Raw genomic sequence first — 57,671 nt, 5'->3', positions numbered from 1 at the left:
AGGTCGGCAGCGCGACGATCCCGGCCTCCCGGCGTCCCTCCTCGGTGAGCGTGCCGGGGTCGATGGCGACCGGGTCGGGGAGGACGCAGCCGGCCCGCAGCCCCGCCTGGCCGGCGGCGAGCAACCCGGCCAGCAGCAGGTACGGGTTGGCCGCGCCGTCGACGCACTTGACCTCGACGTTGGCCGCGGCCTGTCGGTTGCCGCTCGGCCCGGTGACGAAGCGGACGGCGGCCTCCCGGTTCTCCAGACCCCACACGGCGTAGGCGCCGGCCCAGTGCGAGGGCACCAGGCGCAGGTAGGAGGCGACGCTCGGGCAGCCGACGGCGAGCAGCGCGGGCAGGTGGGCGAGCAGTCCGGCGGTGAACCCCTCGCCGTCCTCGGTCAGCCCGAAGGTCCCGGGCCCGCCGTTCATCAGGTTCTCCGTCCCGCGCCACAGCGACAGGTGCACGTGGCCGCCGTTGCCCACCCCGTCGGCGGTGACCTTGGGGGAGAAGGAGGCGCGCAGCCCGTGCGCGATGCTGACCGCCTGGATGGTGGTGCGCACCAGGAGCGAGGTGTCGGCGGCGGCGACCGGGTCCTGCGCGCCCACCGACACCTCCAGTTGGCCGGCGGCGTACTCCGGGTGGAACTGGTCGACCGCGACCCCTTGGGCGTCCAGTGCCTCCAGCAGGTCCCGCGCGTAGTCGGAGACCTCGATGTGCCGGGTCATGCCGTAGGCCGGCCCGGCGAGCGCCGGCCGGAAGGTGCGCGGGTCGGAGCCAGCTGGCCCCGCGCCCTCGCCGAGCGCCCACTCGACCTCGATGGCGGCCCTCACGCTCAGCCCCTCCTCGGCGAGCTCACCGACCAGTCGGCGCAGCAGCGAGCGCGAGCACTGCACGTGCGGTGCGCCGTCCTGCGTGTACCGGTCGACCGGCGCCCACGCCCAGCCGTCCTGAGCGGCCAGCACCCGGAGTCCGGACAGGTCGGGGTGCAGCCGCAGGTCGCCGATCGCACTGCCGGCGTGGGTGCCCGCGACGATGGAGTCGTCGACCAGGAAGCCGTCGAAGACCGGGCTCATGCCCGCGCCCCACTGGGCGGCGCTGGGCAGCCTGGCCAGCGGCACGGACTTCATCCGGGTGATGCCGCTGGTGTCGACCCAGGGCAGGACGACGCCGACCACCCCCGCACTCGCCAGGTCGTCCAGCACCGCCTCGGCCGCGGCCCGTCGCTCGTCCCGCTCGTGCAGTTCCATGTGCCCTCCGGCGTCGGTCGGGTCGCGTTCGGTCCGTGCGGTGTTCAGTCCGTGCTGCGGTCGGGTGGGTCGAAGGAGACGTGCACCGTCTCGAAGCCCTTGGTCCGCTGGGCCTTGGCCATGCCGGTGTAGCTGCGCCGGTCGCCGGGGGTGAGGTCGACGGCGTCGGTGAACGGGGTGAGCAGCGCCCGCGGCCACAGCCGGTTGACCCGCACCGCGTTGATCTCCACGCACAGCACGCCGACCACCGCGGCCAGGTACAGGAACGCCAGCAGGCCGAGCACCAGGGCGAAGACGCCGTTGGTGGCGCTCGCCGTGGTCATGACCCGGCTGACGTAGGTGACGCCGAAGGTCTGCAGCAACTGCCACAGCACCGCGGCGATGAGCGCCCCCGGGAGCACCTGGCGGGTCGTCAGGGGTCGGGCGGTGGCCAGCCGGAAGGCGAAGACGAAGACGGCGGCGTTGATCGCCACCGACCCGATGACGGTGAGGACCCGGGACGCCCCGCCCAGCGAGCCGGCGTGGCCGGCGGTGAAGGTCGCCAACGCCGTCGTCCCGATGACGGCGAGCCCGGCGGTGGCGACCAGCAGCAGGCTGAGGCCGCGGGCCAGGAACGGGTTCGGCCGGCTGTTGCGCGGCACCGCCCAGGCCGTGTTCATCGCGTACTGGATCGCCTGGGCGACGCCGAGGGCCCCGTACAGCGAGCCCAGGATGCCGACGACCACGCCGAGGACGCCACCGCTGAGGCCCCGCGGCTCACCGATCTGCTGGCCGACCACGGGAAGCTGGCTCACCGCCGACTCGAGCAGCCGCTGCTGCAGCTCCGGGTCGTTCACCAGGACGTTGCTCAGGATGGTCGAGAACAGCAGCAGCAGGGGGAACAGCGAGACGAAGGCGTAGTAGGTGATCAGCGCGGCGAGGTAGGGGCCGGAGTCGTCGACGTACTTGTAGACGACGGCGATGGGGAACCCAGCCGCGCGGCGCCGGCGCTGCAGCCGGTCGAGCTTCTCGACAACGGACACCGCGGCAGTGCACCACGGCATCCCGGTTGCGCACCACGCGAAGTCGGCCGTGCCTGCAGCCGGGCCACGAGGTGGCGGCGTGGCTCAGGCAGTCGGCGTGTGCCCGCGCATCGCGAGCCAGGCGGCGGCGAACTCGCGGGCTCGCTGGACCGGGTCTCCCGAGTGGAGCTCCGGGGTCGTCCACTCCCGCGCCGAGCGGGCCAGGGCGCCGTCGTAGCAGAGCAGCAGGGTGGCGGCGGCCTCGTCCGGGTCGGCCAGACCGGCGGCGACGGCGAACTCCCGCAGCCGGTCGGTCAGCAGCCGGGAGTCCGCCTGCAGCCACGCCTGGCCCGGGTGGTCGGCCGGTAGTTCGGTGGCCGCGGCGAGGAAGCCGCACCCGCGCCTGCTGCCCTCGCGTTCGCGGTACCGGGTCACGGCGTCGAAGAGCGACAGCAGCCGGTCGACCGGGTCGGTGCGCTCGGCGAGCACCTCGTCCCAGGTCCGGCGCCACACCTCGTACCGCTGCTCCAGGTAGGCCGCCACCAGCCCGTCCTTCCCGGCGAAGTGCGCGTACATCGTCGCCGGGGCGACCCCTGCGCGGGCGAGCACCGCGTCGACCCCGGTCGCGGCGATGCCGGACTCGTAGAAGAGCTCGCCGGCGGCGGTGAGCAGCCGCTCGCGAGCCGGCTGGGTCGCGGAGCGTGGGGTCATGGGCCTACTGTAACGCTCGTTATGATGAAACGATCGTTACAGTTGCCGTCGGAGTACCGGTCGGCCGCCCTGGTCGTGCCCGGGCTGGCGGTCATCGCCGTCACCTACGGGCTGGCCCGCTACGGCTTCGGCCTCTACCTGCCGCAGTTCCGTGCCGCCTTCGGGTTGTCCCCGGGCACCGCGGGGGCCATCGCGGCGGCCAGCTATCTGGCGTACTGCCTCGCCGCCCACGCCAGCCAGCGACTGGCCGGGCGCGCCCGGGCACGACAGGCACTGTGGCTGGCCGGCGGGACCGCTGCCCTGGGCTCGCTGCTCGTGGCTGCCGCCTGGTCGGTCCCGGCCCTGGCGGTCGGGGCGCTCGTCGCGGGCAGCGGAGCCGGGGCGGCCAGCCCGGCATTGGTGGCGGCCGTGGCCTCGACCCTGCGGCCGGAGGTGCAGCCGCGGGCCCAGGCGCTGGTCAACAGCGGCACGGGAGCCGGCGTCGTCGTCGGCGGGCTGCTCGTGCTCGCCGTGCCGGACGCGTGGCGGGCGGCGTGGGCCGGGTTCGCCCTGGTGGCCGTGCTGGTCACCGCGTGGGCCGACCGGAACAGCCGCTGGCCCCCCGTCCCGGAGGCCCGCCCCGAGGCGCCGCTGCGCGACCTCGTCCGGCCCCTGGTCGCCGCCGGACTGGCGGGGGCGGGCTGCGCCGCCGTGTGGACCTTCGGGCGGGACCTGATGACCGTCGCCGGCGGGCTGTCCGCCGGCACCACCGGGCTGCTCTGGTGCGTGCTCGGCGGTGCCGGCCTGATCGGTGGGCTCAGCGGCGACCTGGTGCTGCGGGTCGGGCTGCGCCGGGCCTGGGCGTGCTCGGCCGGGACCGCGGCGGCCGCCACCCTGGCGCTCGCCGTCCTGCCCGGTTCGCCCGCCGTCGCGGCGCTCGCGCTGGCCGGCTTCGGTGCCGCCTTCGTGGCACTCAGCGGCGTGCTCATCGTCTGGGGTGGCCACCGGCTCCCCGCCGCAGCGCCGCAGGCGGCGGCGGTGTTGTTCATCGGGCTCACCGTGGGCCAGGCGGCCGGTGCCCTGGTGCTCGGCGCGGTCGCGGACGCGACGAGCACCCGGACGGCGTTCGTGGTGGCCGCGGCCCTCGTCCTCGCGGCGGCGCCGGCCGCGGAACCGGCGGTGCTCAGGCCGGCGGCTGGGCCGGGGAGTCGACGCCGGTGAGCTGGGCGGACGCAGCCCACAGCCGGCCGGCCATCACCGGGTCCGAGGCGGCGGGGCTCCGGCCGGCCAGCGTCGGCGCACCGCGCATGGTGGTGCCGTCCGGCCCGGCGAAGCTCCCACCCGGCAGGTCGGCGACGGCGGCGAAGAGGGTGGGCAGCGCGCCCTGCTGGGCGCTGGTGGCCAGCGCGCGGTTGGCCACCGCCATCGCGGCGTCCTTCACCCGGTTCCCCGTGCGGCCCTGCAGGTTGGTGGCCGCCCAGCCAGGGTGTGCCGCGAGGGCGCGCACCGTCGAGCCCGCCGCGGTCAGCCGGCGCTGCAGCTCCAGGGTGAACAGCAGGTTCGCCAGCTTGGACTGCCCGTAGGCGCCGGTGGCCGAGTACGTCCGGCGCTCCCAGTTGAGGTCGTCGAGCACGATCTCCCCGGACCGGTGCAGCATCGAGGAGACCGTGACCACCCGGTCGGTCACGTGCGGCAGCAGCAGGTCGGTCAGCGCGAAGTGGCCGAGGTGGTTGGTCCCGAACTGCAGCTCGAAGCCGTCGGCGGTGCGCCCGGCCGGCACGTGCATGATCCCGGCGTTGTTGACCAGGACGTCGAGGTCGCCGGTCCACCCCGCGGCGAACTCACGCACCGAGGCGAGGTCGGCCAGGTCGAGCCGGCGCACCTCCACCTCACCCGGCAGGTTGGCCGCAGCCTGGGTGCCGCGGGCGGTGTCCCGCACGGCCAGCACGACGCGGGCGCCGGCCACGGCCAGGGCGCGCGCGGTCTCCAGGCCCAGGCCGCTGTTCGCGCCGGTCACCACGACGGTGCGGCCGGACTGCGCGGGGACGTCGGCGGTGCTCCAGGAGGCCATCCACCGACTGTAGGCAGGGCCCCGGCGCCAGGCAGGCGGCGCCGGGCCGGCCCGGCGAGCCAGACTGGCCCGGTGAGCGACCTGGACCCCGACCTGGCCGACCTGCCGCTGGTCGACCACCACTGCCACGGCCTGGTCCGCCGGGACCTGACCCGGGCCGGGTTCGAGTCGATGCTGACCGAGGCGGCCGGGCCCAGCGCGCTCGGTGGCTCGCTCTTCGACTCGCAGGTCGGTCTCGCCGTCCGCCGGTGGTGCCCACCGGTGCTCGACCTGCCCGCGCACGCCCCGGCCGGGCAGTACCTCGACCGCCGGGCCGAGCTCGGCGCCGACGAGGTGAACCGCCGGATGCTCGCAGCGACCGGCACCGGCACCTTCCTGGTGGACACCGGGTACCTGCCCGAGCCGATCACCTCCCCGGCCGAGCTGGCCTCCCTGGCCGGCGGGCGGGCACGGGAGATCGTGCGGCTGGAGGCGCTCGCCGAGGAGGTGCTCGCCGAGGGCGCAGCCGGGGACTTCCCCGAGCGGTTCCGCACCCGGCTGGCCGCCCGCACCGCCGGGGCCGCCGGGGTGAAGTCGATCGCCGCCTACCGGGTCGGGCTGGCCCTGGAGGGCACCCGCCCGGACGACGCCGAGGTGGCGCGGGCCGCCGACCGGCTGCTGGCCGGGGGCGGCCCCATCCGGGTCGCCGACCCGGTGCTGCACCGGTTCCTGGTCTGGTCCGGCATCGAGCTGGGGATGCCGGTGCAGTTCCACGTCGGGTACGGCGACGCCGACGTCGACCTGCACCGCTGCGACCCGCTCCTGCTGACCGACCTGCTGCGGGCCACCGAGCCCGCCGGGGTGCCGGTGATGCTGCTGCACAACTACCCGTTCCACCGGCACGCCGGCTTCCTCGCCCAGGTGTTCGGCCACGTCTTCGTCGACGTCGGCCTGGCCACCCACAACGTCGGGCACCGGTCGGGGGCGGTGCTGCGCGAGCTGCTCGAGCTGGCGCCGTTCGGCAAGGTGCTGTTCTCCTCCGACGCCTTCGGCCTGGCCGAGCTCTACCTGCTGGGCACGCTGCTGTTCCGCCGTGGGCTGGGCCGGTACCTGGCCGAGGGGGTCGCCGAGGACGCCTGGACGACGGCCGACGCCGTCCGGATCGCCGGTCTCATCGGCGCCGGCAACGCCGAGCGCGCCTACCGGCTCGGCTGATCTGCGGCGCCGCGGGGGACGCCCGGGAGGCGAGGGGCGGGTGCGACGCCGTCCGCCCGTCCGGCCGGGGATCGGCCGACCGGCCACCTAGCCTGTCCGGGTGTCGGCCCACTCCCACGTCCACGGACCCGAGGGCGAGGTCCGCCCACCCGACCCGGCCGCGGTCGCACGTCGCCGCACCGCCGTCCGGCTGATGCTGCTCGTGCTGGTGCCGGTGGGCATCGCCACGCTGGTCGGCCTGCTGGTGCTGTGGCCCAGCGGCGAGCAGACCGCGGCGCAGCGGGCGGCGGAGTCGTTCCAACCGCCGGGCACGACCTACCCGGAGGCGACCATCGCCTCGCTGGAGACCTACGAGTGCGCCGCGGCGACCGGCAACGCGCCCGCGCAGGTCTGCGCCCGAGCGGTCCTGGTCGTCGCCGAGGGCGAGAGCTCCGGTGACTACGTGCAGGTCGAGCTGTCGTCGGAGGTGGTGGCCGAGGGCATCGAGGTGGGCGACGAGCTGGTGCTCAACCGCGATCCGGGGATCGACAGCGGGCAGGTCACGTACCAGTTCCAGGACTTCCCGCGCAGCACCCCGATCATCACGCTGGCGCTGGCGTTCACCCTGGTGGTCGGGGCGGTGGCCCGGCTGCGCGGGCTGCTCGCCCTGCTCGGCCTGGTGTTCGCGTTCTTCATCCTGCTGCAGTTCATGCTGCCCGGTCTGCTGGCCGGGTCCTCACCGATCTGGGTCAGCCTGGTCGGCTCCTCGGCGATCATGTACGTCGTCCTGTACCTGGCGCACGGCTTCAACGCCCGGACGACGACGGCGCTGCTGGGCACCCTGTTCGGGCTCGCGCTCAGCGCGGTGCTCGGGACGATCGCCGTCGCCGCCGCGCACCTCACCGGGCTGGCCAACGAGGAGGCCGTGCAGCTGCTCCAGTTCGACCCGACCCTGGACTTCTCCGGCCTCGTACTGGCCGCCCTCGTCGTGGCCGGGCTGGGCATCCTCAACGACGTCACGATCACCCAGGCCTCCGCCGTCTGGCAGCTGCACGAGGTCTCGCCGGAGATGGGCTGGGTGCAGCTCTTCCAGCGCGGCATGGCGATCGGCCGCGACCACATCGCCTCGACGATCTACACGATCGTCTTCGCCTATGCCGGCGCCGCGCTGCCGCTGCTGCTGCTGTTCGACATCTACGAGCGCCCGTTCTGGACGACGCTGACCGGCTCGGTGGTGGGCGAGGAGGTCGTCCGTACGCTCGTCGGCGGGATCGCGCTCGTGCTCGCCGTCCCGGTGACCACGCTGATCGGCGCGCTGGTGGCGGCCGCGGCGACGTCGGCGACCCCCGCGACCGCCGAGCTGCCGGCCGACCGCACCGGAGGAGCTGCCCGATGACCACCGACCTGCTGGCCGCTGCGGCCGTCGCACCCGGGTTCATGCCACCGGACGAGGGCCGGGCGCTCTACGCCGCAGCACGGGCGGTGCAGGTGCCCGGGCCGCTGCTGGAGGTCGGCAGCTGGCTGGGCAAGTCGGCGCTGTACCTGGCCGCCGCCGCCCGGGAGACCGGCCGGCAGGTGGTCACCGTCGACCACCACCGCGGCTCGGAGGAGCACCAGCCCGGCTGGGAGTACCACGACCCGTCGCTGGTCGACCCGCTGGTCGGGCGGATCGACACCCTCCCCGGCTTCCGGCGCACCATCGCCGCCGCCGGCGCGGAGGACGTCGTGGTCGCCGTCGTCGCCCGGTCGGAGGTGCTGGCGCCGCTGTGGTCGACACCGCTGGCGCTGCTGTTCCTGGACGGCAGCCACACCGAGGAGTCCGCGCGCCGTGACCAGGACGCCTGGGTGGCGAAGCTCGCCGTCGGCGGCACGCTGGCGATCCACGACGTCTTCCCGGACCCGGCCGACGGCGGGCAGGCGCCGTTCGGGGTCTACCAGCGGGTGCTGGGGTCGGGGGAGTTCACCGAGTTGCCCGGCACCGGTTCGCTGCGGCTGCTGCGGCGCACGTCGTCCTGACCGGGCCACGTCCTGACGGGGCCGAGGTGCGCGACGATGGCGCCGTGACGGTGACCGACGAGCTGGTCCGCGCCCGGGCCGAGACGCTCGCCCAGATCGACGCGCTGACCCGGGAGTTCGACGAGGTCGTGGCCGCGTCCCGGTCGTCCAACGCCGACGACGAGCACGACCCGGAGGGCGCGACGATCGCCTTCGAGCGCCAGCAGGTCGTGGCGCTGCTGGACCAGGCCCGCCGTCGGCTGGCCGACGTCGACGACGCCCTGGCCCGCGCGGAGACCGGGGACTACGGCCGGTGCGCCGACTGCGGGCAGCCGATCGCCCCGGAGCGGCTGGCTGCCCGCCCCCAGGCCCGCACCTGCATCGCCTGCGCCCGCTGACCCGGGGCCCGGTCAGGGGAGCGCGCCGACCCGCTCCAGCTCGGTGAGCACCTCGGGCAGCTCCGCGAAGGCCTCCTGGACGTCGTCCGGGGTGGCGATCGACCAGGCGTTCGCGCGCAGGTACTCCTGCAGCGCCGCGTCGAACGCCTCGACGCCCAACCGGGTCCGGGCGTCCGCCAGGGTCGTCCCGCCGACGATGTAGACGGTGTCGTAGTAGGCGGAGCTGGGCCGCCGGAACTGCTCCCAGTACTGGATCGGCTCGCCCACGCCGTGCCGGCGGGACCCCGGCAGGTCGGCCATGCTGGCCGAGCCCTCCCCGTGGACGACCATCTGCGCGAAGGTCGCGAACGACTCGTCAAGCCAGGGGTGCACGGCCTGGTTGTTGCCGACCAGGCCGTAGAACCACATGTGCGCGAGTTCGTGGGTCACCAGCGCCCGGCGGAAGTCCGGGTCGACGTCGCCGAACTGGATCGCCCCGGGGAACTCGATGCCGCTGGTCTGGCTGGACAGCACCGAGACCCAGAGGTCGTCGTAGGGGAAGGGGCCGAGCAGCGCGACGAGGGCGCCCATCGACTCCTCGAGCCGGGCCAGCCACTCAGCCGCGGTCGCCTCCTCCACCCCCTCGTCCAGGCCCACGTGCACCCGGACGCCGCCGATCTCCGCCGACTGCACGTCGAGCTCCCCGACGGTCACCGCGACGTCCCGGACGGACGGGGCGGTGAACTCGTGGACCGTGGTGTCGCCCGGTCCGTCGGAGGTGCCGACCGCCTCGCCGATGCCGAGCACCTCGTACCGGGAGTCCGCGACCACCTCCAGCGAGGCCAGCTCGAAGTCCTCGCTCACCGTCATCTCGCCGGCGACGGCGACGGCGGGGCTGCGGTCCCACCCCCGCCCGCGCTCCCAGGCGAGCAACGGGAAGGCGGTGGCGAACCAGGCGACGTCGACGCCGCCGGCGGTGCCCACCCGCTCGTTGACGTCGGGGCCGAGCTCGACCTCGAACTCGAGCTCGACGGTGATCTCCTCGCCGGGCTCCGCGCACTCGGGCAGCGGCACCTCCTGCAGCGTGCCGGCGGGCGCGCTGTCGGGGGCTCCGGCCGGGACGTCGCGCACCTCGGCCGGTTCGCCGTCGACCCGGACCTCGGACACGGTCAGCCCGCTGCCCGCCCGGGCGGTGGCCGGCTTGTTGGGCCAGGAGCGGAAGACCAGCACGCAGGTGTCGAGGTCAGGGGTGAAGACCACCCGTTCCGCACCGGAGACCGTCTCCAGGTCCTCGGCGACGTCGAAGCGCAGGTCGACCACCGGCCGGTCGGCCCGGGGCTCGGGCCAGCCCGCGGCGTCCGGGGTGGACGTGGGCCGGGGCGCGGGGTCGGGGGAGTCGCTCGTGGAACAGCCGGCGAGCAGCACGGCTCCGGTGAGCGCGGCGGCCGCGGCCCGACGACGACCCGCGCGCATCACTGCCCTTCGAGATGGACGACGGGATCCTCCCGCCGCGTCCCATTCTCTCGGTTGTGCAACTCGGGCCAACCCGCGGTCCTCGGCAGTGCCGGGCGGCAGGCGTACCCGACTCCCGAGGTTGCTGTTGCTGCTGTGACGAACGAGTCAACTGTGAACCGAGCGTGACCTTACGGATGCACAAAGTGCGTGTAACGATCAGTTCCGTAATCACCGCACACCGTCCGCACCCCAGGTGACGGACGCTCGAAGGGGTCTCTTCTTGTCCAGACGTCACACCCGGAGTGGCCATGGCCGCCGCTTCCTGTCCGCTCTCACCACCTGCAGCGGCCGGCGTGCGCGGACGGGCATCGCCGCCGCCTTCCTGTGCGTGACCGCCACGTTCGGGGCCACCAGCGTCGCTGACAGCTCGCCCGTCGCGTCGCCGGTGAGCAACGTCCAGCCGCAGGCGGAGACCGAGGTCCAGGTCGAGGCCGCCCGAGCCGAGAAGCCTGCGCGGCACTCCGAGCGGGCACGTCGGGGCACGCAGAAGCCGGCGCCCACGGCGACCGCCCCGGCACCGGCTCCCGCTCCCGCCCCGGCTCCCGCTCCCGCACCGGCACCCGCCCCGGCTCCGGCGCCCGCCCCGGCTCCGGCGCCCGCCCCGGCACCGGCCCCGGCCCCGGCTCCCGCTCCTGCCCCGGTCGCCACCGCCCCGACGAAGTCGGCTCCCACCGGGCCGCTGACCAACCGGACGACGTCCTTCAGCGCCGCGGGGTACACCGCGGACTACCGGGTCTTCGCCGAGGGCATCGACCCCGCGAAGCCGATCGGCCTGCTCGTGTACGCCGACGGCACCGGCGAGTACGGCGTCGAGAACCCGACCCAGTCCTACGCGATCGGCGGGTCGAGCGGGCTCGCCGCCGTGGCCAAGGCGCGCAACATGGTGCTCGTGGCGCCGTTCAGCCCGAACCGTTCCTGCCAGTGCTGGGAGCGGGGGGACGCGGCCGGGTACGCGAAGTACCTGGCGGCGCTGATCGCCGAGACGAAGGCCCAGTACGGCGCCGGTGAGCTGTGGTTCTCCGGCTACTCGTCCGGTGCGCAGGCGGCGACCCGCTTCGTCTTCCCCGCCCACCCGGCGCTGTGGTCCGGCGGCGGCGGGGTCATCGCGATCGGCGGCGGTGGCGCACCGGCCGGTCGGGCCACCATCCCCGCGGACGTGAAGGGGAAGGTCGCGCTGCGCTGGGACACCGGCGCCCTGGACACCGGCGCCGGCGGCGGGTTCAACGCGCTGTCCGGTCCCTACGGTGCGCAGGCCGGGGAGCGGTGGTACGCGGCCCAGGGCCTCGACACCCGACTGGTCGCCCCCGCCGGGGTCGGCCACAGCCGGAACGGCCAGTTCGGCACCATCGTGGCCGGCTTCCTCGACGAGGGCTGAGCGGCGGCTCCGACCACGCCGCACGACACAGGCCACCGCAGGGAGCTCGAGCTCCCCGCGGTGGCCTGTGTGCTGTGCCCGTCGTGCTCAGTGGGCCGGGGCGAGCTGACCCAGCTGCATCACCCGGTCGACGAGGTCCTGGGTGAGGTCGGCCCGGAGGTCCGCTGGCACGGGCAGGCCACAGTCGGTGAACCAGTCCGGCGTCGCCTCCGGGTGCGGCCCCACGACGCCGACCGCACCGGCACCGAAGGGCGCGACCACCGCGGCGGGCAGCCCGTTCTCGTAGGTGGCCAGCACCTCGGCCGGCCCCCGGGCGGGGTCGAGATCGAACCAGGCGCCGTCCTGGAAGAACACCTCGCGGCGGCGGCCGTCCCAGATCACGGTGGCGACCGTGTCGTCGGTGTGCGTCGGCCACGCGCCCGGGGAGGCGATGAACTGGTCGGTGTCCCCGGGCAGGAGCCCGAAACCGGGTGTCTCTCCGGCGAGGTAGCCGCCCAGGCAGAAGCCCAGGTAGCGGCCCCCACCGGCGACGTAGTCACGGACCGCCGGGGCCTGGCGGCGGAGCTTGCGCCAGGCCCTGTCCAGCTCGCCACCGCCGGGCTGGGCGTACAGGACGGCGGAGGCGAGCACCGCCGGCTCCAGCGCGAGGCGCTCCTTGGGCCCGACGTACCGGACGTCGAGGTCCCACCGGCTCCGCGCCAGCGCACCGGCCACCGCCTCCGGGCACCCGGCCGTGGAGGCCGGGCCCCGGTAGACCAGCGCCAGCCGCCGGTCACCGCCCCGCCCGAACACGCCACGCCCGAACACGATCAGCTGCCGGTCGTGGCGGCCGGCGCCCGGTGGGCGCCCGACGACCCGAGCACCTTCCGGCGCACGGCGTCGGTGACCCGCCAGACGAGCTCCTCCAGGGGCCCGCGCAGGTGGCTCCGGTTCCAGACCAGGGCGAAGCCCACCAGGACGGCGACCTGCACGATGAGGTTGAGGACGCCGCGGGGCAGCGGTGCGGCGACCAGCAGCAGGTGGACGCTGTAGAGGGTCAGCGTCATGCTGCCGGCGGCGGCCAGCGGCCGCAGCAGCGGCTGCAGGCCCCGGCCGAGCAGCAGGCACGCGCCCAGCACCGCCAGCGCCACCCCGATGGTGAAGGCCAGGTCGAGCGGGCTGCCGCTGTGCGGTGCCGTGGCCGCCAGCCACCACGGGCTGTTGGTGGGCGTCGCCCCGGACGGCCCCCAGGTCAACGTGTCCTGGTAGAGCTCGAAGTCCATGGTCTGCAGCGCGTCCACGCGCAGCCGGCTGCCCAGGCCGCCGGCGGTCAGCAGCAGCATCGACAGCAGGCTCGAGGCGAGTGCGAGCCCCAGGCCGATGAGGGTGAGCTGGCCGACGACCCGCCGCGAGGCGAGCACCGCCCGACCCACTGCCATGCCGGCCAGCAGGTAGGCGATCCAGACCAGGGCGGGGAACACCCCGGTGAGGGTCAGCCGGGACAGCAGCCCCAGCGGGTCGGTGACCAGGTCGGTCAGCGTCGGGTTGACCTCGGCGACCGGCGTCATCTCACTGCGGAGCCCGTAGCTGACCAGCGGCATGACGAGCGCCGCGATCGCGGCCGCCACCACCAGGCCGCGGGTGGAGAGCCGCAGGAAGGGGATGGCGAGAGCGAAGAGCACGCCGTAGTAGGCGAGGATCACCGCGGCGTCGTCCGTGCCGACGACGTAGCCGAGCGCGAGGCCGATCGCCGCGATGATCACGGCGCGGGTCAGCAGCGACAGTGCGCCGGCCCGCCAGGCCAGGCCACTCGGCGGCCGGTGCCCACCGGTGGAGAAGGCGATGCCGACGCCGGCGAGCAGGGCGAACAACGCCGAGGCCTTGCCGTTGGACAGCAGCCAGGCCCAGGACACGTCCCCGTCGGCGGTGGCCGCGGGGATCAGGTGGACCGACATCATGCCCACCAGGGCGACACCGCGGGCGGCGTCGATCCCGACCAGGCGTGCCTTCGGGCGCCGGGGCGCCGCGGCCGGCGGACCTGCAGGGGTGCCCTCGGCCGGGGTGCCGGCGACGTCACCCGGCTGCGTGGGGGCACAGCTGTGCGGCAGAGCCGCTGCCGTCGCCGTCGGGACCTCCGGCGGCAGCGGAGCCACGATGTTCTGGTGCGCGCTGGTCTGCGACACGGTCACACCTCCCGGCTGTTCGACGCGGTGCTGAGCTGACGGCTCTCCGTTGTCGGGTTGTCGACCGCCGGGCTGTCGAGAGATGGGTCGTCCCGCACCGGCAGCGTGCTGGCCGGGGCGCGGCCGACCTTCTGGGCGGGGATGCCGCTCCACGCGGTGCCGGCGGGCAGCACCTCGCCCTTCATCACCAGGGAGAGGTCGGCGAGCGTGGCGTCCGCCTCGATGATCGAGCCGTAGAGGACCACGGACTTGTCCCCGACGCTGGCCCGGTCCCGGATGACGACGTGGTCCATCTTCATGACCCGGTCCTCGAACAGGTGGGTCTGCAGCGAGGCGTTGGTCCCCACGGAGACGTCGTCGCCCAGGGTCACCAGGTCGAACTCGGTGAGGTAGGTGGTGTCGATCAGCGTCCGCCGGCCGATCTTCGCCCCGTAGAGCCGCAGCAGCGGGCCGAGCAGCGGGGTGCCGGTCAGCCAGGTCAGCAGCGCCGGGACGGCGGCCGCCTCGTAGATGCCGGTGACGAACTCGGTGCGACGCACGAACCCGCTCCACAGGGGACGGACCCGCGGCTTGTACCGGCCGACCATGGCCCACTTGAGCAGGGCCACCGCCACCACGACGGTGAGGCTGGACAGCAGCGCGATCAGCGGTGCCACCACCACGGTGACGAACGCGTTCTGGTTCGCCGCGAGCAGGGAGACCCCGTACAGCGTCGCGAACATCGCCAACGCGAGGATCGAGCTGGGCAGCACGATCCGCAGGAACTCGATGGCGTACCGAGCGCGGACCCGTCGGCGGCTGGGCGTGAAGGTCTCCGCCTCGGTGTACTCCTCGAACATCTCCCGGCGCGGCAGGTTGATCGGTGGGGAACCCAGCCAGGAGCTGTTCGCCTCGACGCCGGTGGTCGGCGGCACGCTGCGCACGCCGATCAGCGAGCCCTCGCCCAGGTGTGAACCGGAGGGGATGAAGGCGGCGTTGCCGACGAAGGCGCGGGCGCCGACCTCGGTGACCTGGAAGGCCACGTGCCCGTTGGCGTAGGTGGCGCTGCCGACGCTGGCCATGTCGGCGACGAAGCTGCCCTCGCCGAGGGTGAGCAGGTCGGGGTCGATGTTGGCGATCGTGGAGACCTCGGCGCCACGGCCGACCTTGGTGCCCATGGCCCGCAGCCAGATGGAGGTGTACAGCGTCGCGTACATGCTGTTGTTGAGCATCAGGCTCATCTCGAGGAGCTTGTCGCCCAGCCACTTCTCCAGCCCGAGCTTGGAGCGCACGTGGTGCACGCCGGGCGGTGTCTCCGTCAGGGCGAGCCGACGGGAGCCCAGGATGAGCGCGCAGGAGGCCGCCACGAAGACCGGCCCCGACAGCGCGGTGGCGAGGATGGCGGCGCCCAGCCCGAAGGTGAGCAGCACCCACCAGACCAGCGCCACCACCGGCAGCAGCACGAGGAAGGGCAGCAGCTCCAGGAGCCCGATGCCGGCGGCGAAGCCGGTCCGCAGCTGACGCGACCAGGTGGTCGGTGCCGCGGTGCAGCCGGTCATCAGCGCGAGCACCGGGTCGGTCGGCTCGGTCGAGGCCTGGGCCGGTGACCCGGCCCAGGTCGCCCCGGCGGGGACGACCTGACCGGCGGGCAGCAGCGACTGCTCGCGCAGCACGCCGCCGTCCTCGACCGCCGAGCCGGCCTCCAGCAGCGACTGCGAGCCGAGGGTCGCCCCGGCACCCACGGAGACGACCCCGAGGGAGAGGACGCCGTCGGCGATGCGGTGGCCGTGCAGCTGGGTGCCGTAGCCGAGGGTCGCCCCGGGGCCCACGTCCAGCATCGCCGGGAGGCTGATCTCCGACGTCCCGATGTGGCAGTCGTCGTCGATCCGTGCTCCGGCCAGGCGCAGGTAGGTGGCCGCCCACGGCGATCCGCTCAGGACCGTGAGGGGGGAGATCACCATCAGCTTCTGGATCGTCCAGACCCGCAGGTGGGTCCAGCTCCACAGCGGGTGGTCACCGGGCTGCAGGCCACGGGAGAGCAGCCGGGAGCCGACGACCGGCAGCACCCAGCGGACGACGAGGAAGAACGCCGGCAGTGCGAGGGCGAGCTGGAGCACGAGGGCGACCGAGGGCTCCCCGTCGTTCACTGCGTAGACCACCGCGGCCGGGAACAGGAAGAGCAGGACGATGCCGTAGAAGGTGGCGAGCTGGGCGCTGCCGAAGGCGGCGACCCGGCGGCGGGAGGACTGCACCGGGCGGCGCAGGTGCGGCTCGGCGACGGCCTCACCGGCCCGGGCGTCCTCCTCCAGGTGCGCGGCGAGCGAACGGACCGTCGGGTGCCGGTAGAGCTCGAGGATGGAGAGACCGGCGCCCAGGTCGCTGGAGCGCATCGTGGAGATGATCCGCGCGGCGAGCAGCGAGTGGCCACCCAGCGCGTCGAAGAAGTTGGCCTCCACCGACACCGATCCGCCGGGCAGACCGAACGCTTCCTCCCAGATGCCGGCCACCCACGCCTCGGTGGGGGAGTCCGGGGGCACGTGCGCACCGGTGTCCCGCATCAGGCGCGGGCCCCGGGGCTCCGGCAGCGCCTTCCGGTCGGCCTTGCCGCTCGGCAGCATCGGGATGGTCGAGACGACGTCGAGGAAGGCCGGGACCATGTAGGGCGGCAGCTGCTCCAGGACCAGGTCGTGCAGCTCGGTGACGAGGCCCTCGGCATCGTCCCCAGGGCGGGGGATCACGTAGGCGGCGAGCTCTCCGCCGGTCTCCGGCGCCTCCAGCAGCGTGACGACCGCGGCGGTGACCCGGTCGTGCTGCAGCAGCATCCCCTCGATCTCCTGGAGGTCGACGCGGTGGCCGCGGACCTTGACCTCGCTGTCTGCGCGGCCGAGGTACTCCAGCTCGCCGTCGGGGAGGAAGCGCCCCAGGTCACCGGTGCGGTAGAGCCGCTCGCCGGGGAAGCCGTGCGGGTCGGGGAGGAAGCGATCGGCGGTCAGGTCGGGGCGGTTGACGTACCCGAGGGCCACCCCGGGGCCGCCGACGCAGATCTCGCCGACCTCGCCGTTGGCCACCGGCCGGCGCTCGTCGTCCAGCAGGGTGACGCGGTAGGTGGGCAGCGGTCGCCCGATCGTCACCGGCTTGCCGGGGTACAGCTCGGCCATCGTGCAGGTGACCGTGGTCTCCGTCGGCCCGTAGGTGTTGAGGATCCGGCGGCCGGGGCCCCACCGGTCGACGAGCTCACGCGGGCAGGCCTCGCCGCCGACGTTCACCGTGCGGATCAGCGGGAGGGTGCGGTCGAGGGTGGCCAGCACGGTGGGGACGCAGTAGATCATCGTGATCTCCTGCTCGGCCAGGAAGTCGGCCAGCCCCGAACCCACCCGGCGCCCGTCGGTGGGCCCGGCGACGAGGGTCGCGCCCACCGCCCAGGTCGGCCAGATCTCCTCGATGGAGAAGTCGAAGGCGATCGTCATGCCCTGGTAGACCCGGTCGCTCGGCTCGACGCCGTACAGGACCGGGACGATGCCGATGAAGTTGCAGATGCTCGACTGGGCGATCTCGACGCCCTTGGGGCGGCCGCTGGAACCCGAGGTGTAGATGATGTAGGCGACCGGGTCGCCGCCGGTCTCGAGGTCGGGGCGCCAGCTCGGGGCGGCCGCGAGATCGCCGCCCAGCTCGTCCAGGAACAACGGCGGGCAGGGCACCCCGCTGCAGGTCGCGGCGAAGGAGGTGGTCGTGACCACCAGGCCGAGGTCGGAGTCCTCGGCGATGAACTGCACCCGGTCCGCCGGCGCCGCCGGGTCGATCGGCACGAAGGTCGCCTCGGTCTTGGTCACCGCGAGCAGGGCGACGTAGGTGTTGACCGAGCGGTCCAGCAGGATGCCGACCCGGACGCCGGACCGCACGCCGAGGCCGAGCAGGTGGTTCGCCAGCCGGTTGGCCCGCTGGTCCAGGTCGGCGTAGCTCAGTCGCTCGCCGTCGCACTCCAGCGCCGTCGCCGAGGGGCGCTCGTCGCAGGTCCGCTCGAAGTACTGGGACAGCCGGGTCGTGTCCTGCTGCGGTCGGGGCGGAGCCCCCGCGACGTTGCCGGCGAAGGAGAAGCGTCGGGTCGAGGAGTCGGCTGCCGGTTCTCTGGGGGTGGTGAAGCCTGGGATGAAGTCCCGGCTGTCGCTCTCCGTCGCCATCGACTCGCTCTCAAAGTTGACAATCAAGAATTTCGTCCGACGCTAGGGAGAAGCACAGGCTCCCGCCACTCATTCCGGGTGAACTCACATTTGTTTCTGCGGTCCTGACTCGCTGTGTTCGACCAATTCCTGAGCGTTCAACTTCCTCAAACACGAATGTGAAGATCAATTCTTTGCGCAATTGAACGTGTTCGTACAGTCACAGCACACGCCGCGGCGCCGACGTGCCGGCCGGGAAGGGGACTGGTGTTCGCTCTCATGCGCCGGGCACCTGCTCGGCGACCCCTGGTCGTGGTGGCCACCCCCGCCGAGGTCCTCGCGAACGCCGATGTCGGCCTGCTCGGCGCCGCCGAACGGCAGCGCAGCGCGTCCCTGCACGACCCGGCGGATCGGGCCGCCTACGTCGCCGCACACCTGCTGGTCCGCCGGTGCGCCGCTGCGCTCAGCGGACGGCCGGTGGCCGACCTGGCCGTGCACCAGTGGTGTGCCGACTGTGGGACGGCGGGGCACGGGCGCCCCTCGATCGCGGGGTCCCCGGACGTCCACATCAGCTGGGGGCACAGCCGTGGTGCCGTGGTGGCGGCTGCGTCATGGCACCCGGTCGGGGTGGACGTCGAGACGTTCCCGCCGGACGGGTCCGTGGTCGGGCGGTTCCCCGGGCTCGCCCCGGCCGAGCAGTGGCAGCTGCGCTCGGTGCCGGACCCCTCCCTGCTCGCCCTCCGCCACTGGGTCCGCAAGGAGTGCCTGGTGAAGGCCGGGGTGGCGCCGCTGGACCAGGTGGACCGGATCGACCTGTCGCGGGTGGTCGAGCGCCACCACCGGGCCGGACGCTCGGTGAGCCGGTACCGCGGCCTGCGCCTGGTCGACTGGCGCGACCCGACGCGACGGGCGCTGGTGGCCGTCGCGGGGGCGGGCGTCCCCGCGGTCCGTTCGTCCACCGAGCTGGCCACGGCGCACCGGAAAGGCCAGTGCGGGGTTGAGTGAGCACGGGCACATTCCCGGAACATCTCGCTCACTGGTCGTCACTGATCAATGACGCAATTGCGCGGGCGCCCCGCGTGTTCGCGAATTGGACGACCATTCGCTGCAGCGCGGTCCGCATTCGATCAAGCTCGCCGACAGGGGAATGGCCTCGTCGGCGGACGTCCCCGAGCCGCGGAGGTCGTCGGCCCCGCAGGTGTCCGTCCCATCGATCCAGAGGGAGTGTGTGTGCGCACGCGCATCGCGTTGTTGGTCGTCCTGATCACCGGGTCGTTGCCCGCAGGGATCGCGATGGCCGAGCAGCCGATGGCGGTCGATGCACCGATCACGGACGAGGCCGGCGTCCTCGGCGCGGACGCCCGAGCGGCCGAGCGCGCCGTGGCCGAGCTCCGCCGGGAGGCCGGCATCGCCCTGTCCGCCGTCTTCGTGCCCTCCTTCGACGGCGCGACCGACGACGCCGACTGGGCCGAGCTGACCGCGATGCGGTCCGAGCTCGGCGCCGAGGAGGTGCTGCTGGCCGTCGCGACGGACGAGGCCGCGTACGAGTGGTGGATCGGGGACGAGTCGACGCTGCAGCCGGACGCCGTCGAGACCCTGGTCGACGAGGACGTCGAGCCCGCCGTCGTGGAGGGGGACTGGTCCGGCGCGGTGGTGGCGCTGGCCGACGGGCTGCAGTCCACCGACGTCGTCGACCCGGCCATGCCGTCGTGGTCGGGGGCGAGGACGGCGGTGGTCGTGGTCGTCCTGACCGGCGTGCTGACCGCGCTCTACCTCGTCTCCCGTCGCGGCTCCCCGGCCGTCCGGGAGTCCGACGCCACGCCCGCCCAGCCGAGCTGACCGGCTGGGTCGTCCCTCAGCTCACGTAGCGGCGGGCGCTGGAACTGCGCTGGGCGTGTTCCAGGGCAGCGAACCGGGCCTCCGCGTGCGGGGGCAGCACCCGGCGTTCACGCAGCACCCAGGGCAGGCCGCGGGCCGCGGCGAGCAGCCCCCGGGCGGTGACCCGGTCGCGGGGGACGGTGCGCAGCAGGTGCACGGTGCGTCGCAGCGCGGGCCGGAACGGGCGGCGCAGCCACGTGGTCCACAGCGTGTTGCGGATGCCGTCCTGCCTCCGCTTGTGCGGGTCGCGGGCGGTGCTGGCCTGGTGGTGGATCGCGATCGTGGACAGGTAGCAGAGCTCCCAGCCGGCCGCCGCCAGGTCCCCGGCCATCAGCTCCTCCTCGCCGCCCAGCCACAGGCGCTCGGAGAAGCCGCCGACCTCGGTGAACGCATCCCGGCGCAGCACGCTGGCACCGGCCAGGAAGCTGCCCAGCGCCGGTCCGGGCAGCCAGTCGGCGCCGACCACGGGGGAGTCGCGCAGCTCGGCGACGATCGGGTCCTCGACACCGCCGGGCTCGACCACGATCCGGGCGGTGACCACGGCCAGCCGCGGATGGGCGTCCAGCGCGTCGGCCGCGGTGCGGAGCGAGCCCGGGTCCCACCAGGTGTCGTCGTCGCAGAAGGCGACGTACGGGGTGTCCAGCCGGGCCACACCCAGGTTGCGGCCGACCGCGCCCAGGTTCTCCGGGCTGGCGATCAGCTCGACCCACGCGTGTTGGGTGCGCACCGCGTCGGCGGTGCCGTCGCTCGAGCCGTTGTCCACGACGACCACGTGCGGCTGCTCGGGCAGGTCGCGCAGCCGGGACAGCGCCAGCAACAGCTCGTCCCGGCGGTCGTGGGTGATGACGACGACGGCGACGCGGGGGTCCCGGCCGCTGTCCGAGGCCGCCGGTCCGGTCGGCTCGCTCGTCATGACGCCAGCTCCCGGACGCCGGCCATCACGTGCTGGGGGAGCACCCGCCGGTTGCGCAGGGCGGCCGGGACCCGGGGCACCGCCCCGGCGAGTCCCCGCCAGCCGGGACGGCCGGCGCGCGCGGACCGGACCAGCTGGCCGGCGACGTCGCGCAGCGGGTAGCGCATGAGCGCGGTGAGCACGCGGCTGCGCCAGATGCCCGCCTGCCGGGTGGTGCTGGGCTCCCGGTGGGTGGAGGGGTGGTGGTGCACGGTGACCTCGTCGACGTAGGCCAGGCCCCAGCCGGCGGCTGCGAGGTCCAGCGCCAGCCGCTCCTCCTCGCCGGGGAAGCGGACGACCCGGTCGAAGCCGCCGACCGCGGTGAACGCCTCGGTCCGCACCAGCGCGGCGCAGGCGACGAAGCCGAGCAGCGACGGGCCGGGCAGGTCGGGCTCGCTGGCCAGCGGACTGTCGGCCATCTCGGTGCAGACCGGGTCGAGCTCCTCGGCGGGGCCCACCAGGATCCGGGCGGCCAGCAACCCCAGCCGCGGGTGCGCGCGCATGATCTCCACCCCCCGCGCCAGGTCGCCGGGCGCCCACCAGGAGTCGTCGTCGGTGAAGGCGACGAAGGGCGTACCGGCGCGGGCGACGCCGAGGGTGCGGGCGACGGCGCCGGTGTTGCGGTCCAGCGGGACGACGGTGACCTCCGGGTGCGCGGCCCGCACCGCGGCGACCGTGTCGTCGGTGGAGGCGTTGTCGACCAGCACCACCGGGGCCTCGTGTCGGGGCAGGCTGGCCAGGAGGTCGTCGCGGCGGTTGCGGCTGGCCACCACGCAGGTCACCGCCGAGGTCCTGGGCTCTGTGCGCACCGGGTGATCGTGCCCGATGGGTCCGAGCGTCAACCCAGGACCTCCGTCACCGCAGGACCTCCGTCACCGCGGCGCGGTCCAGTTCCAGTGCAGCCGGGTCGGCGAAGAGTGCGGCGGCCGGGCCGGTGCCGGCGATGGCGTCGGCGGCCAGCACCACGGCGGCCGCCGTCCAGGTGGTGCGCTCGACCGGCCAGCGGGCGTCGTCGGCGTAGACCAGGCCGGTCCAGTACGAGCCGTCCTCGGCCCGCAGGTGCTGCATGGCGGCCAGCTGCTCCGTCGCGTCCGCCGGCCGGCCGGCGGCGGCGAGTGCCAGTGCCAGCTCGCAGGTCTCCGCGCCGGTCACCCACGGCCGGTCGGCGACGCACCGCACGCCGAGCCCGGGGACGACGAAGGTGTCCCAGCCGGCGGACAGCCGCGCCTCGGCCGCCGGGCCGGTGAGCGCACCGGCCAGCACCGGGTAGTACCAGTCCATCGAGTACCGCGACCGGTCGGCGAACGCAGCGGGCTGGTGCCGCAGTGCCCGGCCGAGGTCCTCGGCGGCCAGCTCCCAGTCCGGCCGGGCCGCACCGACCAGGTCGGCCAGCGCGATCCCGGCGCGCAGCGCCTGGAACAGGCTCGCGTTCCCGGTGAGCAGGGCGGTGTCGTCCGGCGTCCCGTCCGGGCGCAGCGCCCAGCTGATCGCCCCGGTGGCCAGCTGCATCGTCGCCACCAGGTCCAGTGCCCGGCGCACCGTGGGCCACAACCGGTCGACCACCCCGGCGTCACCGGTGCACAGCCAGGAGTGCCACACCCCGACAGCGAGGTAGCCCGCGTGGTTGCTCTCCACCGCCGGGGCGACGACGGCGCCGTCCCGGTACTCGGCCGCCCAGGAGCCGTCGGCGCGCTGTCGCCCGGCCAGCCAGTCGTAGGCGGCGCGAGCCCGCTCGTGCTCCCCGCCGACATCGAGCGCCATCGCCGCCTCGACGGAGTCCCAGGCGTCCAGCTGCCCACCGCGGAACCACGGCAGGGCGCCGTCGGCGGACTGCTCGGCGGCGATCGCCGCCACGGTCCGGCGCACCTGGTCGGCGGTGAGCACGCCGGGGACCTCGGGCAGCGCCGGCGTGCAGTCAGGCACTCGCGAGTGCCCCGTGCGCGGCAGCGGCCTCACCAGCGGCGGTCGGCGGCTTGTCGGCGTAGAGGACGAGGCTCTTGCCGAGAAGCGGGTCCAGCAGCCGTTCGGCGGTTCGGGTCAGCCAGGGACGGCGCACCAGGTCCCAGACCAGCAGCCGGTGGTAGCCGCGGACGAGCGCGGTGTCCCGGTCGACCCCGACCGCGCACTTGAGCCACCAGTACGGGGCGTGCAGGGCGTGGGCGTGGTGGGCGTCGGTCGGCCGCAGCCCGGCCCCGGCGAGCCGCTCCCACAGCTGGTCGCCCCGGTAGATGCGGATGTGCCCGCCCTCGTTGGCGTGGTAGCCGTCCGACAGCGCCCAGCAGATCCGCTCGGGGCCGTACCGGGGCACGCTCACCGCGACCCGGCCACCGGGCTTGAGCACCCGGGCGATCTCGGCCAGGGCCGTGCGGTCGTCGACGATGTGCTCGAGCACCTCGGAGGCGATCACCCGGTCGACGCTGGCATCGGGGACCGGCAGGCAGCGGAGGTCGCCGCGGGCCACTCCCGCGGACGCACCTGCCGGGGCCTCGCCGGCGGCGGTGATCGCTCCCAGCCACTGGGCGGTGGTGGCCACCTCCTGCTGCCCCCAGTCGACCGCGAGGACGCTCGCCCCGCGCCGGTAGGCCTCGAAGGCGTGCCGGCCCTCGCCGCACCCCAGGTCCAGCACCCGCATGCCCGGCCGGACGTCGAGCAGGTCGTAGTCGACGGTCAGCACGTCCGGCTTCCTCCGGTGGTCGAGGTCGCCCGGCGGTCGAGCACCTCGCCGTACCACTCGGCCGTGCGCTCGGCGGTACGCCGCCAGGTGTAGGAGCTCAGCACCCGGGCCCGCCCCGCGCGGCCCAGCTGGTCACGCAGCGACGGGTGGTCCAGGACCAGCCGCAACGCCTCGGCCAGCCGGCCGACGTCACCCGCCGGCACCTGCACCCCGGCGTGCGACCCGACGACCTCCGGCAGGGCACCTGCGTCGGTCGTCACCAGCGGCGTCCCGCAGGCCATCGCCTCGACCGCCGGGAGCGAGAAGCCCTCGTACAGCGACGGGATGGCCACCACGGTGGCGGTCTGCAACAGCCGTACCAGCTCCTCGGTCGGGATGGACCCGGTGAAGTGGACCGCATCGGTCAGGCACAAGCGGTCCAGCGCGGCGGCCGCGGGCCCACCGGGCCGGGCCGTGCCGACCACGGTGAGCCGCACGTCCTGCTCGGTGCGCAGCTTGGCGAGTGCCTCCAGCAGGTGGACCAGGCCCTTGAGCGGGACGTCGGCGCTGGTCGTCACCACGATCCGGGCGGCCTCCCGGACGGCGGGCTCGGCCGGGGGCCGGAACACGTCCGGGTCGATGCCCACCGGGATGACCTCGACGTCGGCGGCCGGGACGCCCATGTGCCGGGTGATGTCCCGGCGGGAGCTCTCCGAGACGGTGGTGAGGCCGTCGAGCCGTTGGGCCACCCGGCCCTGCATGGTGGTGAAGCCGTACCAGCGGTGCAGCGTCAGCCGCCGGCGCAGGCCGGGCGCCGCGGCGAGCTCGAGGTCGCGGTCGATGGCGACCGGGTGGTGCACCGTGGCGACGGTGGGCAGCCCTCGACGGCGCAGCTGCAGCAACCCGTAGCCCAGCGACTGGTTGTCGTGCACCAGGTCGAAGTCCGCGGTGCGGCGGCCCAGCAGGCGGGCGGCACGCAGGCTGAAGGTCAGCGGCTCGGGGAAGCCGGCCGTGCACATGGCCAGCCACTCGGCCACGTCGATCGCGCTGGTGAACTCGCTGGGCCGAGGGGTCCGGAACGGGTCCGGCTCGCGGTAGAGGTCCAGGCTGGGAACCCGGGTGAGCGGCACGCCGTCGGCCAGCTCCGGATAGGGCTGGCCGCTGAGCACCTCGACCCGGTGCCCGAGCTCGCCCAGCTCCCGCGACAGCGCCCGGACGTACACGCCCTGCCCGCCGCTGTGCGGCTTGCTGCGGTAGGACAGCAGTGCGACCCGCAACGACCGTCCCATGACCGGACTGTAACGAGGGCGCTCCGGTTGGCCCGTGCCCGGACCGGCCTGGCAGGGTGCGCTCATGCTGCGCCACGTCGTGCTGTTCACCTGGACCGAGGACACCTCCCCGCAGACGCGGGAGGCCACGGTCGCCGCGCTCGGCCGGTTGCCCGAGGAGGTCGGTGGGATGACCGCCTTCGCGGTCGGTCCCGACGCCGGGCTCGTGGACGGGAACGCGCACACCGCACTGGTGGCCGACTTCCCCGACGTCGAGGCGTTCCGCGCCTACGCCGCCGACCCCCGGCACCTGGCGGTGATCGCCGAGCACGTGAAGCCGCACCTGGCGAGCCGGTCGGCGGTCCAGTACGAGGTCTGAGGCCGGCAGCCCGGCCGCTGGGATGAGGTGCACGCCGGGAGGGTGCGCCGGGCGGTGGCCGTCCTGCCGGCCGCCGTCCACAGCCGGCGCCGCCGTCCACAACCTCGCTCCGGCCGGCCCGGATCGGCACCGGGCGCACCAGGGTCGGGCTCATGGCCGAACCGCAGGAGCCCCTGACCATCCGTCTCTCCGACCCCGGGGAGGTGGTCGCGGCGCTGCCGCACCTGCTCGGCTTCCGGCCGCGCGAGTCGCTGGTGCTGATGAGCCTGCGCGGGTCGCCGGGCCAGCGGGTGGGGCTCACCGCCCGGGTCGACCTGCCGCCGCCCGAGCACCGCAGCCAGGTCGTCTCCGGCCTGGTGCGCTCGCTGCTCACCGACGGGCCGACGGCGGCGCTGCTGGTGGTCGTCTCCGAGGCCACCGACGAGCCGGCGACCCCGGATGGCTGGCCTGACGTCCTCCAGCCGCCCCCGGCCGAGGACCTCGCGCACCGGGACCTCGTCCACGAGGTCGTGCTGGCGCTGGACGCCGTGGACGTCCCGCTCCGTCAGGCTCTGCTGGTCCGGCGGGAGCGCTGGTGGTCCTACGACTGCCCGGCGGCGTGCTGCGCACCGGAGGCAGGCACCCCGCTGCCCACCGGCACCAGCGAACTCGCCGTGGCCAGCGTGGTCGACGGGCAGGTGGTGGAGGAGGAACGGGCAGCGCTGGTCCGGCGGATCGCACCGGTCGGCTTCCTGGCGGCGCAGGCGATGTCCCGGGCCTGTGACGAGGTGGGCGACGCGCTGGCGCGGCGGACGACCGAGCTGGGCTGGGACGTCCTCGTGGAGGAGGGCTGGGCGGCCGTGCTGGCGGCGGTCGAGGCAGCCGGCCCCGGCGAGCACGGAGGTGCCGGCGCGCGGCTGTCGGACCACGAGGTGGCCCGGCTGGCCTGGGGTCTGCGCGACCACGACCTGCGGGACCGGGCCCTCACCCTCGCGCTGGGGGAGTCCGCGGCGGCCGCCGAGGCGCTGTGGACCGAGCTGACCCGTCGGTCGCCGGCGCCGCTGGACGCGGCGCCGGCGACCCTGTTGGCGGTCAGTGCATGGGTGCGCGGCGGCGGGGCGCTGGCCAACGTCGCGCTGGAGCGAGCGCTGCGGAGCGAACCCAGCTACACCTTCGCCGGGTTGCTGCGTTCGGCGCTGGACGCCTGTCTCGCCCCGGCCGAGATGCGCCGGCTCATCCGGCAGGCCAGCGCGCCGCTCGACACCCGGTGGTGAGCGGCGCGCTGGCCCCAGAGGCGCTGCCCTCAGATCAGCTCCGGACGCCGCCACTCCTCGCCCAGCACGTGCTCGGCGAGGAAGGCGAGCACGGTCTCGTACCAGACCGCCGCGTTCCCCGGCGTGAGCACCCAGTGGTTCTCGTCCGGGAAGTACAGGAACTTCGACGGCACCCCGCGCTTCTGCAGGTCGTACCAGAGCCGCAGGCCCTCGCCGATCGGCACGCGGTAGTCCTTGTCACCGTGGATCACCAGCATCGGCGTCCGGATCGCGTCGGCGTAGCGGTGCGGGGAGTTCTGCTCGTACCGCTTCGGCTCGGTCAGCGGGTCGCCGAACTCCTTCTCCCAGTAGTACGCAGCGTCGGTCGCCCCGACGAACCCGTCCAGGTGCCACAGGCTGGCGTGGGTGACGATCGCCCGGAAGCGGTCGGTCTGGGTGGCGATCCAGTTGGCCATGTAGCCGCCGAACGAGCCGCCCATCGCGGCAGTCCGGGTCTGGTCGATCTCCGGGAGCGCCTCCGCGGCGTCCACCGCCGCCATCAGGTCGGTGTACGGCGCGTCGCCCCACTCACCCCAGCCGCGCCGGACGAAGTCCTGACCGAACCCCTGCGACAGCGCCGGGTTGGGCAGCAGCACGGCGTACCCGCGGGCGGCGAGCACCCACGGCGTCCAGCGCCAGGACCAGGAGTTCCAGCTCATCAGCGGGCCGCCGTGCACCCACAGCGCCAGCGGCGCCGGCGCCGTCGCGTCGGCGCCCTCGGGGAGCACCAGCCACGACTGGACCCGGGTGCCGTCGGCCGCGGTGGCGTCCAGTTCGCGCAGCGTCCCGGGGAAGCTGCTGATCGTGCCCGGGTTCGGCAGCGCGGCCGGGTCCTGCCCCGGGGCGTGCGGGTCCAGCCGTACCGGCACCGGCGGGGTGTCGTAGCCGGAGCGCAGGGCGTAGAGCGCGCTGCCGTCCCGGGCGACCTGCAGGTCGCTGTAGGCGCCCTGGTCGGTCAGCCGCACCGGGGCCGTGTCCTCCAGCGCGTTGCCGTCGGCCGCCACCCGGAAGACGGCGTGCCGGCCGTCGTCGTCGGCCAGGAAGTACACGGCCGTGCCGTCGGCGGAGAACTGCGGCGCGCTGGGCCAGCGGTCGAACCCGGGGGTCAGCTCCCGGGTCTCGGCGCTGGCGACGTCGACCAGCAGCAGCGTGTGGTCCGGCGGCTCGGCGTAGGTGGAGGCGGACTCCCGGTCGCACACCACCCGCCGGGAGTCGGGGGAGAAGCGGGCGGCGGAGATGTCGGCCTGCGGGTCGTCGACGAGGACCCGGGTCTCCCCGGTCGCCACCTCGATGAGCACCAGCCGGGACCGTCGTCCGGCCGGGCCGTCGGGCAGCTCCTCGCTGCGCGCCACCCACCGGCCGTCGGGGGAGACGGCCAGGTCGGTGCCCGAGCCCAGCGGCGGGCCCGCCTCGGGGGTCAGGTCACGCCACTGCGGCGCGGCCGTCGGCGTGCCCGGGACGGTCTCACCCGGCAGCTGGCCGATCCAGTACACGTGCGGCACCGCAGGGCCCAGGTCGTGGTCCCAGTAACGCACCGGGTAGCTCTCGTGCAGCAGTGCGCTGACGCCGGCGTCCTGGCGCCGGGTGCGGAGCTCCTCGTCGGCCTCGGCGTCCGGGGCACCGGGCATGGTGCTGGCGACGACGACCACGTCGCCGGTGTCGGCGGCGACCGCGACGCCGGCCACGCCGGCGCTCCGCTGCAGCACCAGCCGGGCCTCACCGCCGTCGGCCGGCAGCGCCCACAGGGCGGGCTTCGGGTCGCCGCCGTCCTTGGCCGCGGTGGGATCGGGCCGGGTCGAGGTGAACAGCAGGTCGCCGGCGGGGGTGAACACCGGCGCGGACTCACCGCTCGCCCCGCGGGTCAGCCGCCGGGCGTCCCGCTGCCCGGTCGGGTCGACCTCCCAGAGCGCGGACTGCCACTTCTTGCCCTCGGCGTCCAGCGTGGCCACCGACGTGACCAGCCGGCTGCCGTCGGGGGAGAGGGCCAGGCCGCCGAGCCGGGGGAGGGCGACGAAGTCCGCGAGCCGGTGGAACGGACTGGGCGGGGTGTCGTCGCTCTGCTCGAGGGGAGCTGCGGTGTCGCTCACCGTGGCCTTCTCTCTGCGCGTCCGGACAGGTCGCACCGGAGCCTAGTGAGAAGGGCGCGAGGTCGTGAGGCCGGCGAACGACCTCGCTCCGGTCAGCCGACCCCGGCGGTCGCCTCGGCCGCCTCGACCGGGGACAGCTCCTCGTCGACCGCGCTCACGAAGACGTGCTGGGCGACCCCGGGCTGCAGGGCGACGCCGTCGACCAGCACCGCACCGTCGGTCAGCGTGGCGGTGACCGTCGACCCCGGCCGCACGCCCTGGTCGGCCAGCGAGCGCAGCAGCGGGGCGTCCTCCTGCAGCTGCTCGCTGATCCGCCGGACGACGACCTGCCGGCCCTCGGGGGTCGCCGTCGCCGACAGCAGGGTCAGCGCGTCGAGCACCGCCGAGGTGTCGCCGCCCAGGGCGTCCAGGCCGGGGATCGGGTTGCCGAACGGCGAGACCGTCGGGTTGCCGAGCAGGCTGAGCAGCTTGCGCTCCACCGCCTCGCTCATCACGTGCTCCCAGCGGCAGGCCTCTTCGTGCACGTCGGCGTAGTCGAGCCCGATGACGTCGACCAACAGGCACTCGGCCAGCCGGTGCTTGCGCATCACGGCAGTGGCGAGCTCCCGGCCCTCGTCGGAGAGCTGGAGGTGCCGGTCGCCCTGGACCGAGAGCAGGCCGTCCCGCTCCATCCGGGCCACCGTCTGGCTCACGGTCGGGCCGCTCTGGTGCAGGCGCTCGGCGATCCGGGCCCGCAGCGGGACGATCCCCTCTTCCTCGAGCTCGAAGATGGTCCGGAGGTACATCTCCGTGGTGTCGATGAGGTCGTTCACGTCCACACTCCTCCGTCAGGTTCACCCCGATCCTACGAGGGTCGGGCCGCTGGACGGGCGGATCTCCTGCGTTCGGGTCCGGCGGGCGCGCTGCCCGGGTCGCAGCGGTAGCGTCGGGCCGGTGATGGAGCTCGCCCGCTCGACGAGGAGCACCGCAGCGCAGCGCCCCGGCCGGCCCCGGCGGGGGGAGCGCCCGTGAGCGACGCCGTGACCGTGATCTGGGACGACGCCCTGCTCGGCTACACCATGGGCGGTGACCACCCCATGCACCCGGTGCGGTTGGACCTGACCATGCGGCTGGCCGACTCCCTGGGCGTCCTGGGCTCCTCCCGGATCGAGGTCGTCAAGCCCGAGCCGGCGGGCCCGGAGCTGCTCACGCTCGTCCACGACCCGGCCTACCTGGAGGCCGTCCGCCGCGCCCCGGACGACCCGTACGGCGCCGGCCACGGCCTGGGCACCCCGGACAACCCGGTGTTCCCGGGCATGTACGAGGCGGCGGCCCTGATCACCGGCGGCAGCGTGCTCGCCGCCGAGCTGGTCTCCAGCGGCCGGGCCCAGCACGCGGTCAACATCGCCGGGGGGCTCCACCACGCCATGCGCGACCAGGCCTCGGGCTTCTGCGTCTTCAACGACGCCGCGGTGGCCATCGCCTGGCTGCTGGGTCAGGGCTGGGAGCGGATCGCCTACGTCGACCTCGACGTGCACCACGGCGACGGCGTCCAGGCCGCGTTCTACGACGACCCCCGGGTGCTCACCGTCAGCATCCACCAGACCCCGCTCACCATCTTCCCCGGCACCGGCTTCCCCGAGGAGACCGGAGGCCCCGGGAAGGCGCTGGGCAGCGCGGTCAACCTGGCGCTGCCCAACGGCACCGACGACTCCGGCTGGCTGCGGGCGTTCACCGCCGTGGTGCCCAGCGTGGTGCGCGCGTTCGACCCGCAGATCCTCATCACCCAGTGCGGCTGCGACGCCCACCACGAGGACCCGCTGGCCGACCTCGGGCTGACCGTCGACGGGCAGCGGGCCTCCTACCGCGCCGTGCACGACCTGGCGCACGAGGTGTGCGACGGCCGGTGGATCGCCCTGGGTGGCGGTGGCTACGGCCTGGTCCGCTGTGTGCCGCGGGCCTGGACCCACCTCCTCGCCGAGGCCGGCGGTGACCGGTTGGCGCCGGACACCGTGATCCCGCAGAGCTGGCAGGACGACGTCCGGCGCCGGGGCCTGCGCACGCCGCCGCCGGGCTCGATGACCGAGGGCGGCTACGTCGGCTTCCACCGCTGGGACCCGTTCACCGAGAACCGGGTCGACCGCGCCGTCCTGCGCACCCGCACCGCCTCCTTCCCCTACTTCGGACTCGACCCGGACGACCCCCGTGATTGACGAAGGACCCCTCGGCCCCTCAGCAGGCTCGCCGCGGGACCCTGCTGAGGGGCCGAGGGGGTGACCGTGAGCGAGGAGACGTCTGTGAACCGCACTGCGCCCCCGCACTGGGAGGCCGACGTGGTCGCCGCCGACGGCGGCACCGTGCACCTGCGCCCGATCACACCCGAGGACGCCGACAGGATCGTCGGGCTGATGGACCGCAGCTCCGACCAGACCCGCTACTACCGGTTCTTCGGACCGATGCGGCGGCTGTCGGACAAGGACCTGCACCGCTTCACCCACGTCGACCACGACGCCCGGGTGGCCTTCGTGGTGCTGCTGGGCGACCGGCTGGTCGGCGTCGGCCGGTACGACCGCTACCCGGGCACCGACGACGCCGAGGTCGCCTTCCTGATCGAGGACGCCCACCAGCGGCGGGGGCTCGGGTCGGTGCTGCTGGAACACCTGGCGGCGGCCGCCCGGGAGCGGGGGATCAAGCGGTTCGTCGCGGAGGTGCTCAGCCAGAACAGCCAGATGGTGCGGGTCTTCCTCGACGCCGGGTACTCGGCCAAGCGGTCCTACGAGGACGGCGTCGTGCACCTGACCTTCCCGATCGCCCCCACCGAGCAGTCCCTCGCGGTGGCGCACGAGCGCGAGCAGCGCAGCGAGTCCCGCTCCATCGGCCGGCTGCTCAACCCGGGCTCGGTGGCCGTCGTCGGCGCCAGCAACGACCCGGCCAAGGTCGGCCACGCGGTGCTGCACAACCTGCTCGAGTACGGGTTCGACGGGCCGATCTACCCGGTGAACCCGGCGGTGCGGCACGTCCGCGGGGTGCCGGCGCACGCCTCCATCGAGGCCATCCCCGACGACGTCGACCTGGCGGTCCTGGCCGTGCCGGCCGACGAGGTGGCCGCGGTGGTCGAGGCCTGCCGGCGCAAGAACGTGCACGGACTGGTGGTCATCTCCGGTGGCTTCGGGGAGACCGGGCTCGAGGGGCGGGCCGCCGAGCGCGCCCTGGTCGCCTCGGCGCGCGCGTCCGGGATGCGGGTGGTCGGCCCCAACTGCCTGGGGATCGTGAACACCGACCCGGACGTGCGGCTCAACGCCAGCCTGGCCCCCGACGTCCCCGGCCGCGGGAGGGTGGGCTTCTTCGCCCAGTCCGGTGCGCTGGGCGTCGCGCTGCTGGAGCGCGCCCGGGCCCGGGGGATCGGGCTGTCCAGCTTCGTCTCCGCGGGCAACCGGGCCGACGTCAGCGGCAACGACATGCTCCAGTACTGGGCGAGCGACCCCGGCACCGAGGTCGTGCTGCTGCACCTGGAGAGCTTCGGCAACCCGCGCAAGTTCGCCCGGCTCGCGCGCGGGGTCGGCCGCACGAAGCCGGTGGTGGCGGTCAAGAGCGGCCGGCACGTGGGCATGACCGCCGGGCTGGCCGGTACCAGCGTCGCCGTCCCCGAGCAGTCGGTGGCCGCGCTGTTCGCCTCCGCCGGCGTCATCCGGGTCGAGACGCTCGCCCAGCTCTTCGACGTCGGCACGCTGCTGGCCCACCAGCCGCTGCCGGCCGGCGACCGGGTCGCCATCGTCGGCAACTCCACCGCCATGGGGGTGCTCGTCGCCGACGCCGTCCTGGAGCAGGGGCTGGAGCTGGCCCACGAGCGGCCCGTCGACATCGGCACCCAGGCCGCGCCGGAGGACTTCCGGGCCGCGCTGCAGGCCGCGCTGGACGACGAGGGCGTCGACTCGGTGGTCGCGGTCTTCCTGCCGCCGCTGCTGCAGGGCGAGCAGCCCTTCGGCCGGGTCCTCCGCGAGGTCTCCCGCACGGCGGAGAAGCCGCTGGTGGCCAACTTCCTGTCCACCGAGGGGATCCCCGCCGAGCTGGTCGTCCGGGACGAGCACGGCATGCCGGGCCGTGGCTCGGTGCCGTCGTTCTCCACCCCCGAGCGTGCGGTCATGGCGCTGGCGAAGATCAGCGAGTACGCCCGCTGGCGCCGGCGGCCCCTCGGCGTCGTCCCCGAGCTCGGCGGCATCGACGAGGCGGCCGCCCGGGAGGTGGTCGAGTCCGCGCTCGGCGCGGCACCGGAGGGTCGTGCCCTCTCCGACGAGGAGACGATGGCACTGCTGGGCGCCTACGGGGTGCCGATGCTGGGCACGCGCCGGGTCGAGGACGTCGAGGCGGCCGTCGCCGCCGCCGAGGAGATCGGCTACCCGGTGGTGCTGAAGTCGACGGCGCCGTGGCTGCGGGACCGCCGCGACCTCGGCGGCATGCGGTTCGACCTGGCCGACGCCGAGGACGTGCGCAGCGCGTTCGCCGCCATCCCGGCCGGTGACCCGGTCATCGTCCAGGAGCAGTCGGCTCCGGGGGTGGCCACCGTGGTCGACATCGTCGACGATCCGTCCTTCGGTGCGCTGGTGAGCTTCGGGGTGGGCGGGGTCGCCACCGACCTGCTCGGCGACCGGGCCTACCGCACCCTGCCGCTGACCGACCTGGACGCCGCCGAGCTGGTCCGCGAGCCGCGGGCCTGGCCGCTGCTGAACGGCTACCGAGGGAGCACGCCGGTCGACACCGCTGCGCTGGAGGACCTGCTGCTGCGGGTCGCCCGGGTCGGCGACGACCTGCCCGAGGTGCTGTCACTGACTCTGGAGCCGGTGATCGTCGGCCCCGCGGATGCCTGGCACGGTGGCCGGTCCCTGGTGGTCGCCGGTGCGACCGTCCGGATCGGCCAGCCGACGGCACGGGTGGACGCCGGCCCCCGCCGCATGTTCCGCCCCGGCGTGTGAGCACGAGAGCCCGCCGCCCCGAGGGGGTGGCGGGCTCTCAGCTGTTCGGTCGGGACGTCAGCCCAGGTAGTCCCGGAGGGCGTCGGCGCGCTGCGGAGCCCGCAGCTTGGTCATCGTCTCGCGCTCGATCTGGCGCACCCGCTCGCGGGAGAGCCCGAAGCGCTTGCCGATCTGCTCGAGCGTCCGCGGCTGCTCGCCGTCCAGGCCGAACCGCATGACGACGACGTCCCGCTCGCGGTCCTCGAGGGTCTTCAGGACGTTGCGCACGTCGCCCTTCATCATCTGGAAGGCGACGGCGTCCTCGGCGACCGCGGCGTCGGCGTCCTCGATGAAGTCACCGAGCCGGGACTCCTCGTCGGCACCGACGGTCTGGTCGAGCGAGACCAGGTCGCGGGAGTACTCCAGCAGCTCGGTGATCCGCTCGGGCGTCAGGTCGAGCTCGAGACCCAGCTCCTCGGCGGTGGGCTCGCGCTCCAGCTCCTGGTGGATCCGGCGGCGGGTGCGCACCACCTTGTTGACCTGCTCGGCCAGGTGGACGGGCAGCCGGATCGTCCGGCCGGAGTCGGCCATGGCGCGGGTGATGGCCTGACGGATCCACCACGTCGCGTAGGTCGAGAACTTGAAGCCCTTGGTGTAGTCGAACTTCTCGACGGCCCGGATCAGCCCGACGTTGCCCTCCTGGATCAGGTCCAGGAACGTCATGCCGTGGCCGGTGTAGCGCTTGGCCACCGAGACGACCAGGCGCAGGTTGGCCTCCAGCAGGTGGGCCTTGGCCGCCTTGCCGTCAGCGGCCAGCAGCTTGTAGTCCCGCTTGACGGCGGGGGTCAGCTGCCGCTCGCCCAGCAGGCGGTCGGCGTAGAGCCCGGCCTCGATCCGCTTGGCCAGCTCGACCTCCTGCTCGGCGGTCAGCAGCGCGGTCTTGCCGATGGTGTTGAGGTAGACGCGCACCAGGTCCGTCGACACCAGGCCACTGGTGTCCGGGGCACGGCGCGGGGAGCGCACCTCGAGGGTGTCGGTGGGGGAGGACTGCAGCACGGTCACGATGAGTCTTCGTCCTTGCTTCGGGGTCCGGATGCGCCGCGTCGTCGATGTGCGGTGCACCCCGGTGGAGGTCAGAGCGTCGGCCCGGCGTCACCGGGTGGCTCTCCAGCCGTTCTGTCCGTGTGGTACATCGTGTGCAACGGACCCGGGTGGGTCGGTGTTCCGAAGCGGCTAAACTCACAGGGAACGTCCAGGTGTGGCGCTCCGCGGGCGAGTGACGAGCACGCGGGGGGACGACGGATGGTTACCCGGCGACGCCGGGGCTAGACCTCCAACTGCAAGGTCATCGGGCCCTCGTTCACCGAGGCGACCGCCATCCGCGCCCCGAACCGCCCGGTGGCGACCTGGGTGCCGCGCCGGCGGAGGTCGGCCACCACCTCCTCGACCAGTGGCTCGGCGAGCTCGCCCGGGGCGGCGTCCGCCCAGGACGGCCGGCGGCCCTTGCGGGTGTCGGCGTAGAGGGTGAACTGGCTGACCACGAGCACCGGCAGCCCGAGGTCGCCCACCGAGCGGGCACCGTCGTCGGTGGGGAACACCCGGAGCTCGTGCAGCTTCCGGGCCATGGCGCGTGCCCGGTCGGCGTCGTCGTCCCGGCCCACCCCCACCAGGGCCAGCAGGCCGGGGCCGATGCTGCCGACCACCTCGTCGGCCACCGTCACCGATGCCTGGCTGACCCGGGTCACCACCGCACGCACGGCATGATCCTCGACCGACGGTCCTCGCCGGTCGCGGCCAGGGTGCGCCGGCCGGACAGCGCGGGTGCTCCACACTGCTCTCGGCGCGGGACGTCGCGTCGTGCGCCGTCCGGCCGCACCAGTCACCATGACCACCCAGACGGCACGCGCGTGCCGACCGATCGGAAGGACCTCCCGTGGCGGGTGGACTCGTAGCTCTCCTCGACGACGTGGCCGTGCTGGCGCGTGCCGCCGCGGCCTCGATCGACGACATCGGGGCGGCGGCCGGGCGGGCGAGCATGAAGGCCGCCGGCGTCGTCGTCGACGACACCGCGGTGACGCCGCAGTACGTGCACGGGCTGAACGCCGAGCGCGAACTGCCGATCATCCGGAAGATCGCCCTCGGGTCGCTGCGCAACAAGCTGCTGATCATCCTGCCGGCGGTGCTGTTGCTCAGCGAGTTCCTGCCCTTCCTCCTCACCCCGATCCTCATGATCGGCGGCGCCTATCTCTGCTACGAGGGGGCGGAGAAGATCTGGCACCGGCTGCGGCCGCACGAGGAGAGCCACGCCACGGTGGAGGACGCGCTGCCGGACGAGAAGACCATCGTGTCCGGGGCGGTGCGCACCGACTTCATCCTGTCGGCCGAGATCATGGTCATCTCGCTGAACGAGGTGGTCGACCAGGGCTTCTGGTCCCGCGCGGTCATCCTCGCCGTCGTCGCCCTGGGGATCACCGTGCTGGTGTACGGCGTCGTCGGCCTGATCGTGAAGATGGACGACGTCGGCCTGCACCTCTCCCAGCGCCCCAGCAAGGGCGTCGCCCGGTTCGGGCGCGGGCTGGTCAAGGGGATGCCGAAGCTGCTCAGCGCGCTCACCGTGGTCGGGACCGCCGCGATGCTGTGGGTGGGTGGCCACATCCTGCTGATCGGCACCGACGAGCTGGGCCTGACGTTCCTCTACGACGTCGTGCACCACCTGGAGGAGGCCGCCGCGGAGGCGACCGGAGCCCTCGGTTCCGTCGTGGGCTGGCTGGTCAACACCCTCGGCAGCGCCATCCTCGGGCTCGCCGTCGGTGCCCTGGTCGTGCTGGTCATGACCCTTACGCTGCACCGGCGCAGGGCGGAGTCCGCGAGCGGGAGCGGGGCGCACTAGCTCAACTAGCCGCGCAGGCGCAGGCTCTGCGCCCGACGTCGTCCTCCACCTCTGCCCAGCGGCGGTCCGGGTGGCACCGGGTCCTGACGCGCAGGTCTCCCGCTGTCAGTCGGACGGCATCCGGAGGACCGCCTGCAGCGGCGGACTCGGGAGCCGGCGCTGAGCGAGGTCGGTCAGCAACCGCGGCCCGTCCTCGAACGGGACGACGTCGGTGACCAGGTGGGTGCGGATCTCCTCCCCGCGGTGCCGGAGCAGGTCGAGGGTGACTGCGGCGAGCGCTTCCCGCGGCCAGGCAGCGGCCATGCCGCGCGGCACGCGGCCGATCTGCGCACAGTTGATGCTGAGCCCGTTGTGGTGGAACTCCTCGCCGAGCCGCATCCGCTCCGCTCCGCCCTGGTAGAAGCCGAGGTCCACCACGATGCCCTGCGGCCGCAACGACTTGAGCCCGGCGGCCAGCGCCTCGTCGTGCCCCCGGCACTGCAGCACCACATCGGCACCGGCATCCCCGTGGGCATGCCGCCACCGCTGCTTGACCGACAGCCAGGCGGCCTCCGCAGTGGCCAGGGTCGGGAGACCGAGCGCCTCGGCGACGGCCCGGCGCTGCGGGGACGGGTCGAGGACGAGCACCTGCGCCGCGCCGTGCTGCACGCTCAGCATCGCCGACAACAGCCCGATGACGCCGGCGCCGGTCACCAGCACGAACCGGTCCCGCACGCCGTCGGCCACCCCGGCTGCCGGCCCGGCCAGCGCCGCCGCGGCGTGCAGCAGGCCGTTGACGCAGATGGGCCCCATCTGGGCCAGGTAGACACCCAGCAGCGGGTCGAGGTCGTCGGGCACCGGGATCACCGGCATGGTGGCCGGGTCCGCGCACCGGCCGGTGCGGTGTCCGTAGGCCATGGCCACCAGAGCGCCCTCGGCCAGCCCGTCGGCACGGCTCTCGGTGACCCGACCGACCTCCATGTAGCCGAGCGCCCGGATCGGGTAGCCGGCCGTCGCGCCGGTGACGCCGAACGCCCGCAGGTCGGGGTCCCACCCCAACTGGTGCTGCGGATCGGTGCCGCGCACCAGCGCCACCTCGGTGCCTGCGCTCACCCCGGACCACTCGGTGCGGACCCAGGCCTGCCCTGGGCCGGGCTCCGGCTCCACGTCCTCGAGGACCGCCGGCCGTCCCGGTGCGATGACCCCGATGGACCGGATCGGTCGCCCGGTCACCGCCCCTCCGGGTCCGGCAGCCCGACCGGTCGCCCGTCCCGGGCCGAGCGGTCTGCGGCGCAGGCCAGGGCGTGCGTGCGCAGTGCCTCGTGGTAGGGCACGCGGACCTGCGCTGCCCGGCCGAGCAGGACGTCGAGGAACTCCCGGTCCTCGGTGCGGATCGGGTCCTGGTCCGACCGGAGCACCTCCTCCCCGTGTGCGGTCACCACCCGCAGCTCGTGATCGGTCAGTCCTCGTTCGCTGAGCTCCACGACCAGGCCCTCGGCCACCACGTGCAGGGCGACACGGTGCCGCCAGCCGAGCACCCGCGCCGAGGAGATGCTGCCCACCGCACCGGAGACGAACCGGAGGAGGGCGCTGGCCGCGGCCGGGACGTCACCCCGCCCGTCAGAGGCGGCCCGCTCGGCCGCTGCGACGCTCGCCACCTCACCGGCGAGGGTGCGGGCCAGGTCGAAGACGTGCGTGGTCTGCTCGATCACCTGGCTGCCCGAGTACGCGCGCTGCGGCCACCACGGGACTGCTGGCGTCTTGTCCAGCCAGTAGCCGGTCACCAGCTGCGCCGGTGTCCGCGCCAGCAGCTCCGCCGCCCGGTGGACCACCTCCAGATGGCGCCAGTGGTAGCCCACGGCCGTGGTCAGGCCGCTGGCGGAGACCTGGTCGGCCAGCTCCTGGGCGGCCGGCAGGTCCAGCCCGAGTGGCTTCTCCACGAAGAAGGGGACTCCGTGTGCGATGGCTGCGGTCTCGAGCGCGCCGTGGGCGAACGGGGGTACGCAGAGCCAGACGGCATCCAGGTCCTCGGAGTCCAGCAGTGTCAGCCCGTCGCCGTAGGCCCGTCCGCCGGACCGGTCGGCCGCCTGCTGGGCCCGCTCCAGCACGGTGTCGGCCACCGCCACGACCTCCACGTCGTCGAAGCCGGCCAGGGCCCGCAGGTGCTGCCCGGCGATGAAGCCGGTACCGACGCAGCCGACGCGCAACCGGGTCATGCCACGATCCCCGCTCGGGTCGGGGCCGCGAGGAGCCGGCCGGCCGGGCTGACGCGGGGCGACTCGGTGACCACCCGGACCTCCTGTCGCCGCGGGCTGCTGCCCTCGCCCCATGAAGCCCGATGAGCGTCATTCGGGCAACCGGGGGTGGCGGTCAGGCCGACACGGCCTCGGCGCTTGCGCACCCGCGGTCCGGTCCCGGCCGAGCCGTCCGGGTCCTCAGTCCGGGCGGGGGGACTCGTCGACCAGCGACGCGAGCGTGGCCCGCGCACCCCGTTCGCGCAGGGACGTCAGAGCTCTCCGGTAGGGCACCACGAACCGTTCCTGGTCCACGAGGTCACCGAAGACGCTGCGATCGGCGATGAAGGCGAGTGGGTCCTCGTCCAGCCGGCCCGCGTTGGCCCGGATGCGGTCGGCCTGCCGGTCGACGAGGGGGAGGGGGTGCCCGCAGTCGTCGAGCCCCTGGGCGTACCGGGCCCAGCTGGCGACGACGGCGGCGCCGCGGTGCACCTCGCCGCCGGCGGCGAGGCGGGCGCGGACCACCGGGAGCACGTACTTGGGGATCAGCGCGGAGCTCTGGGCGCACAGTCGAGACACCGGGTCAGCCACCGCCGCGCTGGCCAGCCGCTGGAGGACCGTCCGCTTGTAGTCCCCGAGGTCCACTCCCGGGACGGCCGGGAGCATCGGGGAGACCTCGTGGTCCAGGTAGTCACGGAGGAACCCGGACCACGGTGGGTCCCGGCCGGCGTCGTGCACGAACCGGTGGCCGGCGAGCGAGGCGAAGTAGGCGAGCGCCTGGTGGCTGCCGTTGAGCAGGTGCAGCTTCATCGTCTCGTAGGGGGCGACGTCCTCGACCAGCTGCACACCGGCTGCCTCCCAGGGCGGGCGACCGGCGGGGAAACGGTCCTCCACGACCCACTGGGCGTACGGCTCGCACACGACCGGCCACGCGTCGGCGATGCCGAACTGGTCCTGGAGCGTCGCGACGTCGTCGGGCGTGGTCCGCGGGGTGATGCGGTCGACCATGCTGTTGGGGAAGGACACCTCGCGCGCGACCCACCCACCGAGGTCCGGGTCGCGCAGGGTGGCGAAGGCGGTGAACGCCTGCCGGGCGACGTCGCCGTTGCCGTGCAGGTTGTCGCAGGAGAGCACGGTGAACGGCGGCACCCCGCGCGCCCGGCGGCGCGCCAGCGCCTCGGTGACGAGTCCGAAGGTGCTGCGGAGCACGGCGTGGGGCCGCAGGTCGGCCCTGACGTCCGGGGCCGCCTCGTCGAAGAGACCGGTCGCCGGGTCGGTGTTGTAGCCGCGCTCGGTGATCGTCAAGGAGACGATGTGGACGTCGGGGTGCGCCATCTTCTCGACCACGGCCTCCGGGTGGTCGGGAGCCAGCAGGAACTCGACGAGAGATCCGATGACGCGCGGCTCCAGGGAGCCGTCGGGGTGCTTGACCACGAGGGTGTACAGCCCGTCCTGCGCGGCGAGCACCTCCTGCATCCGCCGGTCGGCCGGGAGGACACCGACCCCGCAGACACCCCACTCGGGACCCAGGCCGGCGTTCATGAGCCGGTCGGCGTACATCGCCTGGTGCGCCCGGTGGAAGCCGCCCACGCCGATGTGCACCATGCCGGTGCGGACCCGGCGACGGTCGTAGGCGGGGGTCGCGACCGCTCCCGCCAGCGTGCCGAGGGTGCTGGTGTTCAGCGGGCTGGCCGGGAGGGCGGCGGGTGGATCGGGGCGGTGCGACACCGCCCTACCCTAACGTTAGATTAGGGTCGCTGTCATGCCGGGAGACCGGAGCTGCTCGTCGGCAGCCCGGAGCGGCTCGCCGGCGGAGGAGCCGCTAGGCGGCGGTGCCCCGTGCCGCTCTGTCGGCCGGGAGGAAGACCTGCGCCGGGTCCCGCTCGACCACCTCGCCCAGCGCCTCGTCGACCCGCGTCATGATCTCGGCGTCCAGCCGCACGCCGGCGGCCTTGACGTTGGCGTGCACCTGCTCCGGCCGGCTGGCGCCGATGATGGCGGCGGCGACGTTGGGGTTCTGCAACACCCAGGCCAGTGCCAGCTGGGCCATGGTGAGGCCGACGTCGTCGGCGATCGGGCGGAGCTGTTGGACCCGGCTGAGCACGGCATGGGCCATGAAGCCTTCCACCTGGAAGCCGACCGCGGAGTGGCTCGCCCGGCTGCCGGCCGGTGGCTGCTCCCCGGGGCGGTACTTCCCGGTGAGCACCCCCTGGGCCAAGGGGGACCAGACGATCTGGGAGACCCCCTCCTGTTCGCAGGTGGGCACGACGGCGGCCTCGATGACCCGCCACAGCATCGAGTACTGCGGTTGGTTGCTGATCAGCTGCACCCCGAGGTCGCGGGCCAGGGCCGCGCCGGCCGCGATCTGCTCGGCGTTCCACTCCGAGACCCCGAGGTAGAGCACCTTGCCGGCCCGGACCAGGTCGGCGAAGGCGGTCATCGTCTCCTCGAGCGGGACCGTGGAGTCGTAGCGGTGCGCCTGGTAGAGGTCGATGTGGTCGGTCTGCAGCCGGCGCAGCGACGCGTGGCAGCTCTCGGTGACGTGCTTGCGGGAGAGGCCGCGGTCGTTGGCGCCGGGACCGGTGGGCCAGTACACCTTCGTCGCGATCTCCAGGCCCTCGCGACGCTGGCCGGCCAGGGCGCGGCCGAGCACGGACTCGGCCTTGGTGCCGGCGTAGACGTCGGCCGTGTCGAACGTCGTGATCCCGACGTCGAGGGCGGCCTGCACGCACGCCAGTGCGGAGTCCTCCTCCACCTGGCTGCCGTGCGTCAGCCAGTTGCCGAACGCGATCTGCGAGACGTTCAGGCCCGACCGGCCCAGGCGACGGAACTCCACGGCTGCTGACCGTAGTGCCCAGGCGGCGGGGGCGCGGCCTGGGCGGCAGCACCCCGGTCCCGTCGCCGGGGTGGCTGCCCGGCGCCGAGGCATTGCGCCATCCGCCTCGCCCTGCCACCGTGCGGCGAGGCGGGGGCGGAGGAGAGGTGGCCCATGGTCAACGCAGCCGACATCGCCACGGGCGGAGCCGATCGTCCTGCAGCGGGCCTGGTGGCCCGCCGGCGCGAGAGCACCGTGGCGCGTCGTCGCCGGCTCTCCATCTGCCTCTACAGCCCGTCGGCCGATCCCTCGGGCATGGGCGCACACATGGTGGACCTGGCCGCCGAACTCCGGTCCCGTGCCGACGTCTCCGTGCTCTGCTGGGGAACGCCGGCCGGACGACGGGTGCTCGACCGCGCGGCCGCCCTCGGGGTCGGCACCTGCGCTCTCCCGCGTCCGCGGGACCCGGCGTTCGCCCAGGCGATCGTCGAGTTCCTCTCCGCCCACCCGGCGGACGTGTTCCACGTCCACGTCGGCAGCGGCCGGGAGGACTTCGACGGCGCGCGGGCGGCCCGGCGAGCGGGCGTGCCGGCGGTCCTGCAGACGCAGCACCAGCCGTGGCTGCTGAGCCGGCGCAAGAGGGCCTCGTTCTTCCGTGCCATCGCACCGGTGGACCGGCTCATCGCCGTGTCCGAGGGGGTGCGCCTCACCCACGAGCGCATCGGCGTACCCGCTGAGCGCCTGGTGACTGTGCCGAACGGCATCGTCCCCCGAGGTCCTGGCCCGGGCCGGCAGGCCGCGCGAGCCGCCCTGGGTCTGGACCCCGATGCGCTCGTGGTGATGAACGTCGGTCGGTTGTTGGCGCAGAAGGGCCAGCGGTACCTGGTGGCGGCCCTGCCGGCGCTCGCCGCCCGGTTCCCACGACTCGAGGTGGTGATCGTCGGCGACGGCCACCTGTCGGGCGACCTGGCCCGCCAGGCGGCCGAGCTCGGCGTGGCCGGGTCCCTGCACCTGCTCGGACACCGGAGCGACGCCCGGATGCTCCTGGATGCCGCGGACGTGTTCGCCCTGCCGTCCCGGCAGGAGGGGCTGCCCCTCGCGGCGCTGGAGGCGATGGACGCCGGGCTGCCGGTGGTCGCGACCGACGTCATCGGGACGGCGGAGGTCGTCGCGCACGGGGTGACGGGGACGCTCGTGCCCCCGCAGGACCCGCCCGCCCTCGCCCGCGCGCTGGGCGACCTGCTCGCCGACCCCGAGCTGCGGCGCCGATACGCCCGGGCCGGGCGACGCAGGTACGTCGAGCAGTTCACGGCGCGACGGATGGCAGAGGAGACGCTCGGGGTCTACGAGCAGGTCCTGGCGTGGGCCGGCGCCGGAGGGGCGAGCGTCAGGACCGAGCGCCGATCTGACCGTGACCGGTGGCCGTCAACTGCTCGCGCAACGCGGTGACCCGTGCGGTGGCGGCCGCGCGGGACCCTCCGGCACGGTCGCCTCCCGATCGAGGTGACGGTCGCCCGGCTCGGCTGCCCCGGTGCGGGAGACTGCCGGGGTGACCCCGCAGTACGTGCACGGGCTGAACGCCGAGCGCGAACTGCCGATCATCCGGAAGATCGCCCTCGGGTCGCTGCGCAACAAGCTGCTGATCATCCTGCCGGCGGTGCTGTTGCTCAGCGAGTTCCTGCCCTTCCTCCTCACCCCGATCCTCATGATCGGCGGCGCCTATCTCTGCTACGAGGGGGCGGAGAAGATCTGGCACCGGCTGCGGCCGCACGAGGAGAGCCACGCCACGATGGAGGACGCGCTGCCGGACGAGAAGGCCATCGTGTCCGGGGTCGGTGCCCTGGTCGTGGTGGTCATGACCCTCACGCTGCACCGGCGCAAGGGCGGCGTCCGCGAGCGGGAGCGGGGCGCACCAGCCGCGCAGGCGCGGCTGTCTGAGTGCGGAGTGGGCGCCACCTGATGTCGAGTGCTGCCCAGCTGACCGGGAGCGGCGTACCGCTGGCGGCCCTGGTGGCCGCCGGTGCGCTCGTGGTCGTGCAGCTGCTGGTCCCGCGGATCCGCCGGCGCGTGTCGCCCTGGTCGGCCAGGTTCCAGTCGTTCGCCGGCGGACTGGCGATCGCCTACGTCTTCGTGCGCCTGCTCCCCGACCTGGCGCAGCCCGTGACCGCGGCTCCGACCGGTCCGGGGCAGGGGCTGCTCGGCCTGCTGGCCGAACGTCCGTTCCTCGTCGCGCTGGCCGGCCTGCTGCTGTACTACGCGGTGCTCGACTGGGCCCAGGACGCCGACCGCCGGGAGCAGCGGCAGGAGGGCGGCACGTCGACCCCGTGGCCGTTCTGGGCCAGCGGCGCCCTGTACCTGGTCTTCAACCTCTTCGTCGGGTACCTGCTGGTGCACCAGGTCCGCCCCGGTCCGACCGAGCTGGTCCTCTACACGGTCGCGTTGTCCGCCCGGTACCTCGTCGGCGAGATCGCGCTGCGCGACCAGGACCCGCGCGCCTACGACCGGCTGGGGCGGTGGGTCCTGGCCGCGGCGGTCCTCGTCGGTTGGGGGATCGGGGCCGCGGTGGACCTCGGCGACGCAGCCGTGCGGGTCCTCTCCGCGCTGCTGGCCGGCTCGATCGTCCTCACCAGCCTCAAGCAGCAGCTGCCCGGGTCCGGACGGGCACACGTCCCGCTGCTCGGGGGCGCCTGCCTGGCCTTCACCGCGCTGCTGCTGGCCCTCTAGCCCGTCCTCGGCTCAGGCCGGCGGGCAGTCGCGCAGCGCGGAGCCGTCGACGTCGGGGACGGGCCGGGGCTGCGCCTCCGCCAGCGTCTCGGCCTCGCCGTTCTCCTCGATGTCCTCCCACCCCGCGGAGGCCCGGACGCGCGGGCGCCCCGGCCCGCACGAGGCGGGCCGGGGCGTCCGGGTGGGGATGGCTACCGCAGGTCGTAGCGGTCCAGCTCCATGACCTTCACCCAGGCGGTGGCGAAGTCCTCGGCGAACTTCTCCTGCATGTCGTCGCCCGAGTAGACCTCGACGATGCCGCGCAGGATGGAGTTGGAGTTGAGCACCAGGTCCGCAGCGGTCGCCGTGCGGACGACGTTCCCGTCGGCGTCCAGGCCCTCGTAGACGTCCTCGTCCTGCACCGAGGTGCGCCACTGGACGCCCAGGTCCAGCAGGTTGCGGAAGAAGTCCTGCGACAGGACGCCCGGCCGGTCGGTGAACACGCCGTGCTGTACACCGCCGGTGTTGGCCCCGAGCACCCGCAGTCCACCCAGGAGCACCACCATCTCCCGCGCGGTCAGCTCCAGCATGTAGGCGCGGTCGATCAGCAGCGTCTCCGGCTCGAGCTTGCTGCCCGGCTGGAGGTGGTTGCGGAAGCCGTCGGCCCGCGGCTCCAGCCAGCGGAAGTTCTCGACGTCGGTCTGCTCCTGGTTGGCGTCGGTGCGGCCGGGGGAGAACGGCACGGTGAGCTGCACGCCGGCGTCGGCCGCGGCCTTCTCCACCGCCGCGGTGCCACCGAGCACGATCAGGTCGGCCAGCGACACCCGCTTGCCGGTCTGGGACTCGAAGTCACTCTTCACCCGCTCCAGCACCGGCAGCACGTCGGCGACGCCCTGGTTGGCCGCCCAGTTGATCTGCGGCTCCAGGCGGAGCCGCGCCCCGTTGGCCCCACCGCGCTTGTCGGTGCCGCGGTAGGACGCCGCTGCCGACCAGGAGGTGTGCACCAGCTGGGACACGGTCAGACCCGAGTCGAGCAGCCGGGCCTTGAGGTCGGCGATCTCCGCCTCGCCCACGAGCTCGTGGTCGACGGCCGGGACCGGGTCCTGCCAGATGAGCTCCTCGGCCGGGACGTCCGGGCCGATGTAGCGGCTCTTCGGGCCCATGTCGCGGTGCAGCAGCTTGAACCACGCCCGGGCGTACTGGTCGGCGAAGTACTCCGGGTCGTTGTAGAACCGCTCGGAGATCTCCCGGAAACCCGGGTCGGCCATCAGGGCGAGGTCGGTGGTCGCCATCATCGGGGCGTTCTTCTTGCCCTCGATGTGCGCGTCCGGGACGAGCTCCTGTGCCTCGGGGTTCTTCGGCTTCCACTGCTTGGCGCCGGCCGGGCTCTCGGTGAGCTCCCAGTCGTAGCTGAACAGCATCTCGAAGTAGGTGTTGTCCCACTGGGTCGGCGTCGGGGTCCAGGCGCCCTCGAGGCCGCTGGTGATGGTGTCGGCGCCCTTGCCGGTGCCGTACTGGCTGACCCAGCCGATGCCGTTGCCGTGCACCGGGCAGCCCTCGGGCTCGGGGCCCACCAGCTCGGGGTTGCCCGCGCCGTGCGTCTTGCCGAAGGTGTGGCCGCCGGCGATCAGCGCGACGGTCTCCTCGTCGTTCATGCCCATCCGGCTGAAGGTGACGCGGATGTCGTGGGCGGACGCCAGCGGGTCCGGCTTGCCCTGCGGACCCTCCGGGTTGACGTAGATCAGTCCCATGGTGACGGCGGCGAGGTGGCCGTCGTCCAGGTCCAGCGGGGCGTCGTCGGCGTAGCGCTCGTCGCCGAGCCAGGTGTCCTCCGGGCCCCAGAAGACCTCGCCGGGCTGCCAGTTGTCGGCGCGGCCGAAGGCGAAGCCGAAGGTCTTCAGCCCCATGTCGTCGTGCGCGACGTTGCCGGCCAGCACCAGCAGGTCGGCCCAGGAGAGCTTGCGGCCGTACTTCTGCTTGACCGGCAGCAGCAGCCGGCGGGCCTTGTCCAGGTTGGCGTTGTCCGGCCAGCTGTTCAGCGGGGCGAAGCGCTGCCCGCCCTCGCCACCGCCACCGCGGCCGTCGGCGATGCGGTAGGTGCCCGCGGCGTGCCAGGACATCCGGATGAACAGCGGGCCGTAGTGGCCCCAGTCGGCCGGCCACCAGTCCTGCGAGGTGCGCATGACCTCGACGACGTCGCGCTTGACCGCCTCGACGTCGAGCGTGGCCACGGCGGCCTTGTAGTCGAAGTCGGCGCCGAGCGGGTCGGAGTCCTTGGAGGTCTTGTTGAGCACCTGGACGTCGACCTGGTTGGGCCACCAGTCGCGGGTGGTGCGGGGGCGCCCGTTGGTGGCCGGCTCCGGCGCCTTGATCGCCGGGTTCTCGCTCTCGCTGGTGCTCTCCGACTGGGCCTTGGCGACCTCGGTCTTGTCGTGGTCGGCCGTGCTGACCTGGGACTTGTCGTATTCCGTCACGGGTTGCCTCTCTCTGCGGGACGGGCGGTGGTGGACGGGGCGGCCGGTGCGGTGGCGCAGGAGCGGCACCGGCCCCAGTAGATGACCTCGGCCTCGTCGACGACGAAGTCGGGTGGCGCGTCACCGGACGGCATCAGGCACGGCGCCGCACCGGTGGCGCAGTCGACGTCGACGATCACGCCGCAGTCCCGGCAGACCAGGTGGTGGTGGTTGTCGCCGACGCGTGCCTCGTAGCGGGCGACCGATCCCTGCGGCTGGATGCGCCGGACGAGACCGGTGTCGGTGAGCACCCGCAGGACGTCGTAGACGGCCTGGTGGGAGATCGACTCCAGGCGGGTGCGCGCGGCGCCGATGAGGGCCTCGGTGTCGAGGTGCGGGTGCACGTGGACGGCGTCCAGGACCGCCAGGCGGGGGCGGGTGACGCGCAGGCCCGCGGTCCGCAGGTCGCGCTCCAGCTCCGCAGGGTCGGGCACGGGCTCATCGTGGCCTGCTCCCTTGAAGCAGTCAAGAAACGCCGGCCCAGTTCGGCCGCGGCGGGTCAGCCGGAACCGAGACCGCGGTGCCCCGCCGCATTCGTGGCGATCGTGTGACGGTCGCGCCGAACGGGTGTCCGACGGCAAGGTGACGGGCAGATCCTCCGAGACGACGGAGAGGGGATCCTCATGCTCGGGTTCATCGCACTGCTGCTCGTCCTGTGGCTGGCGTTCGTGGTCATCGGTGCGGTCGTGGAGGGCTTGTTCTGGCTGCTCGTCATCGGCGCCGTGCTCTTCGTCGCGACCGCCGCCTTCGGCTGGGTGAAGCGCAACACCAAGGTCTGACCGGATCAGTGCACGGCGGTAGCTCTCGGGCGATGCACCCAGCGGAGCACGGCAGTCCCGGTCCACCGGCCCCGGGAGCGGGGCTCGCACACGCTCCCGGCCACGTCCTCCGAGGGATGGCGATGGGCGCCGCCGAAGTCGTCCCGGGGGTCAGCGGGGGCACGGTCGCACTCGTCGTCGGGGTGTACGAACGGCTCATCGACGGTGCCGGGCGCGTCGTGACGGCCTTGCGGCTGGCGCTCACCGGGCGGTGGGCGCCGGCCCGCACGGAGCTGAACCGGGCGCATTGGCCCACGATCGTCCCGGTGCTGATCGGCATGGTCGTCGCCGTCCTGGTCGCGGCCCGGCTCCTCGAGCCGCTGGTCGAGGACCACCCGGTCGGGGCGCGGGCGGTCTTCTCCGGGCTGGTGCTGTTCTCGATCGTCGTCCCCGCGCGGATGGTGGGCCGCTGGGCCGGGCGGGACGTCGCGGTCGCTGTGCTGGGCGCCGGCGTGGCGTTCCTGCTGACCGGGCTGCCACCCGGCGGCGACGTCGATCCGCCGCTCACGCTGGTCGTCCCCGCTGCCGCGGTGGCCATCTGCGCGCTGGTGCTGCCCGGGGTGTCCGGCTCCTTCCTCCTGCTGACCGTCGGGCTGTACCAACCGACGTTGGCTGCGGTCAACGACCGGGACGTCGGCTACCTGGGTGCCTTCGCCCTCGGGGCGGCGTTGGGACTGGGGCTGTTCGTCAAGGCGCTGCAGGCCGCGCTGCGTCGGCACCACGCCCTGACCCTGGCGCTGATGACCGGGCTCATGGCGGGGTCGCTCCGAGCGTTGTGGCCGTGGCAGGAGGAGGACCGCAGCCTGCTGGCCCCCGATGACGGCGCGCTGCCGATGCTCGCCCTCGCCGTCGGAGCCGGGATGGCGGTCACCGCGGCCCTGCTGGTCCAGGCGCGCGTCGAGCGCCGCGCCGCGGCCGCACTGCCAGCGGCGCCCGGCCACACCGATCGCTGACCGCCCGGGTCTCGGCCGGCTCGCGGCCCGTCAAGGCAGCAGGCCGTCTTCCAGTGTGGTGCGCAGCCAGCGTTCGTACCGGTCCGGAGGCCAGCCGCAGTCGACCCGGAACATGTGGTGAAGCTCGGGGCTGGTGAGCGTCCACAGGATGGCGGCTGCCTCCTCTACCGGCATCGCGTCCCGCAGGGGGCTGTTCGACGCGATCCACCCCGCGACGGTGGTCATGGCCTGGCGCCGCTGGCGGTGGTGCAGGTCCTCCCGAAGTGCGGCGACGTCGGCGTCGACCGCGGCAGCGCTGCGCAGCATGTCGTCGACCGGGGCGATCCGCTCGAGCTGGCCGAGGATGCCGTGGGCGAACAGTGCGATCTGCCGTCGGGGATCGGTCTCGGTCCGCATCGTCTGTGGATCAGGTCGCTCCAGCAGCGGCACGTCGGCGTCATCACCCCCGATCACGGTGTCCATCGCCGCCTGCAGCAACCCGCGCTTGCTCCCGAACAGGTGGAAGACCGTGTCGACCGACACCTGGGCCCCGGCGGCCACCGCGGCCAGGGTCGTGCCGGCGTAGCCCCGGGCGAGGAAGAGCTCGACGGCCGCCGCGATCACCCGGCGACGGGTCCCCCTCGCGCGCTCGGCCCGCAGCGGAGAGCTGTAGGACCGCCGGTTGACAGGCTGCGGCATGGCGAGCACGCTACCTGTATTCGTCCTAGTCCAACTAGGACCGAACTGATGAGAGGTGCCCATGAGCACCGGATACGCCCTTGCCTACCGCCTCGGCATCACCCCCTGGGAGCGCGCGGGACGGGGCGCCGCGGCTCAGTTCACCGCCCTGGTGCACCGGGAGGAGGCCGAGCGGACCCCGCCCTACGGGCCGGCACTCGACCTCGGCTGCGGGACCGGGGGCCACTCCCTCCAGCTCGCCCAGCGGGGGTGGCGCGTGACCGGGATCGATGCGGTGGGTGCCGCGGTCCGGCAGGCCCGGGCGAGGGCTGCCGAGGACGGGCTGGACGTCAGGTTCCTCGAGGGCGACGTCACCGACCTCCACCTGGACGAGGTGGGCGAGGTCGCCTTCTTCCTCGACGTCGGGTGTTTCCACGGCTTGACGGATGGCCAGCGGGCGGTCATGGGGGAGCGGGTCACCGCCGTCGCCGCCCGCGACGCAACGCTGCTGCTGCTGGCCTTCCGGCCCGGACGGCGCCCGCTCCTGCCACGCGGTGCCGGTCGCGGCGACGTGGAGACGGCCTTTCCCGGCTGGACCCTCGTGGACGACGAGCTCGCCGACGTGACCGGGATGCCCGGCCCGCTCAAGCGCACCGCGCCGCACTGGTACCGCCTGCGGCGAGCCTGACGGGTCGCAGCGTCGGCCGTGCTGCTGGCGCCCGGCAGTCGTCGACCGGGCGCGGACAGCCGGGTCGCTGTGGCGGCGGGTGGGTGCGTCTGGGTCGCGCTGCGGCACGATCTCCGTGTGCCGACGATCCGGATCGCCCAGGACACTGCCGCCGACGAGCTGCTCAGCCGCGATCCGCTCGCGCTGCTGATCGGCATGCTGCTGGACCAGCAGTTCCCCATGGAGCGGGCGTTCGCCGGGCCCCGGCTGCTGGCCGACCGGCTGGGCGTGGAGACCTTGTCGGCGGTGCAGCTCGCCGAGTGCGACCCCGAGGTGCTGCAGCGGCACTTCGCCGGCCCGCCGGCGGTGCACCGCTATCCCGGGTCGATGGCCGGCCGTACCCAGGAGCTCGCCCGGGCGCTGGTCGAGCGGTACGACGGCCGGGCCGACGCCGTCTGGGCCGACGTCCCGGACGGCGCCACCCTGCTCCGCCGGCTGCGGGAGCTGCCCGGGTTCGGCGCCCAGAAGGCGGCGATCTTCCTGGCCCTGCTGGGCAAGCAGTGCGGCGTCACCCCGCCCGGCTGGCGGCAGGCCGCCGGCGACTACGGCCAGGAGGGGGCGCGCCGGTCGGTCGCCGACATCACCGACCCGGCGTCGCTGGCCGAGGTGCGCAGCTCCAAGCAGGCCGCCAAGCAGGCGGCGAAGGAGGCGCGGGCCGGGAGGTCCGGGACCGACTGAGGCGCAGCACGGACGGTGTCGCCGGACCCCTGCATCGCGCACGATCGAGTGGCACCATGGGTCTCAGGAGCCGGGGGCTCCGGGGGCCGGTCGCACCACCCGCATGGGCGATCCAGCCGACCACCGCCGCCCTTCCCCCGGCCGGTCCAGGGAAGGGCGTCCGTGGCCTCCAGCCAGTCCAGCAGCCGCAACGAGCCGGTCCTCATCACCGAGGCCGAGCCCAGCCAGGTCGACCAGCACGCCGCTCGGAAGAAGCGCTACGCCATCACCATGGCGATCCGTGGCGTCAGCCTCGTCCTGGCGGCGATGACCTACACCTACTCGATCTGGTTGATGGCGGTCTTCGCCGTCCTCGGCACCGTGCTGCCGTGGATCGCCGTCGTCATGGCCAACGACCGGCCGCCGAAGAAGAAGGGCGACATGAACCGCTACCGGCCGCCGGCACCGGACCGGATCCTGGAGTCCGGCAGCAGCAGGGCGCGCGTCATCGACATGTGAGTCAGCGGGCGCCGGGCCGTCCCACCACGGTGGCGGCCCGCGCCAGGCCTGCCTCCAGGACGGCCGTCGGGTCGGGGTCCCCGCCCGCCGCCGTCCACGCCGTCAGCACCCCCGCGGTGAAGGCGTCGCCGGCACCGGTGGTGTCCACCACCGCGGCCGGGTGCGCCGGCCGGTGCACCAGCAGGTCGTCGGCCGCCCACAGTGCGCCGTCGGCGCCCAGGCTGACCACGACCACCGGGTGCCGGGCCGCCAGCTCCCGCGCGGCCGCTGCCGGGTCGGCGCAACCGGTGAGCAGGCGGGCCTCGGCCGCGTTCGGCAACAGCAGGGTCGCCGCCGCGGTGTCGGCGAGCCACCGGTCGACCCCGTGGCCGGTCAGCGGGCCGGTCGAGGCCGGGTCGACCGAGATCGTGCAGCCGGCCTGCTGCGCCGCCGCCAGGGCGGCCAGCCCGGCGGCGCGCGGACCGGCGTCCAGCAGGGTGTAGCCCGACAGGTGCAGGTGTCCGCCGGTCACGGGTGCCGGGACGTCGGCGGGCCGCAACGCCAGGTTGGCACCGCGGTCGGCCAGCATGCTCCGCTCCCCGCCGGGTTCGACCAGGCTGACGATCGTCCCGGTGGGCGCCGAGTCGACCACGCGCACCGCCAGGGCCACCCCCGCGGCCGCGAGCTCACGGCGCAGTGCCTCGCCGGCGACGTCCGCGCCCACGCAGCCGACGAGCTGCACCGGGGTGCCGAGCGCCGCCAGGTGCGCGGCCACGTTGGCCCCGGCGCCGCCGCCCCGCGTGGTGATCGACGCCGGCCGGTCCGACCCCGGTGCCGGTGCACCCGCCAGCAGGACGACGACGTCGGTGCAGACGTCGCCCACGACGACCACCGGGGGCGTCGCCACGGCCGGGATCAGCGGGGGAGCGCGGCGAGCTCGGCCGCGATCTGCCCGGCCAGCTCGGCGTTGCGCAGCACCAGTCGCACGTTGACCTCCAGGCTCGCGCCACCACTGGCCGCGTGCAGGTGCCCGAGGACGAACGGGGTGACGTCCTTGCCGCGCGCCCCGGCGGCGTCGGCCGCGGCCAGCGCGTCGGCGATGACCCGGTCGTGCAGTGCCGGGTCCAGTTGCTGGTCGACCGGGAGCGGGTTGGCCACGACCACCGCACCGGGGGCGAGCTCCCGCCGGGCGGCGAACACCCGTGCCGCCTCAGCGGCGGAGGCCACCGACCAGTCGACCGGGGAGCCCGAGTCGGCGACGTAGAAGCCGGGGAACCGGTGCGTGCGGTAGCCGACGACGCTGACCGACAGGGACTCCAGGCGCTCGAGCGTGGCCGGGACGTCGAGGATCGACTTCACCCCGGCACAGACCACGACCAGCGAGGTGCGCGCCAACGCCACTAGGTCCGCGGACTCGTCGAAGGTGTCGGCGGCGTGCCGGTGCACCCCGCCGAGCCCGCCGGTGGCGAAGACGCCGATGCCGGCCCGGGCGGCGAGCAGCGCCGTGCTGGAGACCGTGGTGGCTCCGCTGCGCCCCTGTGCCACGGCGATCGGCAGGTCGCGGACCCCGAGCTTGGCGAGCTCCGGGTCGGCGCAGAGCCGGTCGACCTCCGCCGCGGTCAGCCCCACGTGGGGCACGCCGTCCATCACGGCGATGGTGGCCGGCACCGCACCACCGGCCCGGACGGCGTCCTCGATCTGGTCGGCTGCCCTGCGGTTCTCCGGGCGGGGGAGGCCGTGCGCCAGCAGCGTGCTCTCCAGCGCCACCACCGGCCGGCCTCCCGCGAGCGCGTCGGCGACCTCCGGGGACAGGACGGCGGTGGACGGGCTGGGGGAGCGGTGGGTCGACGGCACCCTGCCATCATGGGGGCACCCCGTACGGACCGGACCCCGGTCCGGACCCCCGAACCGAGGGAGCAGACCGTGAGCAGCAGCGACATCCTCGAGCGCCCGGACGTCCGCGAGTCCGACACCGGCAACGCCAACGAGGTCTTCCACTACGTCAAGAAGAACAAGATCGCCGAGAGCGCGGTCATGGGGACGATGGTCGAGGCGCTGTGCGGCGAGGTCTTCCCGGTGACCAAGACCCCCAAGCCCGGCAGCCCGGTGTGCCCGGCCTGCAAGGAGGTCTACAACCAGCTCAAGAAGTAGCGGGAGGCCCCCTGCCCCGACCGCTCGCTCCGGCTCGGGCCGGGAGCCCGCCCGGGGGCCGGGCCAGCCCGTGCTGGACGGACCGAACCCGCTACCTCAGGCCGAGCTTCTGCGCCTCGAGCTCGATCTTCGCCGCCCGCCGGCGCTGCCGGCGCCGATCGTGCCGCGGGCGCGGGGCCGGCCACCACGCCTCGATCGTGGCGTTCAGCTCGGCGCCCAGGAGCAGGGACATGCCGAGCAGGAAGCAGAACAGCAGCGCGGCGATCGGCGCGGCCAGCGCACCGTAGGGCAGGGCCACGGTGAGGATGTCGGCCACGTAACTGCGCAGCACGACCGCTGCGCCGATGAAGAAGACGACGGCGAACAGCCCGCCGAGCAGGTGCCGGTGCCACGGGAGCCGCCGCGGCAGGATCACGTGGTAGAAGCTCGTCAGCCCCAGCACCAGGGCGATGACGACCAGCGGCCAGTAGACGGCGTTGACCAGCAGCGCGGCGGTGCCCTGCCAGTCGGTGGGCATGAGCGCGACCAGCGTCCCGCGGCCGAGCACCAGCAGCGGCAGCGTCAGCACGGCCAGCACCAGCCCGACGATGAACAGCCACAGCGCCATGAGCCGGGTCCTGATCGGGCCCCGCACGTCACGCTGGTCGTAGGCGATGACCACGGTGTTGAGGAACGTCGCCGTCGCCGAGGACCCGGCCCAGAGCGAGATCAGGAAGCCGATGCTGACGATCTCCAGCCGGCCGGAGCCGAGGATGTCGTTCAGGGTCGGCTGCACCAGGTCGGCCACCACGCCGGGGGTCAGCGCCTCCGCGGACGCGCTGACCAGCTCGCTCTCGATCTGGCGCACCGCATCCTCGCCGATCCACGAGCTGAGGTAGCCCAGGGAGCCCAGCAGCCCGATGAGCAGCGGGGGGACCGAGAGGATCTGCCAGAACGCGGCCTCCGCGGACAACCCCAGGATGCGGTCGTTCCACGCCTTGGCCAGCGTGCGGCCCAGCACCTGCAGCGGCACCCGCAGGGGCGTCGGCAGCCGGCCGACCAGTCCGCGCCGAGGTGGCTCCTCAGCGCTCCCGGACCCCTGATCGACAGGCTGCTCGGTCACCGGTGGGGTCTCGACGGTGTCGCCGTCCAGGTCACCGGCGTGCGCCGCTGAGCTGCGGGGGACGACGGAGGCCACGGGTCCAGTGTGCACGGCCGGGGTGTCCGGAGTGCCTCGGTGTCCGCCCCCGACGTCAGCCGGCCGGGGCGGGCGGCTGGGTGGTCGGCGTGGTGGCCGGCGGGCCGGCGGGCGTCGTACCGCCGGCTGCCGGGTCCCCGGCAGCAGGGTCGGCGGGCGGCGCGGGCGGGGGCACGCAGGAGATGATCGCCTCGGCGGCGTAGCGGGTCTCGAAGTCCTCCCGACGCAGCTCGGCCTGGCTGTCGAGGTCACGGAACACCCGGGTCACGGTGATGTCGAAGCCGCGCGACCCCGACTGGGGCGTGCAGTTCCCCTCGTCCACCTTCTCCTGGACGGCGGGCTCCCGGATGTTGCGGCGCTCGCTGCTGATCGACTCGATGTCGTAGTACTTCGTGCCCCAGAAGGTGACCGTGAGGGAGCCGGGGGTCCACTCGGTCTGCACGTAGATGCCGGTGTCGGTGTCGTTGCGCCACTTGAGGTCGATCTGGCCCTCGTAGACCGTGGCCTCACGTCCCGCCGGGTAGCGGCTGATGTAGAAGCTGTGCGGCTTGTGGTAGACGTCCTCCAGCCCCGCGAAGAACACCGCGTTGAACATGGTGGTCGCGAACTGGCTGATGCCACCGCCCACCGCCTTGGACAGCTCGCCGCCGCTGATCACCGCCGCCGGGACGTAGCCCTGCGCTGTGCCGCGGGGACCGGTGTACCCGTTGAGGCTGAAGGTCTCGCCCGGTCGGACGAGGGCGCCGTCGACCTCCGCCGCCACGACGCGGATGTTCGTGCCACTGGCCTGGTTGGTGAACTCGGTGGTGAAGGAGCTGACCTTCTCCGTGATCCCCAGCGCCTGCGCCTGCTCGGTCGTGAGGGAGGCCGGCACCGGGCCCAGCACACCGGTGACCGTGCGCGGAGCCGGCTCGGTGAGCACCGGGAGCAGTTGGTCGGCCAGCTGGGCCGGGTTGATGCCCTGGCCGTCGACCGACGGGACGACGGCGATCGTGTCACCGGAGACCTCGAACCGGGCGTCCTGGGCGGGGGAGCCGAAGACGCCGAAGGCCTCGCCCATCTCCGCCTGCAGCGTCGCCGGGTCGACCGCGACGGCGAGGGTGCCGTCGTCCTGGGGGGTGAACGTCAGCGACGCGGCGATCGCGGTGACCGGGACCTCCACGGACTCCGAGCCGGCGGGGCCGACCACGGTGACCGGGGCCGAGAGCGCCGGGACGACCGTCTCCTCCAGCACCCGCGCGGCCTCCTCGGCCGCCACCTGCACCTCGGTCACCTCGACCGGGAGCTCGATCGGGTCGTCGACCGCACCACCCGCGGCCAGCGTCGCGGTGATCGCCTCGGCAGCGCCGGCCCGGTCCAGGGTCCGGCCGTCGACCGGCTCCACGAGCGACGGTTCGGTGCCGTCGAGGGTGATCGTCGCGTCGACCGGCGCCCGGTCGACGGTGGCGGCGAGCTGCTCGAGCTGCGCGTCCAGCGCCGTCTCGTCGGCGGTGAGGACGGCGTCGACGTCTCGTTCGGCGAACAGCGAGGTGAACCGGGTCCACGGGTTGAGGGGCTGGTCGTCGACGGCGTCCACGGTGGCCGGCACGTCCAGGGCGATCCCCGCCGACGCCGGGTGCAGCACGCCCGTCACGCCGTCGGCCACCACCGGGTGGTCGGCGGCGACCTTCGGCGCCAGGTCGCCCTCCAGCCGCTGTGCGGCGGCAGCGGGGGAGAGGCCGCTCACGTCGACGCCGCCGACGGCCGTCCCGCGGGGGACGTCGCCTCCGGCGAGGGCCAGGTCGGCGCCGTAGAGGACGCCCAGGGTCAGGAGGACGGCCGCAGGCACCAGCACCCTGCGTCGGCGCCACGCGGGGGCGCTGTCCCCGTCGCCGCCGTCGCTGCCGTCCCGGGCGCCGGTGGTGCCCGCCGGCGGTGGCCCGCCAGGACCCCGCGGAGCAGCGGCGGGCGAGGACCCGGTCGGGGCCTTCCGGTGAGCCACGTCCCCGTTGCCGTTGTCCGCGGATGCGGCGGCTGGGGTGTCCACGCGGGTGACCACGGCGGTGTCCTCGACCGCAGAACCACCCACCGGGGCGTCAGAGACCGTCGGGGAGTCGGCCGGCGAGGTGGCGGCTGGGGTGGGTGACCCGGGGACCAGGGGCTGCTCCGGTGCGGCGGGCGGCGGGGGGCCGCCTGCCTCGACGGGAGGGCCGATCACCTGGGTGTCCCCGGGCTTCGGGGTGTCCGCTGACGGCTCGCTGTCCGCGGGTGGCTGCGCTTCCCCGCGCTGCTCGGTGTCCACGGGCTGCTCGACGTCCGCGGGCTGCTCGGCGTCCGCCGGTGGCTCGGACTCCGCGGACGGCTCGGGAGCGGTGCCCTCGGCGGTGCCGACGGGTGCCGGCGGCTCGGCCGCGGCCGGGGAGTCGGCGTCGGCGGGCCCGGCCTTGGGCGGGGCCGGCGGTGCGGGCGGCGCCGGGCGGCTGCTGCCGACGGTGCCGTCGGGCTGCAGGCGCACGGTGTCCGAGACCCCGCGGGGTTCCTGCGGCATCGGTCGATCTCCGGATCGCGGGGGACCGGTGGCCGGTCCCGACGACGACGAAGCCGCCGACCCCCCGACCCCGCGGTGCGGGTCCGGGCTGTCGGCGGCTTCGTCGAGTGAGGGCTTCATCGCTGGCGCGACGATAGTTGGCCCACTCAGTTGGAGAGGCGCGCCTCGCCGTCGGTCTCGATGATGTCGGCCGCGATGTCGCGGAGCTTGTCCTCGTACTCACGTGCGTGGTGTCCACAGAAGACGAGGTCACTCCCACTCGGGAGGACCACTCGCACCTTGGCCAGAGCACCGCAACGGTCGCAGTGGAAGGGAACGACGAGTTCTTCGGTGGGCGGGGTCGTCGTCAGCGTCTGGGTCATCTGGCTCATCACTCGCTCTCTACCGCACGGACCCGCGGCTGCGGATCGGCCTCCTGCACAGCGCCAGGATGGCCCCTCGTGTTCCCGTTCCTGCGCCTGTCGTGCACGAACTCGCCGAATGAGATGCGGCCGTGACACTCGAGGTGCGGGTGGAGCGGGTCAGCAGGGGACGTCACTGGTTCGGAACTGGGTCCGGATGGTGCACGTGCTGGGTGGTGCTGTCACCGGCTGGCGGTGTGTGGGTCCGCTGCTGTTCTGACGTCCCCCACGCTACGCCGTCTACCCGGTGCGTGCCGTCGCACACCACCGCATCACCCGATGGGAGCGCTCGACCCGCTCGCGCGCCCGGACACACCAGCGGCCGGTCACCCGCTCGGGTCACCGGCCGCTGACGTGTCTGCCTCAGTCCAGGTAGTCGCGCAGGACCTGGGAGCGGCTGGGGTGGCGCAGCTTGGACATGGTCTTGGACTCGATCTGGCGGATCCGCTCGCGGGTCACGCCGTAGACCTGGCCGATCTCGTCCAGGGTGCGGGGCTGGCCGTCGGTGAGCCCGAACCGCAGCCGGACGACGCCGGCCTCCCTCTCGGACAGCGTCTGCAGCACGCTGGTCAGCTGGTCCTGCATCAGGGTGAAGCTGACCGCGTCGACGGCCACGACGGCCTCGGAGTCCTCGATGAAGTCACCGAGCTGGCTGTCGCCCTCGTCGCCGATGGTCTGGTCCAGGCTGATCGGCTCCCGGGCGTACTGCTGGATCTCCAGCACCTTCTCGGGGGTGATGTCCATCTCCTTGGCCAGCTCCTCCGGGGTGGGCTCGCGGCCCAGGTCCTGGAGCAGCTCGCGCTGGATG

General features: G+C 74.0%; 52 protein-coding genes (1 of these 52 cut by a window edge). 22 read left to right on the top strand and 30 right to left on the bottom strand.

All coding sequences use genetic code 11. From position 1 onward, the window contains the following. The 3 genes from IN07_RS15370 to IN07_RS15360 form a co-directional block, all read right to left on the bottom strand. Window positions 1–1,231, bottom strand: partial view of a type I glutamate--ammonia ligase gene (locus tag IN07_RS15370; protein ID WP_036337044.1) — the 5' portion only. The gene continues 164 nt to the left of window position 1, outside the view; only the first 1,231 of its 1,395 coding nucleotides appear in the window; it begins with the start codon at window positions 1,229–1,231; its stop codon lies beyond the left edge, outside the window. Between the two features lie 44 nt (window positions 1,232–1,275). Further along, a complete protein-coding gene (locus IN07_RS15365) occupies window positions 1,276–2,253 on the bottom strand; it encodes a YihY/virulence factor BrkB family protein (protein ID WP_036337043.1) in 978 nt (325 codons plus the stop codon). A gap of 84 nt (window positions 2,254–2,337) precedes the next feature. Next, window positions 2,338–2,943, bottom strand: coding sequence for a TetR/AcrR family transcriptional regulator (locus IN07_RS15360; protein WP_036337042.1), 606 nt, complete (start codon window positions 2,941–2,943; stop codon window positions 2,338–2,340). Between the two features lie 24 nt (window positions 2,944–2,967). Between IN07_RS15360 and IN07_RS15355 the strand changes: the two genes are divergently transcribed. Next, window positions 2,968–4,143 (top strand): MFS transporter, encoded by a 1,176-nt coding sequence (locus tag IN07_RS15355; protein ID WP_231558404.1) that lies wholly within the window; start codon window positions 2,968–2,970, stop codon window positions 4,141–4,143. Here IN07_RS15355 and IN07_RS15350 read toward each other — a convergent pair. Further along, window positions 4,106–4,993, bottom strand: a complete 888-nt coding sequence (locus IN07_RS15350) for an oxidoreductase (protein WP_036337041.1) — start codon at window positions 4,991–4,993, stop codon at window positions 4,106–4,108. The genes IN07_RS15355 and IN07_RS15350 overlap by 38 nt on opposite strands. A gap of 72 nt (window positions 4,994–5,065) precedes the next feature. On the opposite strand from IN07_RS15350, the gene IN07_RS15345 reads away from it, so the two are divergent. The 4 genes from IN07_RS15345 (at window position 5,066) to IN07_RS15330 (ending at window position 8,559) form a co-directional block, all read left to right on the top strand. Next, window positions 5,066–6,187 (top strand): amidohydrolase family protein, encoded by a 1,122-nt coding sequence (locus IN07_RS15345; protein ID WP_036337040.1) that lies wholly within the window; start codon window positions 5,066–5,068, stop codon window positions 6,185–6,187. Between the two features lie 100 nt (window positions 6,188–6,287). Next, window positions 6,288–7,562 carry a YibE/F family protein gene (locus tag IN07_RS15340; RefSeq protein ID WP_052091314.1) on the top strand — a complete coding sequence of 425 codons (1,275 nt, stop codon included), beginning with the start codon at window positions 6,288–6,290 and terminating at the stop codon, window positions 7,560–7,562. Next, entirely contained in the window at window positions 7,559–8,182 is a 624-nt protein-coding gene (locus IN07_RS15335; protein WP_036337039.1) for a class I SAM-dependent methyltransferase, read from the top strand. The genes IN07_RS15340 and IN07_RS15335 overlap by 4 nt, the downstream gene beginning before the upstream one ends. 44 nt (window positions 8,183–8,226) lie before the next feature. After that, window positions 8,227–8,559 carry a TraR/DksA family transcriptional regulator gene (locus IN07_RS15330; RefSeq protein ID WP_052091313.1) on the top strand — a complete coding sequence of 111 codons (333 nt, stop codon included), beginning with the start codon at window positions 8,227–8,229 and terminating at the stop codon, window positions 8,557–8,559. Window positions 8,560–8,571: 12 nt separating this feature from the next. Here IN07_RS15330 and IN07_RS15325 read toward each other — a convergent pair whose 3' ends face one another. Continuing rightward, window positions 8,572–10,011 carry a M1 family aminopeptidase gene (locus tag IN07_RS15325; RefSeq protein WP_036337038.1) on the bottom strand — a complete coding sequence of 480 codons (1,440 nt, stop codon included), beginning with the start codon at window positions 10,009–10,011 and terminating at the stop codon, window positions 8,572–8,574. Between the two features lie 370 nt (window positions 10,012–10,381). Here IN07_RS15325 and IN07_RS25335 point away from each other — a divergent pair, with 370 nt between their 5' ends. Next, complete coding sequence (locus IN07_RS25335; RefSeq protein ID WP_156119215.1) at window positions 10,382–11,428, top strand: hypothetical protein; 1,047 nt, start codon at window positions 10,382–10,384, stop codon at window positions 11,426–11,428. Between the two features lie 87 nt (window positions 11,429–11,515). Here IN07_RS25335 and IN07_RS15315 read toward each other — a convergent pair whose 3' ends face one another. Genes IN07_RS15315 through IN07_RS15305 form a run of 3 tightly spaced genes read right to left on the bottom strand, consistent with a single transcriptional unit; the run spans window position 11,516 to window position 17,774 of the window. After that, on the bottom strand, window positions 11,516–12,235 hold the full coding sequence (locus IN07_RS15315; RefSeq protein ID WP_197058497.1) for a BPL-N domain-containing protein: 720 nt from the start codon (window positions 12,233–12,235) through the stop codon (window positions 11,516–11,518). Window positions 12,236–12,237: 2 nt separating this feature from the next. Beyond that, window positions 12,238–13,590 (bottom strand): heparan-alpha-glucosaminide N-acetyltransferase domain-containing protein, encoded by a 1,353-nt coding sequence (locus IN07_RS15310; protein ID WP_052091312.1) that lies wholly within the window; start codon window positions 13,588–13,590, stop codon window positions 12,238–12,240. Between the two features lie 2 nt (window positions 13,591–13,592). After that, the gene (locus IN07_RS15305; protein ID WP_197058496.1) at window positions 13,593–17,774 is read right to left on the bottom strand and encodes a Pls/PosA family non-ribosomal peptide synthetase; all 4,182 of its coding nucleotides are present in this window, start codon (window positions 17,772–17,774) and stop codon (window positions 13,593–13,595) included. A 219-nt stretch (window positions 17,775–17,993) separates the two neighbouring features. Between IN07_RS15305 and IN07_RS15300 the strand changes: the two genes are divergently transcribed. Further along, on the top strand, window positions 17,994–18,731 hold the full coding sequence (locus tag IN07_RS15300; RefSeq protein WP_156119214.1) for a 4'-phosphopantetheinyl transferase family protein: 738 nt from the start codon (window positions 17,994–17,996) through the stop codon (window positions 18,729–18,731). A gap of 225 nt (window positions 18,732–18,956) precedes the next feature. Beyond that, a complete protein-coding gene (locus IN07_RS15295; protein WP_036337036.1) occupies window positions 18,957–19,565 on the top strand; it encodes a TPM domain-containing protein in 609 nt (202 codons plus the stop codon). Between the two features lie 16 nt (window positions 19,566–19,581). Here the strand turns inward: IN07_RS15295 and IN07_RS15290 are convergent, their stop codons facing one another. Genes IN07_RS15290 through IN07_RS15270 form a run of 5 tightly spaced genes read right to left on the bottom strand, consistent with a single transcriptional unit; the run spans window position 19,582 to window position 24,498 of the window. Continuing rightward, window positions 19,582–20,517: a glycosyltransferase family 2 protein gene (locus tag IN07_RS15290; RefSeq protein WP_036337034.1), complete on the bottom strand. Its 936-nt coding sequence runs from the start codon at window positions 20,515–20,517 to the stop codon at window positions 19,582–19,584. Further along, on the bottom strand, window positions 20,514–21,365 hold the full coding sequence (locus IN07_RS15285; protein WP_081975440.1) for a glycosyltransferase family 2 protein: 852 nt from the start codon (window positions 21,363–21,365) through the stop codon (window positions 20,514–20,516). The genes IN07_RS15290 and IN07_RS15285 overlap by 4 nt, the downstream gene beginning before the upstream one ends. 46 nt (window positions 21,366–21,411) lie before the next feature. Further along, entirely contained in the window at window positions 21,412–22,479 is a 1,068-nt protein-coding gene (locus IN07_RS15280; RefSeq protein ID WP_036337031.1) for a prenyltransferase/squalene oxidase repeat-containing protein, read from the bottom strand. Further along, window positions 22,472–23,230, bottom strand: coding sequence for a class I SAM-dependent methyltransferase (locus IN07_RS15275; protein WP_036337030.1), 759 nt, complete (start codon window positions 23,228–23,230; stop codon window positions 22,472–22,474). The genes IN07_RS15280 and IN07_RS15275 overlap by 8 nt, the downstream gene beginning before the upstream one ends. Continuing rightward, window positions 23,224–24,498 carry a glycosyltransferase family 4 protein gene (locus IN07_RS15270; protein WP_197058494.1) on the bottom strand — a complete coding sequence of 425 codons (1,275 nt, stop codon included), beginning with the start codon at window positions 24,496–24,498 and terminating at the stop codon, window positions 23,224–23,226. Before IN07_RS15270 ends, IN07_RS15275 begins: the two co-directional genes overlap by 7 nt. 64 nt (window positions 24,499–24,562) lie before the next feature. On the opposite strand from IN07_RS15270, the gene IN07_RS15265 reads away from it, so the two are divergent. Both IN07_RS15265 and IN07_RS15260 read left to right on the top strand, forming a co-directional pair. Then, the gene (locus tag IN07_RS15265) at window positions 24,563–24,856 is read left to right on the top strand and encodes a Dabb family protein (protein WP_036337226.1); all 294 of its coding nucleotides are present in this window, start codon (window positions 24,563–24,565) and stop codon (window positions 24,854–24,856) included. Between the two features lie 152 nt (window positions 24,857–25,008). After that, the gene (locus tag IN07_RS15260; protein WP_036337028.1) at window positions 25,009–26,109 is read left to right on the top strand and encodes a DUF4192 domain-containing protein; all 1,101 of its coding nucleotides are present in this window, start codon (window positions 25,009–25,011) and stop codon (window positions 26,107–26,109) included. Between the two features lie 29 nt (window positions 26,110–26,138). Here the strand turns inward: IN07_RS15260 and IN07_RS15255 are convergent, their stop codons facing one another. After that, a complete protein-coding gene (locus IN07_RS15255) occupies window positions 26,139–28,235 on the bottom strand; it encodes a S9 family peptidase (RefSeq protein WP_036337026.1) in 2,097 nt (698 codons plus the stop codon). A gap of 92 nt (window positions 28,236–28,327) precedes the next feature. Continuing rightward, the gene (locus IN07_RS15250; protein ID WP_036337024.1) at window positions 28,328–29,047 is read right to left on the bottom strand and encodes a metal-dependent transcriptional regulator; all 720 of its coding nucleotides are present in this window, start codon (window positions 29,045–29,047) and stop codon (window positions 28,328–28,330) included. A gap of 195 nt (window positions 29,048–29,242) precedes the next feature. Here IN07_RS15250 and IN07_RS15245 point away from each other — a divergent pair, with 195 nt between their 5' ends. Further along, the gene (locus IN07_RS15245) at window positions 29,243–30,427 is read left to right on the top strand and encodes an acetoin utilization protein AcuC (RefSeq protein WP_036337022.1); all 1,185 of its coding nucleotides are present in this window, start codon (window positions 29,243–29,245) and stop codon (window positions 30,425–30,427) included. An 84-nt stretch (window positions 30,428–30,511) separates the two neighbouring features. Further along, complete coding sequence (locus IN07_RS15240; RefSeq protein WP_036337020.1) at window positions 30,512–33,184, top strand: bifunctional acetate--CoA ligase family protein/GNAT family N-acetyltransferase; 2,673 nt, start codon at window positions 30,512–30,514, stop codon at window positions 33,182–33,184. Between the two features lie 57 nt (window positions 33,185–33,241). Here IN07_RS15240 and sigB read toward each other — a convergent pair whose 3' ends face one another. Together sigB and dtd are read right to left on the bottom strand one after the other, a co-directional pair. Continuing rightward, window positions 33,242–34,225: an RNA polymerase sigma factor SigB gene (sigB, locus tag IN07_RS15235; protein WP_036337018.1), complete on the bottom strand. Its 984-nt coding sequence runs from the start codon at window positions 34,223–34,225 to the stop codon at window positions 33,242–33,244. 263 nt (window positions 34,226–34,488) lie between these two features. Then, complete coding sequence (gene dtd / locus IN07_RS15230) at window positions 34,489–34,920, bottom strand: D-aminoacyl-tRNA deacylase (protein WP_036337016.1); 432 nt, start codon at window positions 34,918–34,920, stop codon at window positions 34,489–34,491. A 176-nt stretch (window positions 34,921–35,096) separates the two neighbouring features. Between dtd and IN07_RS15225 the strand changes: the two genes are divergently transcribed. Next, window positions 35,097–36,053 (top strand): DUF808 domain-containing protein, encoded by a 957-nt coding sequence (locus IN07_RS15225; protein ID WP_036337014.1) that lies wholly within the window; start codon window positions 35,097–35,099, stop codon window positions 36,051–36,053. Between the two features lie 105 nt (window positions 36,054–36,158). Here IN07_RS15225 and IN07_RS15220 read toward each other — a convergent pair whose 3' ends face one another. From IN07_RS15220 to IN07_RS15205, 4 genes are all read right to left on the bottom strand, one after another. Beyond that, the gene (locus IN07_RS15220; protein ID WP_052091309.1) at window positions 36,159–37,265 is read right to left on the bottom strand and encodes a zinc-dependent alcohol dehydrogenase; all 1,107 of its coding nucleotides are present in this window, start codon (window positions 37,263–37,265) and stop codon (window positions 36,159–36,161) included. After that, window positions 37,262–38,248, bottom strand: coding sequence for a Gfo/Idh/MocA family protein (locus IN07_RS15215; protein ID WP_036337011.1), 987 nt, complete (start codon window positions 38,246–38,248; stop codon window positions 37,262–37,264). Before IN07_RS15215 ends, IN07_RS15220 begins: the two co-directional genes overlap by 4 nt. A 219-nt stretch (window positions 38,249–38,467) precedes the next feature. Further along, the gene (locus tag IN07_RS15210) at window positions 38,468–39,994 is read right to left on the bottom strand and encodes a mannitol dehydrogenase family protein (protein ID WP_231558403.1); all 1,527 of its coding nucleotides are present in this window, start codon (window positions 39,992–39,994) and stop codon (window positions 38,468–38,470) included. 94 nt (window positions 39,995–40,088) lie between these two features. Beyond that, complete coding sequence (locus IN07_RS15205; protein ID WP_052091308.1) at window positions 40,089–41,102, bottom strand: aldo/keto reductase family protein; 1,014 nt, start codon at window positions 41,100–41,102, stop codon at window positions 40,089–40,091. A 153-nt stretch (window positions 41,103–41,255) separates the two neighbouring features. On the opposite strand from IN07_RS15205, the gene IN07_RS24075 reads away from it, so the two are divergent. The 3 genes from IN07_RS24075 to IN07_RS15185 all read left to right on the top strand — a co-directional run bounded on the left by IN07_RS24075 (window position 41,256) and on the right by IN07_RS15185 (window position 43,805). Beyond that, window positions 41,256–42,530 (top strand): glycosyltransferase family 4 protein, encoded by a 1,275-nt coding sequence (locus tag IN07_RS24075; RefSeq protein WP_052091307.1) that lies wholly within the window; start codon window positions 41,256–41,258, stop codon window positions 42,528–42,530. Window positions 42,531–42,612: 82 nt separating this feature from the next. Further along, complete coding sequence (locus IN07_RS25330) at window positions 42,613–43,041, top strand: DUF808 family protein (RefSeq protein WP_269429968.1); 429 nt, start codon at window positions 42,613–42,615, stop codon at window positions 43,039–43,041. Next, a complete protein-coding gene (locus IN07_RS15185; RefSeq protein ID WP_036337009.1) occupies window positions 43,041–43,805 on the top strand; it encodes a hypothetical protein in 765 nt (254 codons plus the stop codon). The genes IN07_RS25330 and IN07_RS15185 overlap by 1 nt, the downstream gene beginning before the upstream one ends. A gap of 191 nt (window positions 43,806–43,996) precedes the next feature. Here IN07_RS15185 and katG read toward each other — a convergent pair whose 3' ends face one another. Continuing rightward, a complete protein-coding gene (katG, locus tag IN07_RS15180) occupies window positions 43,997–46,258 on the bottom strand; it encodes a catalase/peroxidase HPI (protein ID WP_036337007.1) in 2,262 nt (753 codons plus the stop codon). Further along, window positions 46,255–46,731, bottom strand: a complete 477-nt coding sequence (locus IN07_RS15175) for a Fur family transcriptional regulator (RefSeq protein WP_036337005.1) — start codon at window positions 46,729–46,731, stop codon at window positions 46,255–46,257. The genes katG and IN07_RS15175 overlap by 4 nt, the downstream gene beginning before the upstream one ends. A gap of 189 nt (window positions 46,732–46,920) precedes the next feature. On the opposite strand from IN07_RS15175, the gene IN07_RS25855 reads away from it, so the two are divergent. Then, entirely contained in the window at window positions 46,921–47,076 is a 156-nt protein-coding gene (locus tag IN07_RS25855) for a hypothetical protein (RefSeq protein WP_036337003.1), read from the top strand. A gap of 122 nt (window positions 47,077–47,198) precedes the next feature. After that, on the top strand, window positions 47,199–48,068 hold the full coding sequence (locus tag IN07_RS15165) for a DUF368 domain-containing protein (protein ID WP_197058493.1): 870 nt from the start codon (window positions 47,199–47,201) through the stop codon (window positions 48,066–48,068). A 30-nt stretch (window positions 48,069–48,098) separates the two neighbouring features. On the opposite strand, the gene IN07_RS15160 is transcribed toward IN07_RS15165, so the two are convergent. Further along, complete coding sequence (locus IN07_RS15160; protein WP_197058492.1) at window positions 48,099–48,746, bottom strand: TetR/AcrR family transcriptional regulator; 648 nt, start codon at window positions 48,744–48,746, stop codon at window positions 48,099–48,101. A gap of 61 nt (window positions 48,747–48,807) precedes the next feature. On the opposite strand from IN07_RS15160, the gene IN07_RS15155 reads away from it, so the two are divergent. From IN07_RS15155 to IN07_RS15145, 3 genes are all read left to right on the top strand, one after another. Further along, window positions 48,808–49,413 (top strand): class I SAM-dependent methyltransferase, encoded by a 606-nt coding sequence (locus IN07_RS15155; protein WP_036336999.1) that lies wholly within the window; start codon window positions 48,808–48,810, stop codon window positions 49,411–49,413. Window positions 49,414–49,530: 117 nt separating this feature from the next. Then, window positions 49,531–50,130, top strand: a complete 600-nt coding sequence (locus tag IN07_RS15150) for an HhH-GPD-type base excision DNA repair protein (RefSeq protein WP_081975456.1) — start codon at window positions 49,531–49,533, stop codon at window positions 50,128–50,130. Between the two features lie 162 nt (window positions 50,131–50,292). Beyond that, window positions 50,293–50,628 carry a DUF3099 domain-containing protein gene (locus IN07_RS15145; protein ID WP_036336997.1) on the top strand — a complete coding sequence of 112 codons (336 nt, stop codon included), beginning with the start codon at window positions 50,293–50,295 and terminating at the stop codon, window positions 50,626–50,628. Window position 50,629: 1 nt separating this feature from the next. Here IN07_RS15145 and IN07_RS15140 read toward each other — a convergent pair whose 3' ends face one another. Beyond that, window positions 50,630–51,514, bottom strand: coding sequence for a carbohydrate kinase family protein (locus tag IN07_RS15140; protein ID WP_036336995.1), 885 nt, complete (start codon window positions 51,512–51,514; stop codon window positions 50,630–50,632). 8 nt (window positions 51,515–51,522) lie between these two features. Further along, window positions 51,523–52,461, bottom strand: a complete 939-nt coding sequence (locus IN07_RS15135) for a pseudouridine-5'-phosphate glycosidase (RefSeq protein ID WP_197058491.1) — start codon at window positions 52,459–52,461, stop codon at window positions 51,523–51,525. 69 nt (window positions 52,462–52,530) lie between these two features. Between IN07_RS15135 and IN07_RS15130 the strand changes: the two genes are divergently transcribed. Further along, window positions 52,531–52,758: a DUF3039 domain-containing protein gene (locus IN07_RS15130; protein ID WP_036336993.1), complete on the top strand. Its 228-nt coding sequence runs from the start codon at window positions 52,531–52,533 to the stop codon at window positions 52,756–52,758. Between the two features lie 91 nt (window positions 52,759–52,849). On the opposite strand, the gene IN07_RS15125 is transcribed toward IN07_RS15130, so the two are convergent. The 4 genes from IN07_RS15125 to IN07_RS26415 all read right to left on the bottom strand — a co-directional run. Further along, entirely contained in the window at window positions 52,850–53,935 is a 1,086-nt protein-coding gene (locus tag IN07_RS15125) for a YihY/virulence factor BrkB family protein (protein ID WP_036336990.1), read from the bottom strand. A gap of 55 nt (window positions 53,936–53,990) precedes the next feature. After that, the gene (locus IN07_RS15120) at window positions 53,991–56,462 is read right to left on the bottom strand and encodes a VanW family protein (protein ID WP_052091305.1); all 2,472 of its coding nucleotides are present in this window, start codon (window positions 56,460–56,462) and stop codon (window positions 53,991–53,993) included. A 146-nt stretch (window positions 56,463–56,608) separates the two neighbouring features. Beyond that, window positions 56,609–56,833 carry a DUF7455 domain-containing protein gene (locus IN07_RS15115; RefSeq protein WP_231558401.1) on the bottom strand — a complete coding sequence of 75 codons (225 nt, stop codon included), beginning with the start codon at window positions 56,831–56,833 and terminating at the stop codon, window positions 56,609–56,611. A gap of 393 nt (window positions 56,834–57,226) precedes the next feature. After that, window positions 57,227–57,671, bottom strand: a 445-nt coding sequence (locus IN07_RS26415; RefSeq protein ID WP_036336985.1) for a sigma-70 domain-containing protein, incomplete at its 5' end; no start/stop codon positions are given.

The sequence above is a fragment of the Modestobacter caceresii genome, from assembly GCF_000761485.1.
In the GTDB taxonomy this organism is placed as follows: Bacteria; Actinomycetota; Actinomycetes; order Mycobacteriales; family Geodermatophilaceae; genus Modestobacter; species Modestobacter caceresii.
This window is presented reverse-complemented; position numbering and strand designations above follow the sequence as displayed.

Coding starts and splice junctions, on each gene's coding strand:
- IN07_RS15185 (WP_036337009.1), top strand. CDS start 43,041: ATGTCGAGTGCTGCCCAGCTGACCGGGAGCGGCGTACCGCTGGCGGCC.
- IN07_RS15355 (WP_231558404.1), top strand. CDS start 2,968: ATGAAACGATCGTTACAGTTGCCGTCGGAGTACCGGTCGGCCGCCCTG.
- IN07_RS15350 (WP_036337041.1), bottom strand. CDS start 4,993: ATGGCCTCCTGGAGCACCGCCGACGTCCCCGCGCAGTCCGGCCGCACC.
- IN07_RS15335 (WP_036337039.1), top strand. CDS start 7,559: ATGACCACCGACCTGCTGGCCGCTGCGGCCGTCGCACCCGGGTTCATG.
- IN07_RS25855 (WP_036337003.1), top strand. CDS start 46,921: ATGCTCGGGTTCATCGCACTGCTGCTCGTCCTGTGGCTGGCGTTCGTG.
- IN07_RS15120 (WP_052091305.1), bottom strand. CDS start 56,462: ATGCCGCAGGAACCCCGCGGGGTCTCGGACACCGTGCGCCTGCAGCCC.
- IN07_RS15260 (WP_036337028.1), top strand. CDS start 25,009: ATGGCCGAACCGCAGGAGCCCCTGACCATCCGTCTCTCCGACCCCGGG.
- IN07_RS15215 (WP_036337011.1), bottom strand. CDS start 38,248: ATGACCCGGTTGCGCGTCGGCTGCGTCGGTACCGGCTTCATCGCCGGG.
- IN07_RS15115 (WP_231558401.1), bottom strand. CDS start 56,833: ATGAGCCAGATGACCCAGACGCTGACGACGACCCCGCCCACCGAAGAA.
- IN07_RS24075 (WP_052091307.1), top strand. CDS start 41,256: ATGGTCAACGCAGCCGACATCGCCACGGGCGGAGCCGATCGTCCTGCA.
- IN07_RS15270 (WP_197058494.1), bottom strand. CDS start 24,498: ATGGGACGGTCGTTGCGGGTCGCACTGCTGTCCTACCGCAGCAAGCCG.
- IN07_RS15165 (WP_197058493.1), top strand. CDS start 47,199: ATGGGCGCCGCCGAAGTCGTCCCGGGGGTCAGCGGGGGCACGGTCGCA.
- IN07_RS15290 (WP_036337034.1), bottom strand. CDS start 20,517: ATGACGAGCGAGCCGACCGGACCGGCGGCCTCGGACAGCGGCCGGGAC.
- IN07_RS15360 (WP_036337042.1), bottom strand. CDS start 2,943: ATGACCCCACGCTCCGCGACCCAGCCGGCTCGCGAGCGGCTGCTCACC.
- IN07_RS15160 (WP_197058492.1), bottom strand. CDS start 48,746: ATGCCGCAGCCTGTCAACCGGCGGTCCTACAGCTCTCCGCTGCGGGCC.
- IN07_RS15155 (WP_036336999.1), top strand. CDS start 48,808: ATGAGCACCGGATACGCCCTTGCCTACCGCCTCGGCATCACCCCCTGG.
- IN07_RS15325 (WP_036337038.1), bottom strand. CDS start 10,011: ATGCGCGCGGGTCGTCGTCGGGCCGCGGCCGCCGCGCTCACCGGAGCC.
- IN07_RS15265 (WP_036337226.1), top strand. CDS start 24,563: ATGCTGCGCCACGTCGTGCTGTTCACCTGGACCGAGGACACCTCCCCG.